Here is a 57,671-nt window from a genome sequence, read left to right on the forward strand (position 1 = left end):
ACCTTCACCGGCGCGTTCGCGAGGGTCGTCCCGCACGCCACGCAGTCGTAGCCGAACCACACCTCGGTCTGCTGCGCCTCCCACGTCTCCTTGAAGCAGTGGTTGTTGGTCAGCAGCCGGTTCGCCTCGCCCACCCGGAACGCCGTGCACAGCACGGTCCCGTCGATGAGCAGCCGCGCCACCGGCTCGGAGCGGTCCACCACCTCCGGGTACGAGGTCCGGTAGCAGGCCGAGGGCCGCTTCTCGTCGCCCTGGCAGATGCTCTCCTCCGGCCGCGACCGGTCGGTCCGCTCCGCCACGAGGTCGTCCACCACGTCAGGGGCGAACCCGTACGCGGCCTTGTCGATCACCGCGCCCAGCGCGGCCGAGACCGGCGCGTCGTCGCCGCGGTGCAGCTCCACGATCGCGGTGTCGCCGGTGATCGAGGTCGCCCACCGGTCGACCATCGACTCCTCGTACCGGTACGACTCGGACCCGTCGGGGCTCGACACCGTCACGTAGTCGCCCGCGTTCAGCAGCAGCCGTTCGAAGTGGACCTTCACGTACCCCGCGTCGGGGCCGGAGACCTTCACCGTGTCGGCGCCGTCCGCGTACGTCAGCGACTCGGTCAGCTCCTCGACCTGGCCGACGTCGATGAGGCCGAGCAGCGAGTCGTCGACCGGCAGGATCTCGGCGGTCCGGTCCAGGAGGCCGGTCACGGGGTCGTCGTCGGCGAACGCGTTGGGGACCACCACGGCCGCCGCGCCCACCGCCAGCGCCCCGGCCGTCGCCGCCAGGATCGCCTTGCGGCGCTTGCGTCCGGCCCCGCCCTGCCCGGTCCGCTCCTGCCCGGTTCGTGGATTCCGCACGCTTGCCGCCACGGTCGGCCCCTTTCGTGAGAGATGTGTCGACCGTTCAACGAGCGAGGCGGGCGGAAGTTGCGCCGCGGCAGGCGCGAACGCGAGCGTCACACCGCCGAGGCGGGCGTCGGGCTACCGTTCCGCCGCCGCGCGGCAGTGCTCCAGGATGTCGTTGAGGCCCTTGCGCGTCGCCAGGACCAGCAGCGTGTCGCCGTGCTTGATCCGGTAGGCCGCGTCCGGGTTCCAGTTGGTCGCGCCGCCCGAGCGCCGGATCGCGATCAGCCGGTGCGAGCCGACCTTCGTCGCCAGCTCGGCGGCGGCGTCGTCGAGCCGCGCGCCCTCGCCGACCTCGAACGCCTCGATGTACGCGATGTGCCCGCGCACCGGGATGGTCACGAGCACCTTGTCGTCGGTGAGCCGCTGCGCGAAACTCGCCGAGGCCACCTCGGGCGCGCTGTAGGAGGCGTGCGGCGGGGCCTCCTGCGGCGGCGTGGACCGGTTCAGGTTCTGGCGGATCAGCGCCGCGAACTCCGGGTTGTAGATCCGCATGACGGTGCGCAGCCCCGGGTTGCACTCCAGGCCCGACAGCGCCGTCTCCAGGTTCGCCTCGTCCTGTTTGGCCATCGTCACCAGGGACCGGCAGTGCCCGATGTCGGCCTCCTTCAGGATCTCCTGGCTGCTGGCGTCGCCGAGCAGCACCTGCGCGCCCTTCGACCGCGCGGCCCGCACGCCCATCGCGTCGCGGTTCTTCTCGATCGCCACCACCGGGATCTTCCGGTCCCGGAGCTTCTCGACCACGCGGGTCCCCATGTTGCCCAGGCCCACGACGATCACGTGGTCGCGCGCCCGCCGGGTGCGCCGGCCCTCCGAGAGCGCGTACCGCCGGTCGACCACGGCCTGCACGATGGCGCCGGTCGCGAACGGGATCAGGAGCGAGCCGCTCAGGACCACCACCGCGTGCGTGGCCTTGAGCAGGCCGTCCGCCTTCATGTCCGGGTCGATGCCGCCGCCGGCGAGCAGCGCGAGCAGGTAGAACACGTCGCCTTCGCCGCCGGGCGGGTTCGAGCCGCTGTTGTTGCGCGCCAGCACGGCGAACCCGGCGAGGAAGATCACGAACAGCGCGAGCGCGAGCGCCATGAGGCTCTTGTTGAGCATCCCCCGCAGGGAACCGGCCGACTCCTTGACCGCCCGCACCGCCGACGTCACGGTCGGGCGGATCCGCGCCTGCCGCCGGTCCCGGGCCAGGCACAGGTACCGGAGCGCCTCGGTCTCGTCCTCGGGGATGAGCTCGATGCCCGCCTGGTTGCCGCTCGCGACGATCCACTGCGACTCGGCGCGCTCCTCGCGCCGCCGCGACAGGTACAGCCGGCGCCCCCACACGTCGATGTCGCCCGGCGGGAGCTGCTGGAGCGCCGCCAGCGCGTACGTGTCGGCGACCATGTCGGCGTCGGACTCGACGTACACGCCGTCCTCGTCGTCGCCGAGGAGCTTCTGGATGTTGTCGCGCAGTCCGCTGTTGTACATGCGGATGACCAGGCGCGGCAGGGTCTCGTCGCCGAGGTAGTGGGACATCTCCCGGATCTTCAGCGCCAGGTGGAGGTTGCCGACGTCGTTCTGGTCCATGAGGGCCACCGCGTACGCGTCGGTGAGCCCGGCCTCCCGGACGGCCTCGGCGGTGATCGCGGGCCGGGTGTAGACCACGAGGTTGCGGTTGTTCTCGGCCTCTTTGCGGATCTCGTCGCGCTGCCCGCCGGGGCCGTCGGGGAAGACGGCGATGACGCGGAAGGCGTAGCGCTCGATGAGGTGCTTGATGAAGCGGAGCGTCAGTCCGTTGTCGCCCACCACGATGACGCGGCGCTCGGCGGGACCGTCGTCGAAGCGTGCATGCCGGGGGTGCATGGGACGAGTGTACGGACCGTTCGCAAACGATTGCGGCCCAAGATCATTCGGTTCGGACCGTGGGAGCGCGCTAGCGGCGGTCGGCGAGCCGCGCGAGGAGCTCGTCGACGTCGGTCTCGTAGTCGTACCAGTCGACGTCGTGGACGAAGCCGAGTTCGGCGTTGATCCAGCGGACGTCGTCGGCGGCCTCCAGGGTCCAGGTCTGGACGTCCACGAGCTGCGGCTCGGCGCGGCGCAGCTCGGTGAGCAGCCGGGCCTTCATGGTCATGGCGAGCCCGTAGGAGCGGTGCTCGGGGGCGACGACGGTGTCGTACTGGTCGGCGCGGGTGGGCCGCTGCGCGGAGACGACGAGTTCGGTGAGGCCCACGACGTTCCCGTAGGGCTCGCTGACGGCGACGGCGATGTGCGAGCGCATGCCGCGGCGGGCGAGGGTCGCGAACGAGTCGCGCAGGGCCGGCGCGTACGCCGAGCCGCGCCATTCGGGGACGAACGCGACGTTGCCGGGGCTGGAGCGCAGGTTGGCCTTGACGTCGGCGTAGGAGTCCATGAGGCGGTCGGGGAGGCCCCCGGCGTGGTACTCGAGGCGGTATCCGGCGGCGAGGCGCCCGGCGGCGTGCTCGATCTTCTCCCAGTCGATCTCGGCCCAGCGCAGGAGGTGGCGCTGCTCGACCTCGGTGCGGGCGAAACCGTGCCGGTCGTAGAAGCCGACCGCGGGGGTGGTGGCGATGACCTCGACGGAGAGGGTCTTGCAGCCGTGCTCCTTGGCGCATTCGGCGACGGCGCGCAGCAGCCGGGAGCCGACCCCCTTGCCGCGCGCGGAGGGGCGGGTGGACATCTCGACGACGCCGGTGCCGGCCTGCTCGCCGCCGCTCTGGTCGCCGCTGAAGAGGACGAGGCTGGCGTGGCCCACGAGGTCGCCGTCGGCGTCGCGGTCCAGGAACAGGAACCGCCGGTCCCCGGGCAGGATCCCGGTGAGGTAGTCGCCGAGGCGGTCGGTGCGCCATCGCGGCTCGGCGGGCATGTCCGCGGCGGTCATGTCGTTGAGCACCGAGCACCAGTCGCGGAGGTCGTCGTCCGTCATCTCGCCGGGAGCGAGCCGCTTCAGGGGCATCTCTTATCCTTACCCGAAATCGTCACCGAACGGAACCCCCGCCTCACGGAATGCTGCGATTCGGGGCCTGATGTCAAGCCGTGCTCTTCCTGCCGTATTCGTCCGCCCGGTCGAAGACCTTCCGGACGTAGCTGTCGAGGTGGTTGTAGCTGAAGACGCCCTCGTACCAGCCGGCGGGCGTCGACATGTCGCGGCCGTCGTGGCAGAGGTAGTTCGCGGCGGCCGTCACCGCGTCGTCGATGTCGTGCGGGTTGTGGACGCCGTCCTCGTCGCCGTCGGCCTTCCAGCGCTCCCACGTGCTGGGGAGGAACTGCATGGGGCCCATCTCGGCGTACTCGGCGCCGATGATCTCGGTCATCGTGGTGCCGTCCGCCTGGATCCGGTTCCCGCCGTGCGTCCCGTGGTTGGTCTCGGTCGCGCCGATCCCCGCCAGGGTGGTCCACGTGAGGTTGCAGTCGGGGTTCTCGACCGCGGAGAGGAGCTCGGCGCGGCCGTACGCGACCAGGGCCCGCTCGGGGATTCCCAGCGCGCTGAGGCTCGCGGCCCACGACTCGATGTCCGCCGGCCCCGCCGGAGTCGTGGCGGCCTCGGTGGGGGACTGCGTCGGGGACTGGGCCGGCGACTCGGCGGTCACCGTGTCGCCCACCGGCTCGGTGTCGGCCGGCAGGCCCGGATCGGGGGCGTTCTCCAGGGCGCCCTCGGGGCTGAGCACGAGCGGGGGCTCTTCGGTCTCGGGGGTCGGCTCGGTCCCGTAGGACCAGGCCGGGCCCGCCCCGGGCACGATGAACCAGCCCGCGGCGAGCGCCCCGGCGAGCGCCAGGGTCGTCGCGGCGACCTGGACGCCGAGGCGTCCGGCCGGGGCGCGCAGCCCGCGGTGGCAGGCGCGCAGACCCCTGCCGAGGGCCTTGAGGGCCCGCCACGGCAGGACGGCGATGCGGCGGAGGAGGAGCGCGAACCACACGGGAACGGATCGTCCTTTCTCGATCGGGGCGTGACGGGGAGGACTCAGGGGGCGGCGGCGTCCCGCACGGGCGCGGCCGGTGGGGCGCCGCTGTCGCGGTCGGGGTGCCGGAGGGCCCAGTATGCACCCGTGCACGTCGGCGGAGCCGTCGGGCGACGCATTCGCGAGGGACCGGACTGAATGCGAGTATTCCCTAGTTCCGTCCCCGCGGGCAACGCCTGAGGGCCAATAATTCCGAAATCGGCCGCGACCGGCGGCCGATCGGATCGTTCTCATAACGGATCGGTGGTTGCCACGAGCAAACCCGCGGAGAGAGGACCTCACGACCGCGTCGGCGCAGGAAACCGCGCACAGACCGGGTGCCAGTTCCCATCACGGCAGGTAACCGACTGAGATGGGGGAGACACTGTGAGGCCGCTGGGCAATGTGCCCGCGCACCAGCGCGCCACAGCCCGGCATACGGGGGCTGAACGAAAGTTGATCGACACGTGGATACGACAACGGCATCGCAAGCCGCACTGACCTCCTTTGCCATGACGCTCGGCGACAATGGGCCGAGCAGCCGGGGCGCGTCGCTCCCTCCCTTCGGGGACCATGGACCGGGAAGACGGGATGCGACCGCGCTGCCCCCCGGGGACGACGGGCCGGCGAGACGAGACGCGTCCGCACCGTCCCCCGGGGACCGGGGGCCCGGGTATCGGCACGCGTCCGACACGACCGAACCCGACGAGCATCGGGAGACCACTCACGACAATGCCGACACCACTGCTGAGGACACTGCTCGAGACACCGCCCGGAACACCGCCCGGAACACCGCCGAAGACCATGCCGCGGACACCGCCCGAACCATCGCCGGAGGCACCGGGGACCGCGAGGGCGCCATCCGCTCCGCCGCACTCCCCTCCGGCGACGTCACCTTCATGTTCACCGACATCGAGGGTTCCACGCGCCTGGCCTCCGGGCTCGGAGCGGAACGCTACCGGGTGGTCCTCCACCGCCACCGCGCACTCGTCCGCGAGGTCCTGCGCGCGACCGGCGGCACCGAGATCGACACCGAAGGGGACTCGTTCTTCGTCGTCTTCCACCACGCCGCCGCCGCCTGCGCCGCCGCGATCGGCATACAGACCGCACTGCGCGAGGCCGACTGGCCCGACTACGGACGGGAGACCGGCCCCCTCCGGCCGAGGGTCCGCATAGGACTCCACACGGGGGAGGCCTGGCCCTCCGCGGGCGGATACGCCACACCGGAGGTCCACCGCACCGCCCGCATCTGCTCCGCCGCACACGGCGACCAGATCCTCGCCTCCGCCGCCTGCGCCGACGCCGCCGGGCTCCCGCCCGCGGCGATGCACCGCCTCGGCGACTTCGAACTGCGCGGCCTGCCCGGCGCGACCGAACTCGTCCAGCTCGCCGCGCCCGGCCTGCCGAGCGCGTTCCCGCCGCCGCCGGTCCGGCCCCGCACCCACCATCTGCCCGCCGACCTCAAGGCCCCGGTGGAACGCCCGGGGGAGTACCGCGAACTCGACCGCGCCTTCGCCAAGCACCGGCTCGTCAGCCTCACCGGCCTCCGCGGCTGCGGCAAGACCACCGTCGCCAAAGCGTGGGCCCGGCGGCGGCTCGCGTTCTACGAGCACGGCGTCTGGTACTGCCGCGCCGGCGAGGACCTCGGCGCGGCTCTCCTCGACGCCCTCGGCAGGCGTCCGGAGGTGCTCACGCCCGCACTCGACACCGCCGTCGACCGGCTCAAGGAGGCCCGCGCACTCCTCGTCCTCGACGACGTCGACCGCTCGCACGCCGGCGAGGTCGCCCGGCTCCTGCAGGACTGCCCCGACCTCCACCTCCTCGCGGTCGGGCCGCGCCCGCTCGAACTGCCCGGCGAAGCCAAGCGCGCGCTCGGACTCCCGCCGGCGGAGGTCGGCGCGGCCATCCTCGCCGGGCACTGCGAGGACCGCGGCGCGCCGTGGACCCCCGCCGACTGCCGGGGCGTCGCGACCGCCGTGGAGGGCTTCGTGCCCGCGCTGACGGCGCTCGCGGAGGTCACGGCGCTCGGCTCCCCGGCGGCGGCGCAGCGGTACCTGGACGACGACCCGGTCCGCGCGCTCGACGCCGGGGGCCGCTTCCGGGCGACGATCGACGAGGCCGTCGCCTCGATCTCGGGCCCGGCCCGCGCGGTGCTGCTGGAACTGGCGGCGCGTTCGCGCGGCGCGACCGTGGACGAAGTGCTCGACCTGTGCCGCCAGCGCGACGGGAGCCTCGAAGCGCTGGTGGAGCTCGTGGACGTCGCGCTGGTCGTGATCGAGCGGCCGGCGATGGACGAGGCGGTCTACCGCGTGCCCGCGCCGCTGCGGTGGCTGCTGGTCGGCGCGGCCGCGGAGGCGTCCTCGCGGGCCGAGCGGCTGCAGCCGCGCGCCGCGGTGGCCGCGAGTTTCGCGGACCGGCTGGTGCGCCCGGTGAGCATCGAGGGCCCGCGGCTGCGCGCGGTGGCCTAGAGCGCGCGACAGCGGGACCGCCGGCCAGGCGCACGCGGAGGGCGCCGAGCCGGCGGGCCGAGGCGGCGGGCGAGAGCCCGCCGCCCGAGTCCCGCGCGCCTCATACCGTTCCGGACCGATTCCGGTCCGCTCGCGCCCCGTGTGCGATGCTGAGGCCGTGACTGACTGGCAACCGCAGGCCGCCCCCGACCGCACCGCTTCCTCCGCCGCCGCCGAGCGGGCCGCCCGGGTCATCCCCGGCGGCGTCAACTCGCCCGTGCGGGCGTTCCGCGGGGTCGGCGGCGACCCGGTGTTCATCGCCTCCGCCTCCGGCGCCCGCCTCCGCGACGTCGACGGCAACACCTACATCGACCTCGTCGGCTCCTGGGGCCCGCTCATCCTCGGGCACGCCCACCCCGACGTCGTCGAGGCCCTCGCCGCCGCCGCGGCCCGCGGCACCTCTTACGGCGCCCCCACCGTCGGCGAGATCGAGCTCGCCGAGCTCATCGTCGAACGCACCCCCTGCGAGATGGTCCGCCTCGTCTCCTCCGGCACCGAGGCCACCATGAGCGCCGTGCGCCTCGCCCGCGCCGCCACCGGCCGCGACAAGATCATCAAGTTCGCCGGCTGCTACCACGGCCACGCCGACTACTTCCTCGCCGAGGCCGGCTCCGGTGTCGCCACGCTCGGCCACCCCGACTCGCCCGGCGTCCCCGCCGCCGCCGCGGCCGACACCATCGTCGTCCCCTACAACGACATCGACGCCGTCGAAGCCGCGTTCGCCGCCCACCCCGGGCAGATCGGCGCGGTCATCACCGAGGCCGTCCCCGGCAACATGGGCGCGATCGCGCCGCTCGACGGCTTCAACGAACGGCTCTACGCGGTCGCGCACGCCCACGGCGCGCTCCTCATCTCCGACGAGGTCATGACCGGCTTCCGCGTCGGCCCCGGCGGCCTCGCCGCCCCCGCCGACCTCTACACGTACGGGAAGGTCATGGGCGGCGGCCTCCCCGCCGCCGCGTTCGGCGGCCGCGCCGACCTCATGTCGCGGATCAGCCCCGCCGGGCCCGTCTACCAGGCCGGCACGCTCTCGGGCAACCCGCTCGCCGTCGCCGCCGGGCTCGCCACCCTCCGCGCCTGCGACGACGCCGTCTACGCGCGCCTCGACGCGACCGCCGCCGAACTGCAGCGCATGGCCGCCGAAGCCCTCACCGAGGCCGGCGTCCCGCACCACGTCTCGGCCCCCTCGAACCTCTTCTCCGTGTTCTTCACCGAAGGCCCCGTGCGGAACTTCGCGGAGGCGAGGGCCCAGGACACCGAGGCCTACGGCGCGTTCTTCCACGCCATGCTCGACCACGGCGTCTACCTCCCGCCGAGCGCCTTCGAATGCTGGTTCACCTCGGCCGCGATCGACGAGGAAGCCCTGTCACACATCGAACAGGCCATGCGACACGCCGCCGAAGCCGCCGCTAAGGTGCGATCATGAGCGGCTCCACGACCGTCGTCCACCTGCTGCGGCACGGCGAGGTCCACAACCCGGCCGGGATCCTCTACGGGCGCATCCCGGGCTTCGGCCTGTCCGAACTCGGACGCGAGATGGCCCTGGCCGCCGCCGAGCGCCTCGCCGGACGCGACGTCGTCCACGTCGGCGCCTCCCCGCTCCAGCGCGCCCAGGAGACCGCCGAGCCCATCGCCGCCTCCCACCGCATGGACATCACCACCTACGACGGCCTCATCGAAGCCGGGAACTCCTTCGAGGGCCTGCGCGTCGGCGTCGGCGACGGCGCCCTCCGCCGGCCCAAGTACTGGTGGCGCCTGCGCGACCCCTTCCGCCCCTCCTGGGGCGAGGCCTACCTCGACATCGCGCGCCGCATGATGGACGTCATCGAGAAGGCCCGCGTCGCCGCCGAAGGCGCCGAGGCCGTGCTCGTCAGCCACCAGCTGCCGATCTGGACCGTCCGCCGCTTCGCCGAGCGCAAGCGCCTCTGGCACGACCCGCGCCGGCGCCAATGCGCGCTCGCGTCGATCACCAGCTTCGTCTACGAGGGCCCCTCGCTCGACCGCGTCGAGTACAGCGAACCCGCCGCCCACCTGATCCTCCAGTCCGAGTCCGCTCAGAAGGCCAAGGGAGCCTGACCATGGCCCTGCGGCGGAGGACGATGCTGGCTGCGGCGCCGCTGCTGGCCCTGGCGGCCTGCTCCGAGACCGACGGCGAGACCGCCAACCGCGTCAACGAGATCAACCGGGACCGGTACGTCTCCGGCGACGGCTCGAACTACCGGTGGCAGGAGCCCGAGGACCGCTTCCCGGCCCCCCGGCTCACCGGCACCGCCGTCGACGGCACGACCGAGATCGACACCGACGACTGGGCCGGGTCCGTGCTCGTCGTCAACTTCTGGGGCTCCTGGTGCGCGCCCTGCGTGGCCGAGGCGCCCCACCTCGTGGAGGCCGCCGCCGAGTTCGCCGACCGGGACGTGCGGTTCCTCGGCGTGAACATCCGCGACACCGACGACGCCGCGCTCGCCTTCGAGCGCCGCTACGGCGTCGACTACCCCTCGATCTCCGACGCCCCCGGCCGGGTCGCCGACCAGTTCGTCGAATACGGGCTCTCCCCGAACGACATCCCCGCCACGATCGTCATCGACGCCGAGCACCGCGTCTTCTCGATCTGGCGCGGTGAACTCGACGACGCCGCGACGCTCATCGCCGACGTCGAGCAGGCCCTGGAGACCTGATGCACCCGCCCGGCCCCCCGAACCCCGCCGACCGAGAGGCACTGGAGTCCTGATGCGCACGCCGTCGAAACCCGCCGTCCGCAAGGCCGCGAAAGGCGCGGCCATGGCCGGCACCGCCGCCCTCGCCGCGCTCGCGGTCGGCACGCTCGTGAAGCGCCGCATCAGCGACCCCGCCGCCGACCGCGACGACTCGCCGCGGGAGGCGACCGAGTGAACCCCGCCGAGACCGCCGCCTCCGGGCCCCTGCTGCTCGCCTTCGGCGTGGCCGCGCTCGCCGGGCTCGTCTCCTTCGCCTCGCCCTGCACCCTCCCCCTCATGCCCGGGTACGTGTCCTATGTGACCGGCATGAGCGGCCAGGAGCTCGCGAAGGACCGCCGCACCGGCCGCATCCTCACCGGCGCGCTCCTGTTCGTCGCCGGGTTCACCGCCGTCTACACCACCATGGTCTTCGCCCTGCAGAGCGCCGGACGCGCCCTCCTCACCAACGCCGCCACCCTGGAGACCGTCGCCGGGATCGTCATGATCGCCATGGGCCTCATGTTCATCGGCCTCATCCCCGCCCGCGGCGGCTTCGCCCCCACCTGGCGGCCCGCCGTCGGCCTCGCCGGGGCCCCGCTCTTCGGCGCGGTCTTCGCGCTCTCCTGGATCCCCTGCACCTCGCCGGTGCTCGCGGCGATCACGAGCCTCGCGGTGATCCAGGACGGCACGGCCCGCGGCGTCGGCCTCATGGTCGCCTACTGCGCCGGACTCGGCGCGCCGTTCGTGCTCTTCGCCGTCGGCATGCACCGCCTCGCCGGAGCCCTCGACTTCCTCAAACGCCACGGCCGCGCCATCTCGATCGCCGGCGGCGCCATGCTCTGCCTCGTCGGCCTCGCCCTCGTCACCGGCGCCTGGACCGGCCTCATGAACTGGCTGCGCGCCACTGTGGGCGTCGGGGTGAGCCTCCTGTGAACGCCGACGACCGCCGCCGCGCCCCCGCCGAGGTGCGCGTCCCGTGACCGCGACCCTCGCCCCGCCGCCGCGCAGCAGGCCCAGGCCCCTCAAGCGCCTCCGCGCGTTCGGCCGCCGCTGGTGGCACCAGCTCACCTCCATGCGCACCGCCCTGCTGCTGCTCCTCGCGCTCGCCCTCGCCGCCATCCCCGGCTCCGCGTTCCCGCAGCGCGCCATCAGCGCCGTCGACGTCGCCGACTACTACACCGAACACCCCGACCTCGCGCCCTGGCTCGACCGGCTGTGGGCCTTCGACGTCTACACCTCGCCGTGGTTCTCCGCGATCTACCTGCTGCTCATGATCAGCCTCGTCGGCTGCATCGTGCCGCGCCTCGGCGTCCACTGGAAAGCCCTGCGCGCCGCGGTCCCCGACGCCCCCAAGCGGATGTCGATCCTCCCGTACCACCGGGTCCTCCCCGCCGACCCGCACGGGGCCATCGCCGGCCAGTCCCGCGCGCGGGCCGTCCTCAAGCAGCGCCGCTGGCGCACCGCCGTCCGCGAGGGCGACGACGGCGCCCTCACGATCGCCGCCGAGAAGGGCTACCTGCGCGAGACCGGGAACCTCCTGTTCCACACCAGCGTCATCTTCATGCTCGTCGGCGTCGCCCTCGGCAGCCTCATGAGCTGGTACGGCAACCGCATCCTCTCCGAGGACAAGTCCTACTGCAACAACCTCCAGCAGTACGACGAATACGGCCTCGGCTCCTGGGTCGAGGAGACGAGCCTCCCGCGGTTCTGCCTCACCCTCAACAGCTTCGACGCCGAGTTCACAGGCGGCGGCCCCACCGCCTACGACGCCGACGTCACCTACGAGACCACCGGCGAGGACGGGACCGAGACCGGGGACTACGCCCTCGAAGTCAACCACCCCTTGAACATCGACGGCACGAACGTCTTCCTCATCGGCCACGGCTACACCGCCGTCGTGACCTACACCGACCGCTACGGCCAGACCCAGACCCTCCACCAGGAATTCCTCGCCATGGACCCGGCGATGAACTCCGAAGGCGCCTTCAAGTTCCCCGACGCCAACTTCAACCCCGACACCGGCGACGTCGACCCGGACGCCGAAGTCGGCTTCGACGCGATCCTCGTCCCCACCTACGACGACGCGACCGGGATGCTCCTGGGCACCGACCCCGAGCCGAACAACCCCGTGCTCGCCCTCACCGCCTACACCGGCGACCTCGGCCTCGCCGACGGCCGGCCCGAATCCGTCTACGCCGTCAACGAGGACCAGATCGCCTCCGGCGAACTCGTCCAGGTCAACGACGAAGTCGAGGTCATCGGCGTCGGCGACGCCATGACCCTCCCCGACGGCTCCAGCCTGACCTTCGACGGCGTCGAGCAGTACGCGGTCCTCCAGGTCCGCCACGACCCCGGCGGCCCCGTCGTCCTCGCCGGCGCGATCCTCCTGCTCGGCGGCCTCCTGCCCGCCCTCGCCGTGCGCCGCCGCCGCTTCTGGATCCGCTGGAACCCCGACGGCACCGTGGAGACCGGCGGCCTCAACCGCAACGACTACGACGGCCTCGACGAGGAATGCGACGAGCTCACCGCAGCCATCGCCCCCGCCTACCGGCCGCCCCAGCAATCCGAAGAATCCGACGACTCGATCGGGAGCCAGCCATGACCGGTGCCGAAGCCGCGAACGCGTTGTTCGTCGCCACCATCCTGACCTACGCGGCCGCCATGTTCGCCTACGCGGTCGAGTACGCCTTCGACAAGCGCGCCCCCAAGCGCGCCGGACGGCTCGCCGCCGTCGGCTCCGCCACCGACGACGCCCCGCCGCCGGCCGCGACCGGCGAGGCGCCCATCAGCCCGTCCGCCGCGCGCGGCGCCGGCCGCCTCGGCCTCGTCCTCACCCACCTCGGCACGGCCGCCCTCGCCGCCAGCATCGTCACCCGCGTCGTCTACACCGGACGGTGGCCCTGGGGCAACATGTTCGAGTACACCGTCGGCGTCGCCCTCGCGGGCATGGTCACCTGGCTCGTCCTCGTCGCCAACGGCAACGTGCCCCGCCGCCTCGGCCTCTTCGCCACCTTCGCGGTGACGATGGTCCTCGGCACCTCCGTGCGGGTCTACACCGAAGCCGGGCCGTTGGTCCCCGCCCTCGACTCGTACTGGATCGTCATCCACGTGACGGCCGCGATCGCCTCCTCGGGCATCCTGCTCATCGGCTGCGTCTTCGCGATCCTGCACCTCGTGAAGCGCCGCTACGACCGCCAGGTCTCCGACGGCAAGTCGATCCGCTTCCCGCTCAACATCGCCGAGCGCCTCCCCGACGCGACCGCCCTGGAGCGCCTCACCTTCAAGATCCACGTCTTCGCGTTCCCGCTGCTCACCTTCGGCATCCTCGCCGGAGCGGTCTGGGCCCACTTCGCGTGGGGCCGCTACTGGGCCTGGGACCCCAAAGAGGTCTGGGCCTTCATCGCGTGGGTCGTCTACGCCGCCTACCTGCACGCGCGCGTCTCCGGCCGGTCCGCCAAAGCGAACGCCCCGTGGATCGCCATCCTCGGCTACGCGGTCATGCTCTTCAACCTGACCGCCGTGAACCTCGTCTTCAGCGGCCTCCACTCCTACGCCGGCGTCTGACCGCGCCCACTGCGGTCCGTGACGGACCGATCTCCGCACCTATATATAAGGCATGGAACGGGAACGGCCCCCATCCGATCGGATGGGGGCCGTTCCCGCTGCTTGACGAATGCGCGAACTGAGGATCAGCGCCGCGGGGCCTGCCGCGGCGTGATGTCGTAGTGCTCGGCGGTCCGCTCCAGGTCTGCCTGCTGGAACGAACGCTGCGTGCGCGCCCCGGGCCGGTCCGGAACGATCATCGGACCGTCCTGACTGCCCATCGGCGCCTGCAGCGGCCGCGTCGGCCGCTGATCCGGGACGTACCCCTGCGACCGCTCCGATTTGTTGCGGACCCGTCCCGCCCCGCGCGGACGCGGCCCGCCGCGCAGCCGGTCCACCGGGATCGCGCCGGTCGCCGTCGGCAGGACCTCCTCGTCCTCGACCTCGATACCGAGCTGGTCCCGCTTGGTCACCATCTTCGGCTGCGTCCCCATGAGCGCGAACAGCAGCACGATGATGCCGATCGTGGCGACACCCAGGATCGGCAGGGTGAGCATGATCGGGTCGATCCCCGACACCGAGTTGCGGCCCTGGTCGTAGACCGTCACCCGCACCCCGGCCATGCCCGTGTAGTGCATGGCGGAGATCGCGCTCGCCATGATCACCGCCGCGGCCGACTGCCACCGCCAGCCGTCGAGGTACATGCCGCAGAACAGGGCCGCCGTCGCCGCGACCACCGCGATCACCACCGAGGCGATGAAATAGCCGCGCTCGTGGGCGATGTGCCCCGAGACGTTGATCGCCGCCATGCCCGAGTAGTGCATGATCACCACGCCGATGCCCGTGATCGGGCCGGCCATGAGGATCTTCGCGACCGTGTTGCGCCGTCCCGTGCCCGCCACGAGCAGACCGAAGAACACCGCCCCGATCGAGGCCAGCAGGCTCAGGAACGTCTTCATCGGGTCATAGGCGATGTCCGACTCGACGACCTTGAACCCGATCATCGCCGTGAAGTGCATCATCCAGATCGCCGTGCCGCCCAGCGCGAACGCGGACAGCGCGATCCACTGGACGCGTCTGCGGGCGGACTTCACCCGGCCGTCCTGGCGGCGGGCCTGCGTCATGCACATGAGCGCCAGGATCGAACCCGCGAAGGCGAATCCGAAGGCCATGATGGGATTGATCCAGCCGTACGTGAAGTGACTGACGTGTTCCACCCTTGGTCTTCCTCCCCGGGCTCGGCCCGTATTCGGAATGGGGCGCGCAAACGTTCTCGCGCGGTTTGAAATTTATACGACTACTGTCCGGCGGCATCCGCAAGACGGACAGTTGCACTAGGACGGTCATTTCGGTCGATCGCCCGCCGATCACCGGATTCCCGGTCGAGCGACGGCGACGCCAGCACCCCGAACACCATCCCCACGATCGCCACGAGCGCCAGGATCAGGATCGGCAGCAGCAGCACGAGGGGGCTGATCCCCGAGACGTCCGCGCGCGGCGGCCCCTCGACCGTCACCGCCGCCATCCCGGTGTAGTGCATGCCGACCACCGCGACGCTCATGACCGCCGCGGCCAGCGCCATCCCGCCGCGCCGGTCCACCACCGCCGTGAACCGCAGGGCCACCGTCGAAGCGACCACCGCGATCGCCACCGAGGCCGCGACCAGCGTCGAGTCGTAGACGACCCGGCCGCCCGTCGAGATCGCCGCCATGCCCGTGTAGTGCATCCCGACCACGCCCGCGCCGCACACCAGTCCGCCGAGGACCAAGCGCGGCCAGCCAGCGCGCTCGCCGCCGGACACGAGCAGCCCGACCCCGACCGCGGCGACCGCGAGGCCGAACGAGGCGCCGGTGAGCCCGGGGTCGTAGGCGATGTCGGCGCCGGTCACGGTGAAGCCGATCATCGCGATGAAGTGCATCATCCAGATGCCGACGCCGCCGATGGCCGACGCGGCCATCAGGGTCCAGCGCAGGCGCCCTCCGGTGGAGGTCGCGGCGCGGGCGTAGCGGGAGGCCGACAGGCCGAGGAAGGATCCGGCCGCGGCGAAGGCGAGGCCCATCACGGGATTGAGCCAGCCGTAAGTGAAGTGGTGGTGCTCGAGTGTCGCTGCGAGCAGGTCCATGGGGTTGCCTCCTGGAAGGTCGTGGGTCAACCGTGCCTAATGGAGAACGAAGTCTGTCGCACAACCTGTGCGAGTTCCGCGAGGAACCGCGCTGGTCATGACGAACCCGTCCCTCGGGCGTGTTCCGAAGACCGCGCTCGGTGACTGGACTAAGGTGGCGAAACGGTCATCACGGGGGGTGGTCGCGACGACGCGGTCCGTGTCATTGTCGGGGGAGTCGGCGCCGGGGTCCCGGGATTCTCCGGGCGGGACGGCGTCGCTCGTCCGAACAGCCGGACTTCTCGTCCGATCAGCCGAATACCACATAGGCACGTGTCCGAAAGATGAGTGTATCTTGGGATTCGCCCTGCACCGCGATGGCATACGGGGGCGCGTTCAGTACTCCAGTACGCCCCTGGATTTCGCCGCCCACTTTCGTCATGATGGAATCTGCTGGGCTTCACATGCCGCCCCCGCCGCCCCGGCGGCCGGACGGCAGCCGGCGGGCGCCGTCGGCCCGAGACCGACCCCGGCCCGGCACGGGCCCTTCGGTCTGACACAGAGGACCACCCCAGGAGGCTAGACAAGGTGAGCAAGCGCAGCTCGAACCGTGCGGGTTCAGCGGCTCGACGAGGACCGCTCGGCCTGCCCCGCATCGCAGACATGCGAATCCGGTCCAAGCTGGGACTGATCCTCCTGGTGCCCCTCGTGGTGCTCGTGGCCGTCGCGAGCCTCCGCCTCTACGACCTGGCCGACCGCGTGTTCGAGTCCGGCGACATGGTGAAGCTCGTCGAGTTCAACACCGTCGTCGCCGAACTCCGCTACGACCTCCAGCGCGAGCGGTCCCTGCTCGTCACCAACCTGCGGCTCGACCAGGACCACGTCGCCGGCATCGACAAGGCCCTCTACGACGAGACCGCCGTGTCCGCCCAGCAGGCCGAGACCGACGAGTCCCTCGAAGGCTTCAACACGCAGGCCGAGCAGCTACCGGCCCTCTCCGACGACATCGACAACCGCATCGACGCCGTGCACACGCAGTACGAGAGCCTGCGGCAGATCCGCGAGCAGGCCAAGCAGGACGCCGGCGGCACCTCGATCGACGCGACCTCCCGCGTCTACCAGCGGCTCATCGCCGAACTGGTGACCATCACCGACATCTCCTCGCGCATCGTCAACGACCCCGACATCGCGCGGAACCTCCAGGCCATCGCCGCCGCCACCACCATCCTCGAGACCCTCGAGGAAGAGCGCGCGATCGCCATCAACGTCGGCGACGGCCGCCGGTTCATCAACGCCACCCGTTGGCAGAACTTCATCTCGTACGCGAAACTGCGCGAGACGGCCGAGGACGAGTTCAAGACCGTCGCCGACCGCGACGAGCAGCTCTCGTTCTTCTTCAGCGAAGGCGGCCTCAACACCGCCGCGGCCCAGCCGGCGCTCGAGTTCGAGAACGCCGCGGTCGCCGCGGACACCTCGGACCCGCTGTCGGTGAACGCCGAGGTCATCGACTCCTACAACGCGATCCTCGACAACGGCCTGCGGTACATCACCGACGAGTCCCGGCAGGTCCTCGAGGACGCGCGGAACGACCTCAACGCGCAGGTCTTCCAGCTGCTGCTCGAAGCCGTGCTCATCCTGGCGGCCTTCGTCATGGCGACCGTGATCGCCCTGCTCATCGCCCGCAACATGGCGACCGGTCTGCGGCGCCTGCGCGAGGGCGCGCTCGACGTCGCCCACGTCAGCCTGCCGCAGGCGGTGGCGCAGATGCGGGACGCGGAGACCATCGGCAACCGGACCCCGGACGAGGTCGCGGCCGACACGGGCGCGGTCATCGACATCGACCAGCGCGACGAGATCGGCAACGTGGCGCACTCGTTCAACATCGTCCACACCGAGGCGATCCGCATCGCGGCCGAGCAGGCCGCCCTGCGCGCCAACGTCTCGCAGATGTTCATCAACCTGGCCCGCCGCTCCCAGAACCTGGTCGACCGGCTCATCGGCCACCTCGACCACCTGGAGCGCGGCGAGGAGAACCCGGACCGCCTGGCCGAGCTGTTCCAGCTCGACCACCTCGCGACCCGCATGCGCCGCAACGACGAGAACCTCCTGGTGCTCGCCGGCGCGGACTCCACCCGCCAGGAGCGCTACCCGGCGCCGATCGGCGACATCCTGCAGGCCGCCCAGTCCGAGGTCGAGCAGTACACCCGCATCGAGTTCGGGAACCTGGAGGCCGAGCGGGAGATCCGCCCCGCCGCCGTCAACGACCTCGTGCACCTCATCGCCGAGCTCATGGACAACGCGACCGCGTTCTCCCCGCCGGAGTCCCCGGTCCTCGTCGAGGCCGAGCAGATGCGCACCGCCGAGAGCCCGCAGGGCGCCATCCGGGTGCGGATCAACGACGTCGGCATCGGCATGCCCCCCGCGCAGATCGAGGACATCAACCGGCAGCTGTCGGAGTCGGCGGACGTCATCGACCTCGCCTCCTCCCGCATGATGGGCCTGGTCGTGGTCGCGCGCCTGGCGCGGCGCCACGACGTCCGCGTCGAGCTGCGCGCCGGCGAGCAGCGCGGCACCGTCGCCGAGGTCATCCTCGGCGAGGCCGTCCTGACCGAGCCGCGGCTCCCCGAGCGCGGCATGCGCTCGGGCGTCCCGCTCGACGCCGGCTCCTACGACGGCGGCGAGACGATGTCGCTGCAGGGCCGCGACGGCGGCCCCCGCGGCGAGCTCCTCGGCGGCATGCACTCCGGCGAGCTCCCGCGCGTCCCGGAGAGCCCCGCGGGCCTGTTCGACACCGTCGCCCAGCCCGGGCCGCACTCCCCGCCTCCGCCGCAGCAGCAGCCCCTGTGGCAGCCCAGCGCGCCGCAGCAGCCCTCGCGTCCCCCGGAGCGGCCCACGCCCGTCGAGCCCTTGACCGGCGAGCAGCAGCTGCACCGCCAGCAGCGCCAGGCCGACGAGGAGCCGGGCTTCATGTTCCGGCCCGGCGGCCTCGACGAGGAGCGCAAGGCGAACGGCAAGGTCATGGAGGTGACCGGGGAGATCGTCTCCTCCGAGCACGTCGCCCTGCCGAAGATCCAGTTGGAGGCCTTCACGCCCGAGCCCGAGCCGGCCCCGCCGTCGTGGCCGGACGTGGCCGCCGGCCCCGGCGGCACCGAGGCCCCGCGCGCGGCCAAGAAGGACCGCGTGTCCGCCCTGGACGCCACCACCGAGCTCCCGATCTTCCGCGAGGTCGAGTCGGCCTGGTTCAAGGCCGTCACGCCCGCGCCGAAGAAGGTCGAGGACGATGAAGCGCCGTCCGGCGCGTCCGACGAGGCCTCCCCGTTCGTGTCGGCGAATTCCGAACCGTCCTTCCGCTCTGCGTCGCAGTCGCCCGCGGAGGTGGCGGAGACATCCGCACCGCGCTACGCTGACCAGTCAGAAGCGGCCGAGTCCCCCGCCCAGGCTTGGGAGGCGGCACCGCACACCCCTCCGCAGCCCACGGAAGGCTCGCCCATGCACAGCACGCCCGCCGACGAGCCGGCCGCCGCCCGGAGCGCGGAGCCGGGCCTGGAACGCCGCCGCCTCACCTCCCCCGAGTCCGAGAGCGGCTCCTACGCCTGGCGCACGGCGGCCGACGACGGCTGGTCGCGGGTCGACAACGCCTTCGCCGAAACGGTCGTCGACGAAACGACCACGGCGGGACTTCCCAAGCGCCGCCCCATGGAACGCCTGGTTCCCGGCAGCGTGGAGGAATCACAGGAGACCGTCAGCGCGCAGAAGCGCAACCCCGAGGGCATTCGGGGCCTGCTGTCGGCCTATCACCGTGGCGTGCAGCGAGGACGTGGCAATGACGGTAACTGAGTCGCTGAACCGCAACACGGCAGACGCTACTAAGGAGCGCAAACGATGAGCACTGGTGGAACCTCGGTCCAGGACCTGGGCTGGCTGCTGGCCGGCTTCGCCGAACGCGTGCCGGGAGTGGCGCACGCCGTGGCGGTCAGCGCCGACGGTCTGCTGCTGGCCTCCTCGCGGGACCTGCCCCGGGACCGGGCCGACCAGCTGTCGGCGGTGACCTCGGGGCTGGTGAGCCTGACCCAGGGCGCCTCCCGCTGCTTCGAGGGCGGCGCCGTCCTCCAGACGGTGGTCGAGATGGACCGTGGCTTCCTGTTCCTCATGTCCATCAGCGACGGCTCGTCCTTCGCGGTGCTGGCCTCGAAGAACTGCGACGTGGGCCAGGTGGGCTATGAGATGGCGCTCCTGGTCGACCGCGTCGGGCAGGCCCTCACGCCTTCGGCTCGAAGCTGAGCCGAAGCCGATCCGGCCGCGGCTCAGGCGCGTTTGGCGCACGGGCGTGCGGCACGGTAGGCTCCACTCGATGCGGTAAGCAGCACGAGTGGGACGAACTGAACAACCAACCCCTCCGTCGCATCCCCAGGCGACGGGCCGGTGCTTTCCCTGGCACCCGGTACACGGATAACTGACAAGACTGCGGCACAAGGATTGTGGGATCTGCGGGTCGCGGTTGGAGGTAACAATGGTCCTCGGTGGTGATGAGCCGACCGGCTCACTCGTCAGACCGTACGCGGTCACGCGCGGCCGTACGCGGCCCCAATTGGAGATCGCCCTGGAAGCGCTGGTGGAGACCACCGCGCGCGGCCGGTCCGGGCAGTTCCTCGGCGGCAGGGAGCAGAAGGTGATCGTCGATCTGTGCGGCGGCCGCCTGCAGTCCCTCGCCGAGATCGCCGCACGCATGGAGGTGCCCCTCGGCGTCGCCCGCGTGCTGGTCGCCGACATGGCGGCCGACGGTTTGTTGGCAGTGCACGAACCCACCGGTTTCGACGCGGACGGCGGCGACGGATCGGTCGGAACCGAGCTCCTTGAGCGTGTCCTCAGTGGACTCAGGAGGCTATAGACCCTAATGAACTCACCCGCAGACACCTCTCGTGTGACCTCTGCCAAGATCGTCATCGCCGGAGGCTTCGGCGTCGGCAAGACGACCTTGGTCGGATCGGTCTCCGAGATCACCCCGTTGACGACCGAGGCGATCATGACCTCCGCCTCCGAGGGCGTCGACGACAACAACCTGGTGCCCGACAAATCCACGACGACGGTGGCGATGGACTTCGGTCGTATCACCATCGACCAGGACCTCATCCTGTACCTGTTCGGCACGCCCGGCCAGACCCGGTTCTGGTTCATGTGGGACGAACTCGTGCGCGGCGCCATCGGCGCCATCGTCCTGGTCGACACCCGCCGCCTCGCCGACTGCTTCTCGGTGATCGACTTCTTCGAGCACCGCAAGCTGCCCTACCTGGTGGCGGTGAACTGCTTCGACGGCAAGCAGCTCCACGAGCTCAACGACATCCGCGACGCCCTGCAGATCTCGCACGACGTCCCCGTGATGTACACCGACGCCCGGAACCGCGAGTCCACCAAGCAGGTGCTCATCAAGCTCGTCGAGTACGTGCTGTCGATGCGCCGCACGCGCACCGTCGGCGTCCACTAAGTGCCCACAAACGGACGTTGACGACCGTCTAGGCTGACCCGACCACCTGGACCATGCTTGAAAGGACCCGAGGCCGCCCGCCTCGGGTCCTTTCCGCATCCCCGGGAGGGCTCACCCGGCCGCCCGCACGCGGGCGCGACCGGTCGACCCGAGACCGCCCACGACCACCGCCTGCGTCCAGGCCGAGCGGTCACTCCGAGCGCGACGCCCCGCTACAGGCCCTCGGACCGCCGCCGGCCCGCGTGTCGGGCCGGGGTCGTGCCGACCACCCGCTTGAAATGCCGCGTCAGGTGCGACTGGTCGTGGAACCCGGTGGCCGCCGCGACGGCGTGCGCCGGCTGCCCGTTGAGCAGCAACCGCCGCGCCCGATCGACCCGGCGCGTCACCAGGTACTGGTGGGGCGTGATGCCGAATTCGCGGCTGAAGGCCCGGGTCAGATGCGCCGGATGGGCGTACAGCAGACCCGCGGCCTCCCGCAGCCGCACCCCCGAGGTGATCCGCTCGTCCAGGAGGTCGCGCATCCGATGGGCGAGCCGCCGATCCCGTCCCGGCTCGGCGGCGGTGAACCGCCGCAGCAGATGCCGCCGCAGCCGCTCCGCGATCAGCTCGACCCGACTCTCCGCCTCCAGCTCGTCGCCGCGAAGCTTCAGGACCTCGTGGAGCCGGTGGATCTCCTGCCGCAGCGCCGGGTCGGTGATCGCCGGGCCGTCGACCGCCCGGCCGATGAGCGTCTCGTCCAGCAGCGTGGCATCGAGGTACAGCACGCGCTTGCGGAACCCGTGCGGCGTCGCCGACTGCCCGTCGTGCGGCACCTGCGGGGGCAGCAGGGTGACCATGCCGTCCAGTGCCCCGTGCTCGTGCCGGTCCAGGTCGTAGCGGACCATGCCCTCGTCGATGATGAGGAGCGTCCAGGTGTCGTGGACGTGCATGGGGTAGGCGTGGTCCGTGAAATGGGCATGGAAGGCCTCCGCGATCCCGCCGACGGCCGGACGCCACGCCGTGACCTCAGGACGGACCATCACGTTAAGAACGTACAAGACGGGTGCGCCCGCGCCTTCGTAGCGTTGCCCCCATGGAACGAGAGAGCGCACCCGTCCGATTCGACACCAAGATCGCGGTCCTGCTCCGCGAGGACCTGGCGACCTGGCAGCGCCTGAATGTGACGGCATTCCTGGTCAGCGGCATCGGCTCGGCGGAGCCGGAGGTGATCGGCGAACCGTACGCGGACGCCGACGGGATCGAATACCTGGCGATGTTCCGCCAACCGGTGTTGGTGCTCGAAGGCTCGAAGGAGCATCTGAGCGCCGCCCACGCGAAAGCCGTCAAACGCGGTCTGACGCTTTCGGTCTTCACGACGGAACTGTTCACCACCGGCAACGACCAGGACAACCGCGAGGCGGTCCGCGAAGTCCCGACCGACAAGCTCGACCTCGCGGGGATCGGCCTCTACGGGCCGCGCAACGCGGTGGACCGAGTCGTCAAGGGCGCCCGCATGCACCCTTGAGGATTGAACCTTGAGGGCTGAAGCGACCACGAGGTGAGCGGTCGAGCGGGCGAGGCCACTTGGCTGTCGGCGTGCGGTGGTGGCCGCTGTACAGGCGGGCGGCGGCGATGAGGCGGGGACTTCCCGGGGTCCGTTCTGGAAGGCGTTGGCTGCCGTTCCGCCCCCGCCCTGCGACCCCGCCCCTCCCGTCCCGCGCACCCCGTTCCGCCCCATACGAAAAGGGCCCCAAGGCATATCGCCCTGAAGCCCTCTCTCAAGCTCTCGCTGCTCGTCCTAACCCGGCCGTTAGACGACCTTCGGGATGGAGCCGGTGTTCGTCAGGGCCTCGTTGAGCAACGGGCCCACCTGCATCGTGAACTGGCCCAGCTCGTACCCGAGCTGCTCCCGATCGCACTGCGACACCGCGAGCAGCGTCAAGCAGATCTGCGGACCCACCGGCGCGGCCAGCAGCACGCCCTCGGCCATCTCCACGATCACCTGCTGCGTCGGCCCGTGGTCCATCGACCGCCCAGCGCCCTCGCCCATCGACAGCAGACCCGACCCGATCCCGGCGAGCTGGTCCGCGCGCTCCTTCGGGAGCCCCGCCGACACCGCCAGCGGCAGCCCGTCCACGCTCACCAGGACCGCATGCGACAGCCCCGGCGTCCGCGCCACCAGGGACCCCAGCAGCATGCTCAACGAACGCTCGTAAACGCCGAGGTTGGCGCTCATCGGGCCGCCATCCTCTCCGTCCGCGCGGCCGTGCCGGGGCGTCCGCCCCGGGCCCGGCCCCAGCCCTTGAAGTAACCGGCGGTGTTCTGCGCCAGTACTTCCGGGTCGCGGTCGATCGGCTCGTCGAACCGCGGGTTCTCGTCGGCCACCACCGCGCCGGGCACCAGGTTCGCCTGGGGCTTCCTGCGCGGCAGCCCGGCGGGCGTGGTCGGCTCCTCGGTCTCGGGGGCCTCGGTGACGTGGCGGGCGGTGCGCCAGCCGTCGTCGCCGGGGAGGTTCCACGACTCCGGTTCGGGCTCCTCGCTTTCGGGCCGCTTGAACCAGGCGCTGCGGGCCTGGCCGAGGATCAGCAGCCCGTCGTCGTCGTTCATGAGGCTCGCGACGTCGACGATGTTGACGTCCTCTTTCGGCTGCCACGGGTGGCGGCGCGCCTCCGGCTCGGGCTGGCGCATGCTCTCGGACTGGAACGCGTCGCTCTGGTCCTGCGGCAGCTCGGCCGGCTGCGCGCGGCGGCGGCGCCTGATCGAGCGGGTGTGGCTCTCGCCGTCCACGGGCTGCGAGTACGAATCCGGCAGCACCTGCGTCGCTTCGAGGTCCGCGGCGATCACCGAGTGCAGCTGCGAGGCCGGGTCGAGGGCGCGCAGGCTCTGGCGGTCCGGCAGGTCGCCCGGAAGGCGGACGGTCCGGTGCGTCTCCGCGCCGCGGTGGCGCGAGGGCGCCTCCTCGGCGGCCGCGGGGACGGCCTCGGGCTTGGGGCGCTTGGCCTGCAGGAGCCCGATGAGCCCTTCGAGCGAGCGGTCCCAGGCCGAGACGGCCTCGGCGGTGGCCGACACGGAGGGCGCGACGGACGGGTCGTCCCCGCCGCCGATCTCGCGGATCGCCTCGGTGAGCGCGCCGGCCATCGCGGCCACCTGGCCGGGGTCGGCGACGGTGGCGAGGTCCGCGGCGAGCTCTTCGGTCGAGATGGACTGGAGCGCACCGGGCTGCGGCAGCCGGGTGAGGATCGCGACGGCGTTGGCCTCGCTCGGGTCGTCCCAGGCGGCCAGCGCCGCCGGGAAGACCGCCCGCAGGAGGCACGTGAGCGCCTCTGCCGCGTCGTGGCGGGCTCGGGCGGCCGAGGCCACGGTGTCGAGGATGGGCCGCAGAGCGTTGATCTCAGGGCGCGCGGCGTACGGCTGGCCGTGGACCTCGCCGGTGGCGAGCCCGCGCGCCATGGCGATGGCGTCGTCGAGGGCGTCCTTGGAGCGGGAGGCCGGGCTGGCGGCGCGGACGACGAGGTGCCCGGCGGCGGCGGCGTACTCGGCCAGCTGGGCGACCTCGCCGTCGACCGCCACGGAGGCGGATTGGCCTGGGGCCGATCTGGCGAGGAGGCTGTTGAGGCGGACCCAGCCGCGGGGGTCGTCGCCGAAGGTGTCGGTGGCGATGAGGCCGCCTCCGGCCGCGACGAGTGCGACCGCGCAGGCGGTGTCGCCGTGTCCGGCTCCCGCTACCTGCTGGTCGATGGTGATGCCGCAGAACACTTGCACCCGCGGAGCTCCTCTCGTGGGGCGCACCCGAAGAGCGCCGGCCCCTGTCGGCGGGGCTTGCGCCCGGCCCGTTTTTACCAGTCCGTTATCAGTTTTCCGCAGAATACTCGGTTCTGCAAGCGGAGAGCCGGTGCGGGTTCTGGCCGAGCGGGAAACTCATAGCACACATTTCCGTCATTTTCCCGACAGCGCTGACCAGGGAATTCCCTTATGGATCAACGCATTGGTGCCGACGTGATCACATTGCGGCGGCACGGGGAATCGGACTCGGCGTATGAGTCGGCATGGGCTGTTCGGCCGAGGGGCGAACGCGCTATCCGCGCCATTCCACATGGTCGTTGATCTTGCCGATGACGCCGCGCCAGGCGATGGCGGCCTGCTGCGCGTCGTACTTGCGCAGGCGCCGCTTGGCGAGCTTGCCGCGCAGGCCGCCTTCGACGACGACGCGGAAGGCCTCGTCGAGGTCGTCGAGGGGCGATCCGGGGGAGAGCGCGCCGATGATCGAGGTGTTCTTGAGCGCGTAGCCGAGGTCGCGGCCGACTTCGGCGGCCTTGATGAGGAGTTCGGGCTCCCAGGCGTCGTGGCCGCCGCGGAGGTTGGCGACCACCAGGTCCAGCTCATAGGTGTCGTCTTCGTCACAGACGATGTCGTCGACCGTGAGGCGTTCCTGCAGTTCGCCGTACTCCTCGATGACGGCGAGGTCGTGGTCCGACTGCTCCCTGACGTACGCCACCAGCGCCTCCGGCTCGCGGAAGACCAGCAGCTTCCCCTTGCGGGTCAAGAAGACCGGGACTTCCTCGGGCTCGGCGTCGAGGGCGTCCTCCTCGTCGTCGGCCTCGATCGCCTCGTCGGCGAAGTCGGCCGCGTCGGGCTCGGGGGCGTCCTCGTCCTCGGCGTTGTCGGCGATGTCGGGGCGCTCGTCGTCGTCGGTCTCCCCGGCCGCCGCGTCCGCCTCGTCCGCTTCGGTCTCCTCGGCGTTCCCGGCCCCGGGGAGCGTGTCCGACATCCGGTAGGCGCGCAAGGTGAAACCGGAGTCCTTGCCCAGGTGGAGTTCCACCGGGTCGACGCTCGTCTCGTTCCAGAGCTTGTCGGTCTCGGCGCTGCGCGCCGGGACGTCCGAATCGGCCGCCATGTCGCGTCCCTCCCGTAAGTCGTCTAGCTCGGGACAGCCTACGACCTCGCGACACGCCGCATCGCATCCGGTGTGCGCTTTTCTCAATGGAATACGCGAAAAGGCCGCGCCGCTCTCGCGACGCGGCCCTCGCTTTCGACTGCTAGTACGCGCCTCCGGCGGCGGCCGCCATGCCGGCGGGGTGCCAGACGGTCTTGTACTCGGTCCACTGCCGCAGCAGGTCGAGCGGGCTCCCGGCCTTGCCGGGGCGGCGGACGACCTTGAGCGTCTCGGCGGCGGCGGCCTCCAGGCCCGCGGCGAGGTCGGCGTCCGCCACGCCGCCGAGGTCGAGCCCGTTGACGTCGGCGTGGGCGGCGAGGTGCGGCGCGACCTCGGCGACCTTGCCGCTGAGGAGGTTCACGACGCCGCCCGGCAGGTCCGAGGTGGCGAGCACCTCGCCGAAGCTCAACGCGGGCAGCGGCTTCGCCTCGCTCGCGAGCACGACGACGGTGTTCCCGGCGGCGATCGCCGGGGCGACGGCCTCGACGAGGCCGAGGAGCGGGTCGTCCTGCGGGGCCACGACGGCGACGACGCCGAGCGGTTCGGGCTTGGTGTGGTTGAAGTACGGGCCGGCCACGGGGTTGGCCCCGCCGAGCACCGACGCGTACTTGTCGGTCCAGCCCGCGTAGTGTACGAGCCGGTCGATCGCGGACTCCACAGTCGACAGCGCCTGCCCCGGTTCGGCGCCGGTGGCGTCCGCGAGCTCCTCGGCGAACTGCCCGGCGCGGCCTTCGAGCATCTCGGCGGCCCGGTACAGGATCTGGCCGCGCAGGTACGCGGTCTGCCCGGCCCACGGCCGCTGCGCCTTGCGGGCGGCGGCCACGGCGTCGCGGGCGTCCTTGCGGCTGGCGAGCGCGGCGTTCGCCAGTTCGGTGCCGTCGGGTCCGCTCACCGGGTAGCTCCTTCCGGACTCCGAACGGGGGAACTTCCCGCCCACGTACAGCTTGTAGGTCTTCTTGACGCGCAGTCGGTCAGACATCGAGGTAGGCCTCCAGCCCCTGGCGGCCGCCTTCGCGGCCGTAACCGGACTCCTTCAGGCCGCCGAACGGGCTGGCGGCGTCGAACTGGTTGAACGTGTTGGCCCACACCACGCCCGCGCGCAGCCGCTCGGCCGCCCACAGGATCTTGGAGCCCTTCTCCGTCCACACCCCGGCCGAGAGCCCGTAGGGGGTGTTGTTGGCCTTGGCGATCGCCTCGTCGGGCGTCCGGAACGTCAGCACGCTGAGGACGGGCCCGAAGATCTCCTCCTGGGCGATCCGCATGGACTGCTGGACGCCGGTGAAGACGGTGGGCCGGAACCAGAAGCCGCGCTCGGGGAGGTCGCAGGCGGGCTGCCAGGCCTCGGCGCCCTCGCCGGCGCCGGTCTCGGTGAGCGCCCGGATCCGCGAGAGCTGCTCGGCGGAGTTGATCGCGCCGATGTCGGTGTTCTTGTCGAGCGGGTCGCCCACGCGCAGCGTCTCGACGCGGGCCTTGAGCCGCTCGAGCACCTCGTCGGCGACCGACTCCTGGACGAGGAGCCGGGAACCGGCGCAGCAGACGTGCCCCTGGTTGAAGAAGATGCCGTTGACGATGCCCTCGACGGCCTGGTCGAGCGGCGCGTCGTCGAAGACGATGTTGGCGGCCTTGCCGCCCAGCTCCAGGGTGAGCCTCTTCGTCGATCCGGCGACGGTCCGGGCGATCGCGCGCCCGACCGCGGTGGAGCCGGTGAACGCGATCTTGTCCACGGCGCTGTCGACGAGCGCCGCGCCCGTGGCCCCCGCGCCGGGGAGGATGTTGACGACGCCCGCGGGCAGGTCGGCCTCCTGGCACAGCTCGGCGAACATGAGCGCGGTCAGCGGCGTGGTCTCGGCGGGCTTGAGCACCACGGTGTTCCCGCACGCGAGCGCGGGCGCGATCTTCCACGCGAGCATGAGCAGCGGGAAGTTCCACGGGATGACCTGGCCGACGACGCCCAGCGGCCGCGGGTCCGGCCCGAGGCCCGCGTAGGCGAGCTTGTCGGCCCACCCGGCGTGGTAGAAGAAGTGCTGCGCCGCGGTCGGGACGTCGAAGTCGCGGGTCTCCTTGATGGGCTTGCCGTTGTCGAGCGACTCGGCGACGGCGAACTCGCGGGCCTTCTCCTGGAGGAGCCGGGCGATGCGGAACAGGTACTTGCCGCGTTCGCTCCCGCTCATGGGGCCCCACACGGCCTCCTGGGCGCGGCGGGCGGCGGCGACGGCCTTCGCGACGTCGGCCTCCCCGGCCTCCGCCACCGTGAAGAGCGCCTCCTCAGTGGACGGGTTGACCGATTTGAAGACCGCCCCGTCCTCGGCGTCGACGAACTCGCCGTCGACGAACAGCCCGTAGTGCTCGTTGATCTGGGGCCGCACCGACTCGGGCGCGGGCGCGTACTCGAACATCGCTTAGTCCACCGTCACGTAGTCGGGGCCGGAGTAGTGGCCGGTCTTGAGCTTCTGGCGCTGCATGAGCAGGTCGTTGAGGAGGCTGGAGGCGCCGAAGCGGAACCACTCGTTCGTCAGCCAGTCGTCGCCGAGGGTCTCGTTGACGCACACCAGGTACTTGATCGCGTCCTTGGTGCCCCGGATCCCGCCGGCGGGCTTGACGCCGACCTGCACGCCCGTGGCGGCGCGGAAGTCGCGCACGGCCTGCATCATGAGCAGGGTGACCGGCAGGGTCGCGTTGACGCCGACCTTGCCGGTGGAGGTCTTGATGAAGTCGGCCCCGGCGTGCATGGCGAGCCAGGAGGCGCGGCGCACGTCGTCGTAGGTGACGAGTTCGCCGGTCTCGAGGATCACTTTGAGGCGGGCGTCGCCGCTGGCGGCCTTGACGGCCGCGATCTCGTGGAAGACCCGTTCGAGGTCGCCCGAGAGGAACGCGCCGCGGTTGATGACCATGTCGATCTCGTCGGCCCCGGCGCGGACGGCGGCCTCGGTGTCGGCGAGGCGGACGTCGAGGGGGACCTGCCCGGCGGGGAACCCGGTGGCGACCGAGGCGACCTTGACGCCGGTGCCCTCGAGGGCTTCGGCGGCCGTCGCGACCATCGACGGATACACGCAGACCGCCGCGGTGGAGGGCGCGTCCCCGTCGGGCCGGACGGCCTTGGCGGCGAGCGACCGGACCTTGCCGGGGGTGTCGGCGCCTTCGAGCGTGGTGAGGTCGATCATGCTGATGGCGAGGTCGATGGCCCGGGCCTTCGACTCCTGTTTGACGGAGCGGGTGGCGAGCCCGGCCGCGCGGGCCTCGAGGCCGACCGCGTCGACGCCGGGGAGGGCGCGGACGAGGGCGGCGGCCTCAGCGCCGCTCAAAATAGATCCCATGACCCGATGGTATCCAAACTCGTGTGGTGCGGAACGCCGGCTGTGGTGACCAGCTCACATTAGCGCGGCGAGCTGGCCGTTAAGGTTGGGAACCGTGGATGTCAAGATCGTCGAACACCCGCTCGCCGCAGAACGGCTTACCGCCATGCGGGACGAGCGCTCGGACTCGCCTAGGTTCCGGGCCGCCCTGCACGAGCTCACTACGATGCTCGTCTACGAGGCCACGCGGGACGTGGCCGTGACCGAATACGAGATCAGGACACCCGTGGCCCCCGCGGGGGGCTTCCGGCTGGCGAACCCGCCGCTGCTGGTGCCGGTGCTGCGCGCCGGGCTCGGCATGGCCGACGCGGCCCAGGCGATGATCCCGGACGCCTCGATGGGCTTCGTGGGCCTGGCCCGCGACGAGGAGACGCATGAGCCGTACGCGTACATGGAGTCGCTGCCCGACGATCTGGCCGGACGCCATGTCATCGTGCTCGACCCGATGGTCGCCACGGGCGGTTCGCTGCTGCGCTGCTGCGAGATGATCGCCGCGCGCGGGTGCACGGACATCGACCTCATCAGCGTCCTGTGCGCGCCGGACGGCATCGAGCGGCTGGCGTCGTCGGGGATCGCGATGAAGATGACGACCGCCGCGGTCGACCCGCGGCTCGACGACAAGGCCTACATCGTCCCCGGCCTGGGCGACGCGGGAGACCGCCAATTCGGCGCCTACCGCCGCTTCTAGCAACGAGGAGCGGGGCCGGGCGCATCGCGCCCGGCCCCGCTCGCTTCGCTCAGTAGTGGGGCACGCCCAGGATCGCCGCGACTTCGGCCCGCAGGGCCTGCACGCTGGCGCGGGCGCGTTCCCTCGCCCCGGTCAGGTCGCCGCCGACGTCTTCCCTGACCTCCAGGTAGGCCTTCAGCTTCGGTTCGGTCCCGCTCGGGCGGGCCACCACCCGCGCGTTCGCGGTCGTGACCGTCACGACGTCGGCGTCCGGGAGGCGGTCGTGGTAGTCCACGACCGGCTCGTCCAGCAGCGTCGTCGGCTGGTGCGCCCGCAGGCGCTTCATGCACGCGCCGATCTCCGACAGGTCCTCGACCCGCACCGACAGCTGCCCGGTCTCGAACACGCCGAACTCCTCGGCCAGCTCGTCGAGCCGGTCCTGGAGGGTCGCGAAGCGCGCCGCCTGGCCCGCCGCGATCTCGCTGACGACCAGCGCCGCCGAGATGCCGTCCTTGTCCCGCAGGAACCCCGGGGCCACGCAGTAGCCCAGGGCCTCCTCGAACGCGAACGCCAGGTCCGCGCCCGCGCGGGCCAGCCACTTGAAGCCGGTGAGGGTCTCCTCGTAGCCGAAGCCGCGCTTGTCGCACATGGCCTTGAGCTGCGTCGTGGAGACGATCGTGGTCGCGTAGGTCCCATGGTGGCCCTTGCGCATCCAGTGGTCGGCGAGGAGCACGCCGACCTCGTTGCCGCTCAGCTGCCGCCATGTGCCGTCGCCCACGGGGATCGCCACCGAGCAGCGGTCGGCGTCAGGGTCCAGCGCGATGGCGACGTCGGCGCCCTCGTCGACGGCGAGGGCCGTGAGCAGGTCGATCGCGCCGGGCTCCTCGGGGTTGGGGAACGCCACGGTCGGGAAGTCCGGGTCCGGGTCGGCCTGCTCGGGCACGAGGGTCGGGGCCGGGAACCCGGCCCGCTCCATGGCCCGCACCAGGGTGGCGCCGCCGACGCCGTGCATCGGGGTCGCCACGGCCGCGAGGCGCTTGGGGTCGTCGGGGTCGACCACCGAGGCGACGGCGGCCAAGTACTGGTCCACGATGGACTCGTCGAGGGTCTCACCCTCGTCGCCCAGCGGGATCTCCGAGAGCGGCCCGAGCGCTTCGATCGCGGCCTCGATCTGGGTGTCGGCGGGCGGGATGATCTGCGCGCCCGCGCCGAGGTCGCCCCCGAGCCCGCGGCCGAGGTACACCTTGTAGCCGTTGTCCTGCGGCGGGTTGTGGCTGGCGGTCACCTGGACCGCGGCCGCCGCGTCGAGGCGGGTGACCGCGAAGGCGGTCACGGGGGTCGGCAGCGGCCCGGGCATGACCAGCGCGCGGCGTCCCGATCCGGTGACGACGCGGGCGGTCTCCACGGCGAAGTCGCGGCTGCGGTGGCGCGCGTCGTAGCCGATGACGACCGGGCCTTCGGCGCCGTTCGCGTCCAGCCAGCTCGCGAGTCCCGCGGCGGCGGCGCGCACGACGGCGAGGTTCATGCCGTTCGGTCCGGCCCGCAGCGGGCCGCGCAGGCCGGCGGTGCCGAAGCGGAGCCGTCCGGCGAAGCGGTCGGACAGTTCCGCGGCCGTCGCCGGGAGCCCGTCGAGCAGCCGGTACAGCTCGTCCCGGGAGTCCTTGTCGGGGTCGTCGGTGATCCACTGCAGCACTTCGGCGCGCAGCGCATCCAGGTCGGTCGCGTCGTGAGTGTGAACAGGCTCCATGGGGAAATGGTCGCATATCCGCCACCTGGGGGACCGGTGTTGCGGGCGGTGTGGCCTCAGCCGGTCGCGAAGGAAGCGACGGCCTCGTCGTACACCTGCTGTGATAGGTCCCAGGCGTCGGCGTCGCCGGAGATGAAGACGCCGTAGGCGTTCCCGTCGCCGGCGTCCACGATGGCCCAGATCGAGTGCCGTTCGGCCCCGGCGTCGTCGAGGTTGGTGCCGGTGTACTCGAGCACCGACCCGCTCATGCCGGCGATCTCGACGCCTTCGAGCCGCACCTGCTCGAGGTCGGTCATCTCCTCGGGGAGGCCGTCCCAGTAGTCGCCGAGATAGCCCTCGGGGTCGGCGGCGCCGCGGTCCGAACCGGAGTAGAACCGGACCCACTGGGTCTCGTCCTCGGGGTTGTAATAGAGCGCGTAGTCGTCCCCGCCGTCGCCTTCGGCCCACGCCGACGGGTAGTTCACGGTGAAGCCGTCGCCTTCGTGCGTGGCGGTCGCGAAGGCCGGGCCCGCCGAGTCGCCTTCGGGCTCGTCTTCGGACGGGTCCTCGGATCCGGCGCTGTCGGACGCGCCCGGTGCCGCGCCGCCCCCGCCGCCGTCGTCGATGAGCGCTTTGTAGGCGCCCCAGCCGAGCACGAGGACGAGCAGTGCGCAGACGACGATGACCGCCGCGGACTTCCACGGGTTCTGCTCCGGTTCCGGCTCCGGCTCGCGAACGCGGGGCCGCCCGCCGGTGCGCGGGGGCGAGACCTCCTGGTAGCCGCCGGACCTGCTGCCCATGGTGTGCCCGCCGGGGGGCGTCCCGGCCCCGCCCGGGCCGGCCAGCGGCCCGGCCAGGAGCACCTGGAGCTCCTCGCGCACCTGCGGCAGCGGCGTGCGCTGATGCGGGTCCTTCGCGAGCATCCCGCCCAGCAGGAGGGTGAGCGGCCCGGCGTTGCGCGGGTTCTCCGGCGGCTCCTGGACGACCGCGCGCATCGTGGCCACCGCGTTGCCGCGGTCGAACGGCGGTCGCCCCTCGACGGCCGCGTACAGGGTCACGCCGAGGCTGAACACGTCGCTCGCGGGCTCGGCCGGACGCCCGACGGCCCGCTCGGGCGCGATGTAGTGCGCCGAGCCGAGGACCTTGCCCGGGGTGGTCCCGCCCGAGACCTGGTGCATCTGGGCGGCGCCGAAGTCCGAGAGCACGCAGCGCCCGTCGGTGGAGATGAGGACGTTGCCGGGTTTGACGTCGCGGTGGATGATCCCGGCGTCGTGCGCCGCCTGGAGCGCGCCGACGAGCGCCAGGCCGATCTTCGCGGCCACGCGCGGGCTGAGCGGCCCGTCCTGGGTGAGGATCTCCGCGAGGCTCCGGGCCTGCAGGAGTTCCATGACGATCCACGGCAGGCCGAGGTGCTCGACGACGTCGAAGACGCGGATGACCGCCGGATGCGAGAGCCGGGCGGCGCTCTGGGCTTCGCGCCGGGACCGGTCGATGAGCTGGACGCGCTCCTGCGGCGGCAGGTCCGGCGGCAGGAAGACCTCTTTCAGGGCCACTTCGCGCCGCAGCACGGTGTCGTGGGCGCGCCACACGGACCCGTTGCCGCCCTTGCCCACGAGGTCGACGAGCCGGTACCGGTCGGCGACGAGGTCGCCGGGGCCGGCGCGGTGGCCGGACGCGGGCGGCCCGAAGGTCCGGCCGGGGCCCTCGGCGGGGACGCTCCCGCCGCCGACCGCGAAGCTCTGGCCGAGGTTCCCGAAGTTGCCGTAGGAGGAGCTGCCCTGGCCCGAGGAGTCGCCGTAGGAGTCGCCGCCGTACGCGTCGCGGTTGTAGCCGGGATGCCGACGGGTCGAATACGGGTCCGACATCGGCCCGCGGTGCGGGTCGGACATGGGACCGCGGTGGGGATCCGACATGGGACCGCGGTGGGGATCCGACATCGGCCCGCGGTGCGGGTCCGACATGGGCCCCCGGTGGGGGTCCGAACCGGCGAACCGCGCCCCGAACGAAGGATGGGGGTCGCGCCCGCCGGGCTCCGAGCCGTGCCCGGGGACGGGGCCGCGGTGCGGGTCCGAGCCCGCGAAGCGCGCGCCGAAGGAGGGGCGGGGATCGCGCCCGCCGGGCCCGGAATCGTATGATGAGCGGGGAAACTCTTGGGGCTCTTGGGGTTCGGAGGAGTAGCGGGGTGACGGCACCGCACCGCGCCGGGGGTCCTCGTAAGCGCCGGGACCACCGCGACCGTAGTCAGATGAGTACGTCATTCGGCCACTCCTCGCGAGGGATCCCCACTATATTGCCGCGCCGCGGCCACCGCGTCCGTACCGGGCCGCTCAAAGCCGCAGGATCCGCCGTGGTCCGCGGGGCGGCGGCCTGCCGGCGTCGGTGTCACGAGGGCGGCTCCGGGGGTTCGGCGGCGCGCCGCCGACAAGGCCGCCAGGACTTCCCGAAGACGCAGTTCAACCCCTAGGATGGCAGCCATGCAGTCGTCACCGCAAGGCCGAGACGGGATCGAGATCCGGCCCGTCTACGGCCCCGACGACGCCGCGAAGGACCTCCCGGAGCGACTCGGCGAACCCGGGTCGTTTCCGTACACGCGCGGCGTCCACCCGACCATGTACACCTCGAAGCCCTGGACCATGCGCCAGTACGCCGGGTTCGCCACGGCCGCGGAGTCCAACCGCCGCTACCGCGACCTCCTGGAGGCCGGCACCACCGGCCTGTCCGTGGCCTTCGACCTGCCCACCCAGATGGGCTACGACTCCGACGCGCCCGAGGCCGCCGGCGAGGTCGGCAAGGTCGGCGTCGCCATCGACTCGATCGCGGACATGCGCGTCCTGTTCGGCGGCATCCCCCTCGACGAGGTCTCGACCTCGATGACCATCAACGCCCCCGCCGCGGTCCTGCTGCTCCTGTACCAGCTCGTCGCCGAAGAGCAGGGCGCCGACCCGACCCGGCTGCGCGGCACCGTCCAGAACGACATCCTGAAGGAGTACATCGCGCGCGGCACCTACATCTTCCCGCCCGCGCCGAGCCTCCGCCTGGTCAGCGACACCTTCGCCTACTGCGCCGCCGAACTGCCGCAGTGGAACACGATCTCCATCTCCGGCTACCACATGGCCGAGGCCGGGGCCACCGCCGCGCAGGAGCTCGCATTCACCCTCGCCGACGGCATCGAGTACGTCAACTGCGCCCTCGACGCCGGACTCGACGTGGACGCCGTCGCCCCGCGCCTCTCCTTCTTCTTCGTGGCCCGCTCCACGATCCTCTCCGAGGTCGCCAAGTTCCGCGCCGCCCGCCGCATCTGGGCGCACATCATGCGCGACCGCTTCGGGGCGAAGGACCCCCGCTCGCTGAAGCTGCGCTTCCACACCCAGACCGCCGGGGTCGAGCTCACCGCCCAGCAGCCCGAGGTCAACCTCGCCCGCGTCACCGTCCAGGCCATGGCCGCCGTCCTCGGCGGCACCCAGTCGCTGCACACGAACGCCTACGACGAGGCCATCGCCCTGCCCACCGACACCTCCGCGCGCCTGGCCCTGCGCACCCAGCAGGTCCTCGCCAACGAGACCGACCTGTGCGCCACGGTCGACCCGTTCGCCGGCTCGTACGCGATCGAGGCGCTCACCGACGCGACCGAGGCCGAGGCCCTGCGCCTCATCGACGCGGTCTTCGCGCACGGATCGGCCGTCGGCGCGATCGAGGCGGGATTCCAGAAGAGTGAGATTGAACGCAGCGCCTACGAGACGGCGAAGCGCATCGATTCGGGCGAACAGACCGTCGTCGGCGTGAACGCCTACACCCTCAATGGGGACGAGGCCCCCTATAAACCGCTCAAAGTAGACCCCGCTATGGAGGCCGCCCAGGTCGAGCGGCTCGCCGCCCATCGCGCCTCGCGCGATGCGAGTACCCTCGAAAGCGCGCTCGCCGGTTTGAAACGAGCCGCAGCGGGAACGGACAATGTGCTGTATCCGCTCAAAGCCGCACTCGCCGCCGGGGCCACCGTCGGGGAAGTGTGCAGCGCGCTCGCCGCGGAATGGGGACGATACGTCCCCACCGACAATTGGTGACGGCCCTCTCACCGAAGGCGGAGCGCACAACGGGTCTGTCGACGGATCCGGGGAACCGGGAAACACTGGACCGCGGACGCGTCACGAACCGCGGGCACGTCCGTGTCCTGTATGAAAATCGGATCCCGGCCGTAACTTATCGGCTCGGCAAGCGTTATGCCTCGTGACGGCGGGTTCGGCCGAAGCGGCAGTAACCGCCCGTCGTGCGGTCGTGACCCCCGGCTCGGGGATCGGGGATCCGGGCGTCGCAGATCACGGCGCTAGCCGCAACGGAGTGCGATCGGATTAAGCTTGCCGGATCGTCCTCCATTGGCTTTGATCCTCGAACGCGAATTGCGAGGCGCGAAGGAATGTACACGCTCACTGCGGAGAAAGTCGTCGAGATGGGTACCGCCACAAAATCCAATGAGCCGCTCCCGCGCGCGATCGCGCCCCAAAGCCTCGTGGTACCCGGCGCCATGCCCAGGCTCGACGGTTCGCCCGGCAACCCCGCGGAGGAGCAGGCCATGATGTCGCTGCCCGACTTCCTCGACGACTGGCTCGCCGCCCACGCGGACGAGGTCATCGCGGCCCGCCGCCACATCCACGCGAACCCCCGCCTCTCGCGCCAGGAGCACGACACCGCGGACTACGTGGCCGCCTGCCTCGCCGAAGCCGGACTCGACCCCCAGATGATCCCCGACGGCACCGGCCTGACCTGCGACATCGGCTCCGGCGACCGGGTGATCGCCATCCGCGCCGACATGGACGCCCTGCCGATCCACGACCCCAAGCCCGTCCCGTACCGGTCCACCGTCGAGGGCGTGTGCCACGCGTGCGGGCACGACGCCCACACCGCCATGCTCATCGGCGTCGGCCGCGTCCTGGCCGAGATCGAACGCCGCGAGGGCCTCCCCGGGCGGTTCCGGCTCGTGTTCCAGCCCTCCGAGGAGCAGTTCCCCTCCGGCGCGCCCACGATGATCAAGTACGGGGCGCTCACCGACGTGGCCGCGATCTTCGCGTTCCACTGCGACCCGCAGTTCCCGGTCGGGCAGGTCGCCGTGCGCAACGGCCCCCTGACGGCCGCCTGCGACGTCATGGAGGTCCGCATGCAGGGCCGCGGCGGCCACACCTCCCGCCCCCACCTGACCTCCGACCTCGTGACCGCCATCGGACGCGTCGTCGTCGACGTGCCCGCCCTGGTGAACCGCCGCCTCGACCCGCGGCAGTCGGTCGCGATCGTCTTCGGCGCGGTGCAGGCCGGCGAGGCCGCGAACGCGATCCCGCAGGAGGCGCTCGCCCGCGCGACCGTGCGGGTGCACGGCCACGAGACCTGGGACATGATCCCGGACCTGGTGCAGGAGGTGACGCGGTCGGTGGCCCGCGCCTCCGGCGTCGAGTGCGAGATCGAGTACCGCCGCGGCGTGCCGCCGGTGGTGAACGACCGCGTGGCGTCGGCGATGTTCGCCGGAGCGACCGCCGCCGCGCTCGGCGACGACGCCGTGGCCGAGGCCCCGATGTCCATGGGCGGCGAGGACTTCGCGTACTACCTGGAGCAGGTGCCGGGAGCGATGGCCCGCCTCGGCGTGGCCCGCCCGGGCGAGCACCTGGACATCCACCAGGGCAACTTCGACATCGACGAGGAAGCACTCTCGCACGGGGTGCGCGTCATGATCCACACCGCCCTGGCGGCCGCGGTGAGCCCGGCCTTCTAAGACGGATCGAGGACAGGGACGGCGCGGCAGCGCCGTCCCTGTCCCGCTGCGGCGGGACGAACAGCGAAACGTGAACGGCGCGTCCGGGACGAATCGGACATCGAGGGACCCCCGTTGACAACGCTACGCGGCGGGTGCGACAGCGGATCCCGCGTCGCGAACGTGACCGGAGCGTCCCGGCGAAACGGGCACCAGGGGACCCCGAATCAACACCATGCGGCAGGTGCGACAGAAAAACCGGTGCGCGCGAACCATGGACGGAGCGCCCTGGCAAAGCGGACGCCGCCCCTGCGCGGCTCGCAAGCGTCGCGGCGATGGCGGCCTCGCCGGTCCGCCGATGCGGCACGGGCCCGACACCGCCCGGCAGGTCATTCGGCGGTCGGCCGTTTCCTCAGGGCCTCCACGTAGTCCTGCGGGGCGCCGGCCGCTTCGGCCGCGCGCATGATCTCGTCGAGGTACCACTGGCTCGGCAGGCCGCCCTCGAAGCCCTCGAACACGTACAGCCACACCGGACGGTTCGCCTCCAACGTCGCCGCCTGCGTGTGCATCCTCCGGTAGAGCCCCGAGTTCAGGCCCTCCAGCTCGTCCAGCACCTGCCGGTCGGCCGGGTCGAGGTCGTACAGCGCCACGAAGACCCGCTCGCCGGGGGACTCGACCACGGTCGCGACCGCCGTCTCCGATCCCAGATCGGCGTCGCAGAACGTCAGGCGCCAACCCTCCAGCCAGCCGGTGCCCACCAGCGGCGACCGCGGGCACGTCGCTTGCATGCGGGCAGGGTCTAGATTCGAGCCGTAGGCGGCATAGAGATGCACGTCTTGAAGATACCCTTAAACCTGCCCGCACTGAAGCATCCCGAACACCGAAAGGCGCGACGTGGCACGTGTAGCGATCATCGGCGGAGGACCGGCCGGGTACGAGGCAGCCCTCGTGGCAGCCCAGCTCGGCGCCGACGTCACCCTCATCGAGGCCACCGGGGCGGGCGGCGCCTGCGTCCTCTCGGACTGCGTCCCCTCCAAGACGTTCATCGCCGCCTCCTCGCTCCTGACCGAGATCCAGGAGTCCAGCGAGCTCGGCGTCGGCACCAAGGAGGCCAGCGCCGACCCCGTCGCCGTCAACGGCCGCGTGCGCCGCCTCGCCACGCAGCAGTCGGCCGACATCGCCCAGAAACTCGTCAACGCCGGCGTCGACATCGTCTACGGCCGCGGCGCCCTGCGCGTCGACAAGGGCTACAACTACGTGCACGAACTCCACGTGGTCCCCGTCGAAGGCGAGCCCTTCGACGCCGACGCCGACATCGTCCTCATCGCCACCGGCGCCACCCCCCGCACCCTCACCTCCGCGCCCGTCGACGGCGAGCGCATCCTCACCTGGCGGCAGCTCTACGACCTCAAGGAACTCCCCGAGCACCTCATCGTCGTCGGCTCCGGCGTCACCGGCGCCGAGTTCGCCTCCGCCTACCTCGCGATGGGCTCGCACGTCACCCTCATCTCCTCCCGCGACCGCGTCATGCCCCACGAGGACGCCGAGGCCGCCGAGACCGTCGGCCGCGTCTTCGTGCGCCGCGGCATGGACGTGCGCAACCACTCCCGCGCCGCCGCCGCCCGCCGCACCGAGAACGGCGTCGAAGTCGAACTCGAGGACGGCACCGTCATCGAAGGCAGCCACGCCCTCATCTGCGTCGGCTCCATCCCCAACTCCGACGACCTCGGCCTCCACGCCTACGGCATCACCGTGGACGAACGCGGCTTCATCCCCGTCGACAAGGTCTCCCGCACCAACGTCCCCGGCGTCTACGCCGCGGGCGACGTCACCGGCGTCCACGCCCTCGCCTCGGTCGCGGCCATGCAGGGACGCATCGCGATCTGGCACGCCCTCGGCGAGGCCGTGCGCCCCATCAAGCTCGCCCACGTGGCCGCGAACGTGTTCACCGACCCCGAGCTCGCGTCCGTCGGCGTCACCCAGGCCGATGTGGACTCCGGCAAGGCGGACTGCCGGACCGTGCTGCTCCCGTTCGCGTCCAACCCGCGCGCCAAGATGGTCGACCGCACCGAGGGCTTCGTGAAGCTCTTCGCCTGGAACTCCTCGGGGATCGTCGCCGGCGGCATCGTGGTCGGCTCCCGCGCCTCCGAACTCATCACCCCGATCGCGCTGGCCGTGGAGCAGCGGCTCACCGTCGAGCAGGTCGCCCGCACGTTCACGATCTACCCGTCGCTGTCGGGGTCGGTCGCCGAGGCCGCCCGCCAGCTCATGGAGTTCTAAGCGCCGCAAGGCGAAGGGCCCGCGGTGTCGCGCCGCGGGCCCTCCGCCGTCGACGGCCTAAGCGAAGGTCTCGACCCGCAGATGGCGGATCAGGTGCACGTCGGTGGCCCCGCCGGTGGACGACGCGAAACCGAACTTGAACGTGTCGGGGGCCTCGTGCGGGACCCGGGTCTCCAGGACCCGGTGCCAGCCGTCGCCCTGCATGAAGTCGACGTCCACGGTCACCGTCGGCTCGGCGTCGTCGGTGATCTTGAGCTTCACGAGGCGCTTGGCCTCGGCCAGCGTCGGCATCTCGAGGCTCTCGGGGAAGTCGGTGCCGTAGAGGTCGCCGCGCGGGTGGGTGCCGATCTTCTCGTCGGTGGCGGTGGTCGCCAGGAGGCAGTAGCCCTCCATGCCGTCGCCGGGGCCGCGCAGGGCCACGTTGTCCGGCGCCCTGTTCGCGCCGGTCCGGAGGTGCCCGGGGGCCCGGTGCTCCTCGGGGCAGCCGGTGCCGCGGCCCTCGGTGTCGGCCGAGAAGTTGCCCCACGCGTCCAGACCCAGACCCAGGTAGCCGCCTTCGACGCCGGGCATGTCGCCTTGGCGGGACTCGATCTGGGCGTAGCCGAGGCTGCCGCCGTACGCGCCGACCTCGTCCAGGTCGGTGTCGCCGTCGACGATGAAGAACGAGATGCCGTCGGCGCCGGTCCCGCCGTACTGGTACTGCGCGAACGTGACCTCGATGCCGCCCTGGTTGCGCAGGGCCTTGTCGTAGAGGACCCCGCCGAAGTCGTATTTCGCGGCGTCGGTCAGCTGAAGGTAACCCGGCGACTTGCCCGAAGCGGGGACCGGACCGGTGCTCTGGTCGGCGCACGAGTCGAACTCGTCCTCGCCGAGCAGCTCGGCGGCGGCGGTCAGGCAGGCGTTGTGCGACTCGAAGTTCGGGTCGGCGACGCTGCCACCGGTGAAGCTCTCGGCCACCAGCAGCGTCTTCTTCTCCTCGGCGCCTTGGGCTCCGGCCCCGGCGGGCATCGCCGCGAGAGCGGCGGCGAGCATCATCGAACCCGCCCCGAACATGGCTGTACGTTTCACAGGTGCTCCTTCGATCCGGTCGCGGAGCACCGGCCGCTGCGGCCGTGCCCGCGTGGGCTGCGGCCCCCGCGAACGAAAGCCGACTACAGAGCGAAGCTATATGAGAACATCGGGCGACGAGACCGATTCGGGCAACCATGAACAGTCTACAGAGGACGTCCGGAATCCGGCCGCCCCCGTCCCGGCGCCCCGCTCAGGCGTCCCTGCGGCGCATGGCCAGCCAACCGCCCGCCAACGCCGCCGCCGTCCACAGCACCAGGATCGCCACCCCGGTCCACGCCCCGTAGTCCCGCCCGAACCGCGGATCGCCCGGAATCGTCATGTGCATGATCACATGACCGACCTGGTCGGGGAAGTACTGCACCACCGGCCTGATCGCGTCCACGTTCCCCAAGCCCTGCCCCGACAGGAACAGGACCGGCAGCAGGATCGCGAGCGTCCACACCGTACTGCGCGTCACGACGGTGATCGCCGCCGCGAACACGCACAGCAGCATCAGACTGATCCAACCCCCCAGCAGCGACTCGATCGTCGCCCACTCGGTCCACGAGACCGCCGCGTCGCCCGCCAGGCCCTGCACGATCGCGAACACGGCCAACTCCACCGGCAGCACCACGAGCGCCACGGTCGCCCCGACCGCGCTCATCTTCGCCGCGTACAACCTCCCCCGCGACGGCACCGCCGCCAAGGACGCCTTGATCGTGCCCGTGGCGTACTCCGAGCCGACGCACGCCACCGCGAACGTGACCAGCAGCAGCTGCGCCACCAGCAGCCCCATGAACGCGGCCGTGAGCGGATCGTCCAAGTCCGCGCCCGGCTCCATCGTCGAGCCGATCAGCCACCCCATGCCGAGCGCCACGACCGCGAACACCGTCAGCGTCACCGCGGTCGACCGCACCGACCGGACCTTCACCCACTCGGCCGCGGCCGCCGCCCCGAACGCGCTCATCGCGAACCCCCCGCCCTGAACTCGACCGATTCGCTCGTCAACCGCATGAACGCCTCCTCCAGACTCGCGCCGCGATGCGAGGCGAGGAACGCCTCCATCGGCACGTCCGCCAGCAGCCGCCCCCGCCCGATCACGACCAGATGCTCGGCCGTCAACGCCATCTCGGCCATGAGATGACTCGACACCAGCACCGTGCGGCCCTCGGCCGCCAGCCGCTTCATGAGATTCCGGATCCACACCACCCCCTCGGGATCGAGGCCGTTGACCGGTTCGTCGAGGATGAGCACCCCAGGATCGCCGAGCAGCGCCGCGGCGACGCCGAGGCGCTGCTTCATGCCCAGCGAGAGCGCCCTGGCGCGCTTGCGGCCGGCCTCCGTCATACCGGTCGCCTCCAGGACCTCCCCGATGCGCCGCTCGCCGATGCCGTTGCTGCGCGCCAGCCACCGCAGATGCTCCCGCACCGACCGGCTCGGATGCAGATCCCCGGCCTCCAGCAGCGCACCCACCGCCGTCAACGGCCGCGGCAGGGACGCGTACGGCCGCCCGTTCACCGTCGCATCCCCGCTCGTGGGACGGTCGAGGCCCAGGATGAGCCGGATCGTGGTGGACTTGCCCGCGCCGTTGGGCCCGAGGAACCCCGTGACGCGGCCCGGCTCCACCGTGAAGGACAGGTCGTCGACGGCCGTGCCGCCGCGATACCGCTTGGTCAGATTGCGTACTTCGATCACCAGGCCACCGTACGAACGCCGACGCCCGCGGCACAGTCGCCGAAGGTCGCGGCCCCCCGCGACGAAAGTGCACTGCGGCGGCGCCGATCCGATGCGTACCCTGACGGCATGAGAGGTCTGCTCGCGGCGATCGCGGTAGTGCTGGCCGAGTTCGCCCTGCTCCTCGCCCTCCCCGCCGGGCCGCTGCCCGCCGGGATCCTCGCCCTGCTCGCCGCGGCCGTCGTCCTCGCGCTCTGGCAGCTGTTCCGCCGGGCCGAACGCGAACAAGAGGTCGCGGTCCACCGCGAACGGCTGCGCCTGGCCCGCGACATGCACGACCGGATCGGACGACGGCTCGGCCTGGCGGCCGTCCAGGCCGCGGCCCTGGAGGTCCGCGAAGCCGACCCCGCGCGCCGCGCCGACGCCCGGCAGATCGGCGACACCGTCCGCGCCGCGGTCGACGACCTCCACGGCCTCGTGTCACTGCTGCGCACCGGGGCCGAGGCCGAAGCGAAGTTCGACGCCGCCGAGGCCGCCGCGCTCGCGGCGACGTTCATGGAGGCGGGCGTCCCGGTCGAACTCCGGCACGAAGGCGAGCCCGGGACACTCCCGGCCGTGGCCGCGCGGGCCGCCTACGCGGTGCTGGAAGAGGGCCTGGCGAACGCGGCCAAGCACGCTCCTGGCCGACCGGTGCGCGCGACGGTCACCTGGGAGGCCGACGCACTGCTGGTGGCCGTCGAGAACCCGCTGACCGGCGGCGCCCCGGACCTGGAACTCCCCGGCGGCCATGGCCTCGCGGGCCTGCGCGAGCGGATCGACGCGGCGGGCGGCCTCCTCGACTGCCGGGCCGCGGACGGCCGGTTCCGAGTGAGCGCCATGCTCCCGCTGCCGGCGGCGCGGGCGACGCGCTCGCAGGCGGCCCGGACGGCGGCGATCGCGACGGTCGTGGTGCTGCTCGCGCTGCTGCCGTTGAGCGCGGTCACCGGGGCGCAGCCGTGACGCGGGTGGTGATCGCCGACGACGAACCGCTCGTGGTCGAAGGGGTGCGGACGGTCCTCGAAGCGGCCGGCATCGACGTCGCGGCAATCGCCCATAATGGACGCGACGCCCTCACCGAGGCCGAGCGGCACCGGCCCGAAGTGGCGCTGTTGGACCTGCACATGCCGGGACTCGGTGGCCTGGAGGTGGTCGAGCGGCTGGGCGCGGTCGCCCCGGGCACGCGGGCACTGGTGCTGACCTCGTTCGGCGACCAGCCGAACGTGCTCGCCGCGGTGGAGCGCGGCGCGGCCGGGTTCGTGCTGAAGACCTGCGCCCCTGAGGAACTCGTGACAGCGGTGCGCGCGGTCGCGGCGGGGGAGGCGTACCTGTCGCCGGCGGTGACGCGGATGGTGCTGGGCCTGGTGGCCCCCGAATCGGTGCCGCGGCGGCGGGATGCGGTGGAGCGGCTCGCGCGGCTGGCCGCGCGCGAGCGGGAGGTCTTGGAGCTGGTGGCCGAGGGCCTGTCCAATGCGGAGATCGCCGTGCGGGCCCATATGAGCGAGGCGACGGTGAAGACCTACGTGAGCCGGGTCCTCGCGAAGCTCGACTGCGCCAACCGGGTCCAGGCGGCGATGCTCGCCAGGGACGCCAGAGGCTGAACCCGGCAGCGCCGCGGCGTTATCCACAGGCCGCTGTCCTGGGGAAACGCAGCGTTATCCACAGGCGGGAAATAGTTCTTGGCGGCACTGGTGGGACATGTGATGGTTGATAGATAAAAACAGCTGCTTCGCCGGTGGCGGTGGAAGTGCGGAGTGGCGACCCGGTTCTGGCAGGACTGGCGGCGAAAGTGGGAATCCCGGGGGCCGCCCCCGAAGACCGCGCGCGGGTGCACCCGCGCGCGGCTCCTGCCAGGACACCTCGCGAGGAACCCGCGGGCGCACCGGCAAGGCGCCGGTGCGCCCGCACCAAACAGCGCATCAAGAACACGCCGCTCCCATACGCGGATCAGCTCGGTGCTTGCAGGACTGCCTATCTGCAGCGCCGCGGACGCCCGCCCTCCGGCAGACATCTGCGGCTTCAGCGGACCGAGCCTCCGCCGGGCGCGCCTCCTCGGGTGGCGACCCGGGGTTTCGCTCGGGGTGCTTACCAGCCGCTGGGGACCGGGGCGCCTTCCGTGTAGCCCGCGGCCGACTGGACGCCCACGGCTGCGCGCTCGTGGAACTCCTCCAGGGTGGTCGCACCTGCGTAGGTGGCCGCGGAGCGGATCCCGGCCACGATCGAGTCGAGGAGGTCCTCCACGCCGGGCCGCTTCCGGTCCAGGTACATCCGCCCGGTCGAGATGCCCTCTTCGAACAGGGCCTTGCGGGCCTGGTCGAATGACGAGTCGCTCGCGCTCCGGGCCTTGACCGCGCGGGCCGAGGCCATGCCGAAGGACTCCTTGAACGGCCGGCCGTCCGCGTCGTAGTGCATGTCGCCGGGCGATTCGTGGGTCCCGGCGAACCAGGAGCCGATCATGACGTTCGCGGCGCCGGCCGCGAGGGCCAGGGCGACGTCGCGCGGGTGGCGCACGCCGCCGTCGGCCCACACGTGGCGGCCGAGGTGGCGGGCGATCTTGGCGCATTCGAGGACGGCGGAGAACTGGGGGCGGCCCACGCCGGTCATCATGCGGGTGGTGCACATCGCGCCCGGGCCCACGCCGACCTTGACGATGTCGGCGCCGGCGTTGATCAGGTCGGTCGTGCCCTCGGCGGTGACGACGTTGCCCGCGGCGATCGGGAGGTGCGGGGCGGCGTCGCGCACGAGTTTGAGCGCGTCGAGCATCTTCTCCTGGTGGCCGTGCGCGGTGTCCACGACGATGAGGTCGGCGCCGGCCTCGACGAGGGCGGCGGCCTTGCCGGTCACGTCCCCATTGATGCCGATCGCGACGGCGACCCGCAGGTGTCCGTCGGCGTCGACGTTCGGCCGGTAGATGGTGTTGCGCAGCGCTCCGGCCCTGGTGAGCACGCCGTGGAGGCGGCCTTCGTCGTCGAGGACGGGCGCGAGTTTGACGTTGGCCGCTTCGAGGGTCTTGAACGCCTCGGCGTCCGAGAGGCCCCTCGGCAGGGTGACGAGCCGGTCGGAGGCGACCTGTTCGAGCTGGGTGAAGCGGTCGACGCCGCGGCAGTCGGCCTCGGTGACGACGCCGAGCGGGCGGCGCTCGGAGTCGGTGACGATGACGGCGCCGTGGGCGCGCTTGGGGAACAGGGCGATCGCCTCGGCCACCGTGGCGGTGGGCGGGAGCGTGAGCGCCGCGTCGCAGTCGAGCGGCCGGGACTTGACGCGGGCGATCACGTCGGCGACGACGTCGACGGGGATGTCCTGGGGGATGACCGCGAGGGCGCCGCGCCGGGCGAGCGTCTCGGCCATGCGCCGACCCGACACGGCGGTCATGTTCGCCGCGATGATCGGGATGGAGTTCCCGGTGCCGTCGCCCGTGGACAGGTCGACGTCGAGGCGCGAGGCCACGTTCGACCGGTTCGGGACCATGAACACGTCCGAGTAGGTGAGGTCGTGGCCGGGTTGTCCGTCGATGAAGCGCATGGCAGTCCCCTTGTAGGGAGTGGTCGGATGCTCGGCGGGTTTCCGCCGCCGGGAACCCTAACCCCTTTTCGGTCGGCTGGAGCAGTGCTTGTGGTGTTCCGCACAGCACTGCCCATTGTCCCTCTTCCGGGGCCGACTTGTAAGTCTGCGATCCGACAGACCGGGGACGGCCGCCGCCCGGTCAGTCGGTGATCTGGCAGATCGGGGCGCCGGCGGACACGACGTCGCCGATGGCGACGTCCAGCCCGGACACGGTGCCCGACTTGTGCGCTTCGATGGGCTGCTCCATCTTCATGGCCTCCAGGACCACGATGGTGTCGCCCTTGACGACGGACTGGCCTTCGGCGACCGCGACCTTGACGATGGTGCCCTGCATCGGGGACGGCAGGCCGTCGCCGCCGATCGCGGGCCCGGAGTCGGCCTGCTTCTTGGGGCCGCGCTTCTTCGGCTTGGCCGACGCGACCGGGTTGAGCAGGCCCGCGGGGATCGACACCTCGAGGCGCTTGCCGCCGACCTCGACGACGAGGCTCGTGCGCTCCTCGGCGTCGCCGCCGGCAGCGGCTCCGGCGCCGTACGGCTCCAGGGTGTTGTCCCATTCGGTTTCGATCCACCGCGTGTGGACGGTGAAGTCCTCGGCGAACGCGGGGTCCTCGATGACGGCCCGGTGGAACGGGAGCACCGTCGGGAGGCCCTCGACCTCCATCTCGGCGAGCGCCCGGCGGGAGCGCCGCAGCGCCTCCTCGCGGGTGGGGGCGGTGACGATGACCTTGGCGAGCAGCGAGTCGAAGTTCCCGTCGATGACGGTGCCCTCTTCGATGCCGGTGTCGACGCGCACGCCCGGCCCGGCCGGGAGGCGCAGCTTGGTGACCGCGCCGGGGGCGGGCAGGAATCCGCGCCCGGGGTCCTCGCCGTTGATGCGGAACTCGATCGAGTGGCCGCGGGGCTCGGGGTCCTCGGTGACCGGGACGGTCTCGCCGGAGGCGATGCGGAACTGCTCGCGGACGAGGTCGAGGCCGCTGGTCTCCTCGGAGACGGGGTGCTCGACCTGGAGGCGCGTGTTCACCTCCAGGAAGGAGATGGTGCCGTCGACGGCGACGAGGAATTCGACGGTGCCCGCGCCGTGGTACTCGGCCTCCCGGCAGATGGCCTTGGCGGCGTTGTGGATGACGGCGCGTTGCTCGGAGGTGAGGAACGGCGCGGGGGCCTCCTCGACGAGTTTCTGGTGGCGGCGCTGGAGGGAGCAGTCGCGGGTGCCGACGACGATGACGTTGCCGTGCGTGTCGGCCAGGACCTGCGCCTCGACGTGGCGGGGCCGGTCGAGGTAGCGCTCGACGAAGCACTCGCCGCGTCCGAACGCGGCCTCGGCCTCGCGGACGGCCGACTCGAACAGGTCGGGGATCTCCTCGCGGGTGCGGGCGACTTTCAGGCCGCGTCCGCCGCCGCCGAAGGCGGCCTTGATCGCCACGGGGAGGCCGTGCTCGTCGGCGAACGCGAGGATCTCGCCGGCGTCGTTCACCGGGTCCTTGGTGCCGGGCACCAGGGGCACGTTGGCCTTCATGGCGAGGTGGCGGGCGGTGACCTTGTCGCCGAGGTCCCTGATCGACTGCGGGGTGGGGCCGATCCAGGTGAGCCCGGCGTCGATCACCGCCTGCGCGAACTCGGCGTTCTCCGAGAGGAACCCGTATCCCGGGTGCACCGCGTCCGCCTCGGACCGCTCGGCGACCCGCAGGAGCTTGTCGATCCGCAGGTACGTGTCGGCGGCGGTGAGGCCGTCGAGGGCGAACGCCTCGTCGGCCAGCAGGGTGTGGGGTGCATCGCGATCGCCGTCGGCGTAGACGGCGACGGACTCGTAGTCGGCGTCCCGGCAGGCCCGGATGACTCTCACTGCGATCTCGCCGCGGTTGGCGATCAAAACCTTGCGCACGTCCCGCAGTGTAGTGGCCGGGTATCCGAGGTCGGGAGGACGCTGTTGCGGAGTGCCCTCCAGAACCGGGATAAACCGCCCGTAGTTTGGAGGTTCTCCATAACAACGGTTGTCGAATTTTTAGTGTGATCGCTTGAACGATCGTTCAGGCCGCCGTCAGTCGAAGACGGAGTGCCATCGGGCCGCCTCCTCGGCGAAGCGCTCGCTGCGGATCGCCTCGCGCCAATGCGCGGCCTGCTCGGCGTCGGGGTCGGGGCCGAGCGAGAGCTCGCCGGCCTCGATCCGGCGGGCGGTGTCCTCGCACCATTCGGCGTCGGCGTTCCACAGGTCCGTCTGCCGCTTGAGCAGCGCCCTGGCGTGGGCGGGCAGGAACGACGACTCGTCGCCCTCGGTGAATTCCGGGGAGGTCGCGGCCAGGAGGATCGTCACCGACTCGACGCGCTGGTAGAGGACGTCGGCGCGCTGGCGGAGCAGGGCGATGTTCTCGGCGGGGGTGAGCACCGTCGCGAAGGACCACGCGGTGTGGAAGGGGTCGTCGGATCCGGCGACCTCCCAGAGCTTCTCGCGCAGGGTCCGCTGGAACTCGCTCTCGCCCTTCGCGGTGATCCGGTACGTCGTCCTGGCGGGGCGGTCGTCCACCGATTCGGTGGCCACGACCTCGATGAGCGCGTCGGCGGTGAGCCGTTTGAGCGCGTGGTAGACCGAGCCCGCGCCGATTTCGGCGACGCCGGGCATCCGCCACGAGTCGATCTCGCGCCGCACCAGGTAGCCGTGGACGGGGCCGAGCCACCGGACCAGGCCGAGAACGATCAGACGCGTGCTCCACATGCCCGCAATATTATACCTTTGACTACTCTTCCTGGCACCGCCGAAACCCGGTTGTGCCCTCGGCGACCGCGCCTATATAGTCAAACTTGAACAAGGAAACGGCTCGTGCTCCGCACCCGGGCCCCGGCCCGCCGGACGCCACCAGAGCACCCGAACCCACCCGCGAGGTACCCATGCTCATCGAGACCAAGGGGCTGAAGAAGACCTTCAAGTCCCGCGGCAAGTCGGTCGAGGCCGTGCGCGGCGTCGACCTCGCCGTCAAGGAGGGGGAGATCTTCGGTCTCCTCGGCCCCAACGGCGCCGGCAAGACCACCACGATGCGAATCCTCTCGACCCTCATCGAACCCACCGAGGGCGCAGCGACGGTGTGCGGCCACGACCTGGCCAAGGAGGCCGCGAAGGTCCGTCGCGACATCGGCTACGTCGGCCAGCACGGCGGCACCTGGGGCGAGGTCACCGCCCGCGAGGAACTGGTCCTGCAGGGCCGCCTGTACGACATGTCCAAGCGGCGCTCCCAGGAGCGCGCCGCCGAGGTCCTGGAGTCCTTCCAGCTCGCCGAGTACGCCGACCGCAACGTCAAGACCTACTCCGGCGGCCAGAAGCGCCGCCTCGACATCGCCCTCGGCATCATGCACGAGCCGAAGCTGCTGTTCCTCGACGAACCCACCACCGGCCTCGACCCGCAGTCGCGCGCCCACATGTGGGACGAGGTCAGGGCCCTGCGCGACCGCGGCACCGCGGTCTTCCTGACCACCCACTACCTCGACGAGGCCGACGCCCTGTGCGACCGGCTCGCCATCATCGACCACGGCGAGATCGTCGTCGAGGGCACGCCGAACGCCCTCAAGCGGCAGGTCGCCGGCGACGTCGTCGCCATCGGCGTGAACGGCGCCCCCGAGGGGGCCCTGGCCCTGCTGCGCGGCAAGGACTTCGTCCGCGAGGCCGAGGCCGGCGAACCCGACCCGGCCACCGGGATCGCGCTCCTGCGCCTCTACGTCGACGACGGCGCCGCCGCCGTCCCGGAGCTGCTGCGCGCCCTCGACGCCGAGGACATCGCCCCCGCGTCCATCGAGCTGCACCGGCCCAGCCTCGACGACGTCTTCCTGAAGCAGACCGGCCGGTCGCTGCGAGAGGAGAAGTGACGGTGAAGGTCGTGCGCGACACCTGGCTCGTCTACGCCAGGGCCATGAAGCTCAACATCAAGCAGCCGGTGTGGCTCATCGTCATGCTGGTCCAGCCGATCTACTTCCTGTTCCTGTTCGCCCCGCTGCTGGAGCCGATGGACGGCATGCCCGGCTTCGAGAACGGCGCGATGGAGACCTTCGTCCCCGGTCTGATCATCATGATGGCGCTCTTCGGCTCGGCGTTCGTCGGCTTCGGCCTCATCGCCGAGCTGCGCCAAGGCGTCATCGAGCGGATGCGCGTCACCCCGGTCAGCCGCACCGCCCTCATGCTCGGCCGCACCCTGTCCACGGTGACCACCACGCTGTTCCAGGCACTCGCGCTGGTGCTGCTGGCCGCGCTCACCGGCAGGCTCGACGTCTACTGGCCCGGCGTGGGGCTCATGCTCCTCATCGTGCTGCTCACGGCGTTCATGCTCGCCGCGGTCTCGCTCGGCCTGGCGATCATCCTCAAGAGCGAGGACGCCATGGCGCCGGTCATCAACACGCTGGTGCAGCCGATCATGCTCATCTCCGGCATCATGCTGCCGATGATCATGGCCCCGTCGTGGCTGCAGAACGTGGCCGAGTTCAACCCGTTCTACTACGCGGTGCAGGCCTCGCGCGAGCTGTTCGCGGGCAACATCGACAGCCCCTTCGTGTGGCAGGCCCCGGTCATCCTCGGGGCGCTCACGATCCTGCTCGTGTGGTGGGCGACCCGCAAGTTCGCCCGCGCCGTCGCATAGACCCCGCCGAGACCAGGGGACACGGGAACCGCCGCGAGCCGGTCGGCTCGCGGCGGTTCCCGTCGCGGTCTAGAGCGCCTCGACGCCGTCGGCCCCGCGGAGCGCGCCGCGGGTGTCGAGCACCGGCACGCCGGCCGGCAGCGCGTCGGGCCGGTATTCGGCGTGGTTGGTGAGGAGCACGATCAGGTCGGCCTTCGCGGTCGCGAGGTCGGTGACCCGCTCGACGCGAGTGCTGCCGACGCTCCACGACGGCACGTGCGGGTCGTGGTAGGCCACCTCGGCGCCGGCGTCGAGGAGCTTGCGCGCCACCGGGGTCGTCGGCGATTCGCGCTGGTCGGCGATGTCGGGCTTGTAGGTGACGCCCAGCAGCAGCACCCGGGCGCGCGAGAGCGCCAGGCCGCTCGCGTTCAGCTTCGCCATCGCGCGGGTGACGACGTACTCGGGCATCCGGTTGTTGATCTCCTGGGCCAGCTCCACGAAGCGGAACGGGTAGCCGAGGGTGCGGACCTTGTAGGACAGGTAGTTCGGGTCGATCGGGATGCAGTGCCCGCCGACGCCCGGTCCGGGGTAGAACGCCTGGTAGCCGAACGGCTTGGTCTTCGCGAGGCCGATCGCGTCCCACAGGTCGACGCCGAGTTCGCGGCAGAACACCGCCATCTCGTTGACCAGCGCGATGTTCACGTGCCGGTAGGTGTTCTCCAGCAGCTTCGCCATCTCGGCCTCGCGGGTGCCCTTGGCTTCCACGATGGTGTCGATGAACCGCGCGTACAGGGCCGTCGCGGCCGCGGTGCACGCCGGGGTGAGGCCGCCGACGACCTTGGGGGTGTTGACGATCCCGTAGACCGGGTTGCCGGGGTCGACGCGCTCGGGGGAGAAGGCGAGGTGGAAGTCGACGCCGGGTTCGAGGCCGGACTCCTCGCGGAGGATCGGGGCGACGACCTCTTCGGTGGTGCCCGGGTAGGTGGTGGACTCCAGGACCACGAGGGTCCCGCGCCGCAGGTGCTGCCCGGCGCCTCGGGCGGCGCCGACGACGGCGGCGAGGTCGGGTCCGCCGGACTCGCTGAGCGGGGTCGGCACGCAGATGACGATGGCCTTGGCGCGGGCCTGGACGGCGGCGTCGGCGGACGCGGTGTAGCCCTGGCGGAGCATGAGGTCGAGCTCGGCGTCGGCGATGTCGTCGATGTGGCTGGAGCCGGCGTTGAGCGCGTCGACCACCCGCTGTGAGCGGTCGAGGCCGACGACGGTGAGGCCCTTGGCCGTCGCGGCCTGCGCCAGCGGCAGGCCGACGTACCCCTGGCCGACCACGACCAGGTCGATCGGGGTCGCTGTCGCGTCAACAGTTGCCACAGTGGAGTCCTTTGCGATTCCGGAGGAGAGCTCGGGTGCGCCCACGACCTTAGCAATATGGAACGCCACTGACGTGACCAGGGCGAACTCCGATTGCTGTTGGTCATTCGTTCACCTGGGCGACACGGTTCGTCCGAACATTCGTTGCCCGAGGCGTGCTGTTCACCGATTGATCAAAAAGAGTTCACCATTTCCCGGCGTGTCCCCCCATGCGCCGGAATGGCACTGGGATATCGCCGCCATGGCGCCGTTGACGTGCGAGGACGTTCCTATCGCGGGGTGACGGCGGTCCTATTCGGCGGCCGAGGTCACGGTCCTCCGGCCGCTACGATCGGTGCATGCCCATGTTGAGCATCGTCATCCCCGTCTTCGAGGCCGAGGCATACCTCGCGGGCTGCCTCGACACGATCGTGGGCGGGGGCGACCGGCTGGAGATCGTCGTCGTCGACGACTGCTCGCCCGACGGCTCGCGGGCCGTCGCGGAGCGGTACGCCGCCGCGGACGAGCGCATCCGGGTGATCACGACCCCCGAGAACGCGGGGTCCGGTCCGGCCCGGAACGTCGGTCTCGCTCAGGCGAAGGGCGACTACGTGTGGTTCGTGGACGCCGACGACGAGCTCAAGCCCGGCGCGGTCGAGCGGGTGCTCGACGCGGTCTCGGGCCCTCGGCGGCCCGACGTGGTGCTCGTCCAGCACGAGAAGGTCCGCGACACCGGCGCGGTCGAGATCGGCGAGCTGCCGGAGCTGGCCGAGCGCTGCCCGGCCGACCCGAACGGCTTCACGCTCGCCGAGTGGCCCCGGATCGTCGACTACACCCACACGCCGTGGACGAAGGTCTCGCGCCGCGCGTTCCTCACCGGCATCGACGTGGGTTTCCCCACCGGCTGGTACACCGACATCCCGTGGACGTACGCGCTGCTGCGCCGCGCCGAGCGGATCGCGGTGGTCACCGAATGCTGCTACCAGTGGCGCCAGCGCGCCGGGTCCTCCATCACCCGCACCCGCGACGACCGCCACTTCGACGTGTTTACCCAGTGGCAGCGCACCTGGGACGACTTCGCGGACGTCGACGACGCCGGGATCCGGACCGCCCTGTTCAACCACATGGTCTGGCACCTGCTGCTCGTCATCGGCAACACCGAGCGGGTCGAGCCGAAGAAGCGGCGCGAGTTCTTCCGCCGCACCTCCGAGCTGTACCGCCGCTACCACCCCGGGCCCGACGCCTGGCGTCCCGCCGGCGGCGTCACCGGCCTCAAGCAGCGGCTCCTCGCCGCCCGCGCCTATCTCGGCTACGAGGCGCTCCGGCAGGTCTACCGGATCGCCAAGCGCGTCAACCGGTCCGGTACCCGACCGGCGAACCCGGTGCCGGCGGCCTCCGAAGTGGAGGCCTCGGTCGCCGACGGCGCGAACGCCGGCGGTTCAGCGGCCCAGGGCGCGCCGGACGACGCCGCGGGCCTTGCGCCGCAGGCCCCCCTGCCCGCCGCCCCGCGCGTCTCCCGCCGCTGACGCCGCGGCGCTGAACGCCTCGGCGAGCGGCCCGTCCGCGAGCCGCGCACGCCCCCACACCGCGTCGATCCCGACGCCGAGATGCGCGGCCCGCGCCGCCGCGGCGGTGCGCTCCAAGCTGATCGCGCCCTCGGGGAGCGCCAGTTCCACCAGGCCGAGCCGGTGCCGATTGGCGTACTCGACCAGCGCGGCCACCGCCTCCGGGCCCGGCCGCGCCGCCGCGGGCACCCGGATCACATAGGGCACCGTCGGATCCGCTTCGGCCTTCGCGGCGAACCGCACCCGGCTCTCGCCTCGGAACGACTCCAGCAGCAGCCGCGCCTCCAGTTCCGGGTCGTCCAGGACCGCGTGGCGGCCGGTCGGGGGCTCGGGCCAGTCGCCGACGAGCGTCACCCGCACGTCGGGCACCGACCCGCCCAGGATGGCGTCCACACAGGACTCGGTTTCGGCGGCGTCGTCGCCGGCCTCCACGACCACGTCCGCCAGCGGCGTCGCCCACCCCCGGGCGGCCCGGGGCCGCTTCACGTCCAACTCCGGCACCCGGTTCGCGATCCGCGGCCGCCGGTACCGTTTCGCGAGCGCTCCGCGTTCGGCGATCTGCCGCGGCCCCAGGTGCCACGCCGACGAGCCGTCGTCCGGCACGAACAGCGCCCCCGCCTGGTGCAGCCGGTACCCGAAGATCGTGTCCGACCCCAGGGGCACGTCGGCGTCCATCCCGCCCGAGGCGCGGAACATCGCCCGCGTCACCGAGAACGACGCGCCCACCATGACCCGGAACGCCCGGTGGTCGGCCTGCCGCAGCCGGTCGGTGGCGTCGATGATCTGCTCGATCCACTGCGGCTCGGACCGCTCGGCGTCGAACAGCGACGCCGCCTCGCCCGCCCGCACCGACTCGTACACCGCCGCCGGCTCCAGCACGCCGGGCGCATAGTCCACGAACCGCTTGTGCCCCAGCACCGCCAGGTAGTCGGCCGCGTGATGCCACCGCAGCTGCGACGCCACGTGGTCGTGGAAGACCAGCATGTCCGCGTCCAGCCGCAGCACCACGTCCCCGTCGCTCTGCGCGACGCCGGAGTTCGTGGCGTGCGCCGAGGACCATCCGCCCGGCAGGGGCGCGACGATCCGCGTCCGCTCCGGCCGCACCTCCGGCAGCCGCAGCGGCGGCTCCGTGCCGTCGTCGACGACGACGACCTCCAGCAGCCCGGCCGGATAGGTCTGGGCCGCCAGGGACGCCAGCGTCACGTCGAGCTTGTCCTGGTGCCCGTGCGCCGGGACCACGACGCTGACGCTCAGGCGGGGGTCGCCGGCGGGCGGGGCCAGGGGCCCGTAGTCGTTGCCGCGCAGGGCGGGGCCGTAAGCGACGGGCACGCGTCACCGCCTGAGGAGGGCGCGCAGGCGCGCGCGCTGGCGGGCGTCGAAGTAGCGGCGCAGGAAGCGCCGCGCCGCGGAGGGCGGCGGCGGCTCGAAGACCGTGCCGATGGACTCGGCGGCGGCCAGGCCCGGGTAGCGCGCGGCGCCCCAGATCCCGGCGACGACCTGGTCGAGGCCGTCGCCGCCGGTGATGTGGCGGGCGCGGGCGAAGGCCGCGGTGCGTTCGAGGCGCGCGGGCGGCGCGTCGGGCAGTTCCGCGAGGAGCAGCCCGGCGTCGGCCCGCTCCATCGCCGACAGGAGTTTCCCGACGCTGTCGGGCCGCAGCGGGACCGGGCCCGGCAGGACGAGCCGGTACGGCACGGCCGGATCGGGGGCGGGGGCCTCGGCGGCGAGCCGGACGCGGCCCTCGGCGTCGTACTGCTCTTCGATGAGGCGCAGCTGCGCGCCGTCGCCGGCGAGGATCGACGCGCGGTCCTGCGGGGCCGGGCCCTGCCCGGTGACGAGGGTGATCCGGGCGTCCCCGTCGGGGCCGGCGAGGATCGGCGCCACGCACGAGTCCACATCGGACGCGGTGGCGTCGCCGACGTCGATGACGACGTCCAGCAGCGGGACCCGCCAGGCGCGCGGGGGCGCGGTGCGGCGCATGCCGTGCAGCGGCACCCGCTGGGCGATGTAGGGCACGCGCTGGTGGCGGCCCTCGTCCCATTTCTGCAGCATCTGCGGCATGCCGAGGTGCCACGCCGACGAGGTCCGCTCGGGGACGAACACGGCCCCGGCCTGGGCGAGCCGGTAGGCGAACTCGGTGTCCGAGCCCAGGCGCAGGTCGGTGTCGAGGCCGCCGACGGTCTTGAAGAAGTCGCGGTGCACGGACCCGGTCGCGCCGATGAAGACGCGGAAGATGCCGGGGTGGTGGGCGGTGAGGCCGTGGGTGTCGGCGATGACGTTCTCGATCCAGTGCGGACGGGAGTCCTCGACCGCGAACAGGGCCTGCGCCTCGCCGCATCGCACCTTCTCGTGGACCTGCTCGGGGGTGAAGCGCCCGGCCTCCCAGTCGACGAACCGCTTGTGGCCCAGGACCGCGAGGTAGTCGGCGGCGTGGTGCCAGCGCATCTGCGCCTCGACGTGGTCGCGGTAGGCGACCATGTCGGCGTCGAGCCGGAGCACGACCTGCCCGTCGGCGTGGGCGAAGCCGGTGTTCACGGCGTGGGCCGAGCCCCAGGAGTCGGGCGCGGCGACGACGAGCCGGGTGTGCTCGGGCCGCAGTTCGGGCAACCGCAGGGGAGGCGTGGAGTTGTCGTCGACGACGACCACCTCGGTGAGCGTCGACGGATACGTCTGGGCGGCCAGCGCGGCCAGGGTCAGATCGAGCTTCTCCTGGCTCCCGTAGGCCGGCACGACGACACTCACCGCGAGACTCGGCTTCCAATCCGCGGAGTTCGGCGGGTGCAAAGCCCTATAGTCGTTGCGGACGATGCGCGGGCGTTTCGGTGAGTCGCTCATTTCGCGCCCACGATATCCCGGCGGCGTCGGCCGAGAAAGACCGGCTTCCCAGTTCAACATCTGTTTACGCACGCGAGTGCGGCTGTTCGCATTCAATTCAACATTATTGCCATTCGACACGCGAAGATCTGGTCGGAAAGCAACCTGGAGATGAACGGACGAGATGATCGCAGCTGACGAGACCGCGCGCTACCCGGCCCGCCTGACCGACGACCTCTTGGTCCGGGCGGGGGAGCGGGCGCCGGGCACGCTGGCCGCGACGGCGCTGCGCACGCGCTCCCCGGGCGCCCGGCACCTCCTCGCCCGGGCCGCCTGCCGGAGCCTCGACCTGCCGGGCCTGCTCGAGGCGGCACGCCGCGGCGACGCGGGTGGCGCGCAGGTGAACACGTCGGCGCTGTGCACGCTCGCGCGGGTCGTCGGCCTCCAGTTCGGCACCGAGGAGGACCGGCGGGACGCCTTGGCGCTCTACGATCTCGCGCTGCGCCTCGGCGGCGCGCGCCGCGTCGGCGCCCGCGACACCGCCGTCCACGCGCAGCTCGCCTACGTCCTCGGCGACGTGCCGAAGACCCGGAGCCTCCTGCGCCGCTACGGGAAGCGCCTCCCGGCGCTCGAACGCGGCGCGCTGCTGGCCGACCTCGCCCATCCGGACCGCGGCGGCGACGAGGCCGCGTGGATCAAGCGCCTCGGCCGCCTGTGCGGCCACCCCGAGCTGCGCCTCGCGCCCGCGGCGGACGGCCTGCCGTGGTTCGACCGGCTCCGCGCCGCGCCCGGCCCGACGATCGAGGCGGGACCGAGGATCTCGGTCGTCATGACCGCCTACCGTCCCGACCGCGCCCTGCTCACCGCCGTCCGCTCGCTCATCGAGGGCACGTGGGCGAACCTCGAGGTGCTCGTCGTCGACGACGCCTCAGGGGCGGCCTACGACGAGGTCCTCGACGCCGCCGCCGCGATCGACGACCGGGTCCGCGTCCTCCGCCGCGACGTCAACGGCGGCACGTTCGCGGCCCGCAACACCGCGTTCGACGCCGCCACCGGGGAGTACCTGACGGGCCTGGACGCCGACGACTGGGCCGCGCCCGATCGCCTCGCGCGCGCCGTCGCCCCGCTCCTGGAACGCCCGGAGCTGCAGTTGACCTGCGGGGAGGCGTTCCTGTTCAACGAGGACCTCACCGCCACCCG

At 71.8% G+C, this 57,671-nt stretch carries 48 protein-coding genes (2 of these 48 only partly in view); 23 read left to right on the forward strand and 25 right to left on the reverse strand.

Annotated features, from left to right (window positions below; genetic code table 11):
- The 4 genes from K3N28_RS06390 to K3N28_RS06405 all read right to left on the reverse strand — a co-directional run.
- Window positions 1–848, reverse strand: partial view of a serine protease gene (locus tag K3N28_RS06390; RefSeq protein WP_228091654.1) — the 5' portion only. The gene continues 406 nt to the left of window position 1, outside the view; only the first 848 of its 1,254 coding nucleotides appear in the window; its start codon is at window positions 846–848; its stop codon lies off the left edge, out of view.
- Window positions 849–971: 123 nt separating this feature from the next.
- A complete protein-coding gene (locus K3N28_RS06395) occupies window positions 972–2,738 on the reverse strand; it encodes a TrkA family potassium uptake protein (protein ID WP_228091655.1) in 1,767 nt (588 codons plus the stop codon).
- Window positions 2,739–2,808: 70 nt separating this feature from the next.
- A complete protein-coding gene (locus K3N28_RS06400) occupies window positions 2,809–3,849 on the reverse strand; it encodes a GNAT family N-acetyltransferase (RefSeq protein WP_228091656.1) in 1,041 nt (346 codons plus the stop codon).
- Between the two features lie 73 nt (window positions 3,850–3,922).
- The gene (locus K3N28_RS06405; RefSeq protein ID WP_228091657.1) at window positions 3,923–4,810 is read right to left on the reverse strand and encodes a lytic transglycosylase domain-containing protein; all 888 of its coding nucleotides are present in this window, start codon (window positions 4,808–4,810) and stop codon (window positions 3,923–3,925) included.
- Window positions 4,811–5,343: 533 nt separating this feature from the next.
- On the opposite strand from K3N28_RS06405, the gene K3N28_RS06410 reads away from it, so the two are divergent.
- The 8 genes from K3N28_RS06410 to ccsB all read left to right on the forward strand — a co-directional run bounded on the left by K3N28_RS06410 (window position 5,344) and on the right by ccsB (window position 13,595).
- The gene (locus tag K3N28_RS06410) at window positions 5,344–7,299 is read left to right on the forward strand and encodes an adenylate/guanylate cyclase domain-containing protein (protein WP_228091658.1); all 1,956 of its coding nucleotides are present in this window, start codon (window positions 5,344–5,346) and stop codon (window positions 7,297–7,299) included.
- Between the two features lie 139 nt (window positions 7,300–7,438).
- Window positions 7,439–8,764, forward strand: coding sequence for a glutamate-1-semialdehyde 2,1-aminomutase (gene hemL / locus K3N28_RS06415; protein WP_374209704.1), 1,326 nt, complete (start codon window positions 7,439–7,441; stop codon window positions 8,762–8,764).
- The gene (locus K3N28_RS06420) at window positions 8,761–9,414 is read left to right on the forward strand and encodes a histidine phosphatase family protein (protein WP_228091660.1); all 654 of its coding nucleotides are present in this window, start codon (window positions 8,761–8,763) and stop codon (window positions 9,412–9,414) included. The genes hemL and K3N28_RS06420 overlap by 4 nt, the downstream gene beginning before the upstream one ends.
- Before the next feature lie 2 nt (window positions 9,415–9,416).
- On the forward strand, window positions 9,417–10,013 hold the full coding sequence (locus K3N28_RS06425) for a TlpA disulfide reductase family protein (protein WP_228091661.1): 597 nt from the start codon (window positions 9,417–9,419) through the stop codon (window positions 10,011–10,013).
- A gap of 52 nt (window positions 10,014–10,065) precedes the next feature.
- Window positions 10,066–10,227: a hypothetical protein gene (locus K3N28_RS06430; protein WP_228091662.1), complete on the forward strand. Its 162-nt coding sequence runs from the start codon at window positions 10,066–10,068 to the stop codon at window positions 10,225–10,227.
- A complete protein-coding gene (locus tag K3N28_RS06435) occupies window positions 10,224–10,964 on the forward strand; it encodes a cytochrome c biogenesis CcdA family protein (RefSeq protein ID WP_228091663.1) in 741 nt (246 codons plus the stop codon). The genes K3N28_RS06430 and K3N28_RS06435 overlap by 4 nt, the downstream gene beginning before the upstream one ends.
- Window positions 10,965–11,007: 43 nt before the next feature.
- Window positions 11,008–12,633: a cytochrome c biogenesis protein ResB gene (locus K3N28_RS06440; RefSeq protein ID WP_228091664.1), complete on the forward strand. Its 1,626-nt coding sequence runs from the start codon at window positions 11,008–11,010 to the stop codon at window positions 12,631–12,633.
- Window positions 12,630–13,595, forward strand: coding sequence for a c-type cytochrome biogenesis protein CcsB (ccsB, locus tag K3N28_RS06445; protein ID WP_228091665.1), 966 nt, complete (start codon window positions 12,630–12,632; stop codon window positions 13,593–13,595). Before K3N28_RS06440 ends, ccsB begins: the two co-directional genes overlap by 4 nt.
- 125 nt (window positions 13,596–13,720) lie before the next feature.
- Here the strand turns inward: ccsB and K3N28_RS06450 are convergent, their stop codons facing one another.
- Together K3N28_RS06450 and K3N28_RS06455 are read right to left on the reverse strand one after the other, a co-directional pair.
- Window positions 13,721–14,791 (reverse strand): MHYT domain-containing protein, encoded by a 1,071-nt coding sequence (locus tag K3N28_RS06450; protein ID WP_228091666.1) that lies wholly within the window; start codon window positions 14,789–14,791, stop codon window positions 13,721–13,723.
- Between the two features lie 80 nt (window positions 14,792–14,871).
- A complete protein-coding gene (locus tag K3N28_RS06455; protein ID WP_228091667.1) occupies window positions 14,872–15,696 on the reverse strand; it encodes an MHYT domain-containing protein in 825 nt (274 codons plus the stop codon).
- A 642-nt stretch (window positions 15,697–16,338) separates the two neighbouring features.
- Here K3N28_RS06455 and K3N28_RS06460 point away from each other — a divergent pair.
- The 4 genes from K3N28_RS06460 (at window position 16,339) to K3N28_RS06475 (ending at window position 21,157) form a co-directional block, all read left to right on the forward strand.
- Window positions 16,339–19,512 carry a nitrate- and nitrite sensing domain-containing protein gene (locus tag K3N28_RS06460; protein WP_228091668.1) on the forward strand — a complete coding sequence of 1,058 codons (3,174 nt, stop codon included), beginning with the start codon at window positions 16,339–16,341 and terminating at the stop codon, window positions 19,510–19,512.
- 45 nt (window positions 19,513–19,557) lie between these two features.
- Window positions 19,558–19,956 carry a roadblock/LC7 domain-containing protein gene (locus K3N28_RS06465; RefSeq protein WP_030161947.1) on the forward strand — a complete coding sequence of 133 codons (399 nt, stop codon included), beginning with the start codon at window positions 19,558–19,560 and terminating at the stop codon, window positions 19,954–19,956.
- Window positions 19,957–20,185: 229 nt separating this feature from the next.
- Window positions 20,186–20,563: a DUF742 domain-containing protein gene (locus K3N28_RS06470; RefSeq protein ID WP_091048505.1), complete on the forward strand. Its 378-nt coding sequence runs from the start codon at window positions 20,186–20,188 to the stop codon at window positions 20,561–20,563.
- 6 nt (window positions 20,564–20,569) lie between these two features.
- Window positions 20,570–21,157: an ATP/GTP-binding protein gene (locus K3N28_RS06475; protein ID WP_304608693.1), complete on the forward strand. Its 588-nt coding sequence runs from the start codon at window positions 20,570–20,572 to the stop codon at window positions 21,155–21,157.
- Window positions 21,158–21,369: 212 nt separating this feature from the next.
- On the opposite strand, the gene K3N28_RS06480 is transcribed toward K3N28_RS06475, so the two are convergent.
- Window positions 21,370–22,176 (reverse strand): AraC family transcriptional regulator, encoded by an 807-nt coding sequence (locus K3N28_RS06480; RefSeq protein WP_228091950.1) that lies wholly within the window; start codon window positions 22,174–22,176, stop codon window positions 21,370–21,372.
- Between the two features lie 53 nt (window positions 22,177–22,229).
- Between K3N28_RS06480 and K3N28_RS06485 the strand changes: the two genes are divergently transcribed.
- Window positions 22,230–22,661, forward strand: a complete 432-nt coding sequence (locus K3N28_RS06485; RefSeq protein ID WP_228091670.1) for a DUF2000 domain-containing protein — start codon at window positions 22,230–22,232, stop codon at window positions 22,659–22,661.
- Between the two features lie 285 nt (window positions 22,662–22,946).
- Here K3N28_RS06485 and K3N28_RS06490 read toward each other — a convergent pair whose 3' ends face one another.
- The 6 genes from K3N28_RS06490 to deoC all read right to left on the reverse strand — a co-directional run bounded on the left by K3N28_RS06490 (window position 22,947) and on the right by deoC (window position 29,383).
- Window positions 22,947–23,372: a roadblock/LC7 domain-containing protein gene (locus K3N28_RS06490; RefSeq protein WP_228091671.1), complete on the reverse strand. Its 426-nt coding sequence runs from the start codon at window positions 23,370–23,372 to the stop codon at window positions 22,947–22,949.
- The gene (locus tag K3N28_RS06495; RefSeq protein ID WP_228091672.1) at window positions 23,369–24,898 is read right to left on the reverse strand and encodes a hypothetical protein; all 1,530 of its coding nucleotides are present in this window, start codon (window positions 24,896–24,898) and stop codon (window positions 23,369–23,371) included. The genes K3N28_RS06490 and K3N28_RS06495 overlap by 4 nt, the downstream gene beginning before the upstream one ends.
- A gap of 313 nt (window positions 24,899–25,211) precedes the next feature.
- Window positions 25,212–26,030: a hypothetical protein gene (locus K3N28_RS06500; protein ID WP_228091673.1), complete on the reverse strand. Its 819-nt coding sequence runs from the start codon at window positions 26,028–26,030 to the stop codon at window positions 25,212–25,214.
- Between the two features lie 142 nt (window positions 26,031–26,172).
- Entirely contained in the window at window positions 26,173–27,048 is an 876-nt protein-coding gene (locus tag K3N28_RS06505; protein ID WP_228091674.1) for an aldehyde dehydrogenase family protein, read from the reverse strand.
- Entirely contained in the window at window positions 27,041–28,465 is a 1,425-nt protein-coding gene (locus K3N28_RS06510) for an aldehyde dehydrogenase family protein (protein ID WP_228091675.1), read from the reverse strand. The genes K3N28_RS06505 and K3N28_RS06510 overlap by 8 nt, the downstream gene beginning before the upstream one ends.
- A gap of 3 nt (window positions 28,466–28,468) precedes the next feature.
- Complete coding sequence (gene deoC / locus K3N28_RS06515; protein ID WP_228091676.1) at window positions 28,469–29,383, reverse strand: deoxyribose-phosphate aldolase; 915 nt, start codon at window positions 29,381–29,383, stop codon at window positions 28,469–28,471.
- Window positions 29,384–29,477: 94 nt separating this feature from the next.
- On the opposite strand from deoC, the gene upp reads away from it, so the two are divergent.
- A complete protein-coding gene (gene upp / locus K3N28_RS06520) occupies window positions 29,478–30,110 on the forward strand; it encodes a uracil phosphoribosyltransferase (protein WP_228091677.1) in 633 nt (210 codons plus the stop codon).
- Window positions 30,111–30,159: 49 nt separating this feature from the next.
- Here upp and K3N28_RS06525 read toward each other — a convergent pair whose 3' ends face one another.
- Window positions 30,160–31,836, reverse strand: a complete 1,677-nt coding sequence (locus K3N28_RS06525; RefSeq protein WP_228091678.1) for a phospho-sugar mutase — start codon at window positions 31,834–31,836, stop codon at window positions 30,160–30,162.
- A gap of 56 nt (window positions 31,837–31,892) precedes the next feature.
- Window positions 31,893–33,704 (reverse strand): serine/threonine-protein kinase, encoded by a 1,812-nt coding sequence (locus K3N28_RS06530; RefSeq protein ID WP_228091679.1) that lies wholly within the window; start codon window positions 33,702–33,704, stop codon window positions 31,893–31,895.
- Between the two features lie 585 nt (window positions 33,705–34,289).
- Here K3N28_RS06530 and K3N28_RS06535 point away from each other — a divergent pair.
- Both K3N28_RS06535 and K3N28_RS06540 read left to right on the forward strand, forming a co-directional pair.
- Window positions 34,290–35,876, forward strand: coding sequence for a methylmalonyl-CoA mutase (locus K3N28_RS06535; RefSeq protein ID WP_228091680.1), 1,587 nt, complete (start codon window positions 34,290–34,292; stop codon window positions 35,874–35,876).
- A 458-nt stretch (window positions 35,877–36,334) separates the two neighbouring features.
- Complete coding sequence (locus tag K3N28_RS06540; protein ID WP_228091681.1) at window positions 36,335–37,570, forward strand: amidohydrolase; 1,236 nt, start codon at window positions 36,335–36,337, stop codon at window positions 37,568–37,570.
- Between the two features lie 368 nt (window positions 37,571–37,938).
- Here K3N28_RS06540 and K3N28_RS06545 read toward each other — a convergent pair whose 3' ends face one another.
- The gene (locus tag K3N28_RS06545) at window positions 37,939–38,382 is read right to left on the reverse strand and encodes a gamma-glutamylcyclotransferase family protein (protein WP_228091682.1); all 444 of its coding nucleotides are present in this window, start codon (window positions 38,380–38,382) and stop codon (window positions 37,939–37,941) included.
- A 61-nt stretch (window positions 38,383–38,443) separates the two neighbouring features.
- Here K3N28_RS06545 and K3N28_RS06550 point away from each other — a divergent pair, with 61 nt between their 5' ends.
- The gene (locus tag K3N28_RS06550; protein ID WP_228091683.1) at window positions 38,444–39,829 is read left to right on the forward strand and encodes an NAD(P)H-quinone dehydrogenase; all 1,386 of its coding nucleotides are present in this window, start codon (window positions 38,444–38,446) and stop codon (window positions 39,827–39,829) included.
- Window positions 39,830–39,886: 57 nt separating this feature from the next.
- Here K3N28_RS06550 and K3N28_RS06555 read toward each other — a convergent pair whose 3' ends face one another.
- The 3 genes from K3N28_RS06555 to K3N28_RS06565 form a co-directional block, all read right to left on the reverse strand.
- On the reverse strand, window positions 39,887–40,897 hold the full coding sequence (locus K3N28_RS06555; RefSeq protein ID WP_228091684.1) for a hypothetical protein: 1,011 nt from the start codon (window positions 40,895–40,897) through the stop codon (window positions 39,887–39,889).
- Window positions 40,898–41,090: 193 nt separating this feature from the next.
- Entirely contained in the window at window positions 41,091–41,846 is a 756-nt protein-coding gene (locus tag K3N28_RS06560; RefSeq protein ID WP_228091685.1) for an ABC transporter permease, read from the reverse strand.
- Window positions 41,843–42,574 (reverse strand): ABC transporter ATP-binding protein, encoded by a 732-nt coding sequence (locus K3N28_RS06565; protein WP_228091686.1) that lies wholly within the window; start codon window positions 42,572–42,574, stop codon window positions 41,843–41,845. Before K3N28_RS06565 ends, K3N28_RS06560 begins: the two co-directional genes overlap by 4 nt.
- 108 nt (window positions 42,575–42,682) lie before the next feature.
- Here K3N28_RS06565 and K3N28_RS06570 point away from each other — a divergent pair, with 108 nt between their 5' ends.
- A complete protein-coding gene (locus tag K3N28_RS06570) occupies window positions 42,683–43,552 on the forward strand; it encodes a sensor histidine kinase (protein WP_228091687.1) in 870 nt (289 codons plus the stop codon).
- On the forward strand, window positions 43,549–44,190 hold the full coding sequence (locus K3N28_RS06575) for a response regulator transcription factor (protein WP_228091688.1): 642 nt from the start codon (window positions 43,549–43,551) through the stop codon (window positions 44,188–44,190). Before K3N28_RS06570 ends, K3N28_RS06575 begins: the two co-directional genes overlap by 4 nt.
- Window positions 44,191–44,674: 484 nt before the next feature.
- On the opposite strand, the gene K3N28_RS06580 is transcribed toward K3N28_RS06575, so the two are convergent.
- The 3 genes from K3N28_RS06580 to K3N28_RS06590 form a co-directional block, all read right to left on the reverse strand.
- On the reverse strand, window positions 44,675–46,111 hold the full coding sequence (locus K3N28_RS06580) for a GuaB1 family IMP dehydrogenase-related protein (protein WP_228091689.1): 1,437 nt from the start codon (window positions 46,109–46,111) through the stop codon (window positions 44,675–44,677).
- Between the two features lie 181 nt (window positions 46,112–46,292).
- Complete coding sequence (locus tag K3N28_RS06585) at window positions 46,293–48,035, reverse strand: biotin carboxylase N-terminal domain-containing protein (protein WP_228091690.1); 1,743 nt, start codon at window positions 48,033–48,035, stop codon at window positions 46,293–46,295.
- Window positions 48,036–48,191: 156 nt separating this feature from the next.
- Complete coding sequence (locus K3N28_RS06590; protein ID WP_228091691.1) at window positions 48,192–48,863, reverse strand: PadR family transcriptional regulator; 672 nt, start codon at window positions 48,861–48,863, stop codon at window positions 48,192–48,194.
- A 173-nt stretch (window positions 48,864–49,036) separates the two neighbouring features.
- Here K3N28_RS06590 and K3N28_RS06595 point away from each other — a divergent pair, with 173 nt between their 5' ends.
- Both K3N28_RS06595 and K3N28_RS06600 read left to right on the forward strand, forming a co-directional pair.
- Window positions 49,037–50,005: an ATP-binding cassette domain-containing protein gene (locus K3N28_RS06595; RefSeq protein ID WP_228091692.1), complete on the forward strand. Its 969-nt coding sequence runs from the start codon at window positions 49,037–49,039 to the stop codon at window positions 50,003–50,005.
- Window positions 50,002–50,769: an ABC transporter permease gene (locus K3N28_RS06600; protein ID WP_228091693.1), complete on the forward strand. Its 768-nt coding sequence runs from the start codon at window positions 50,002–50,004 to the stop codon at window positions 50,767–50,769. The genes K3N28_RS06595 and K3N28_RS06600 overlap by 4 nt, the downstream gene beginning before the upstream one ends.
- A gap of 69 nt (window positions 50,770–50,838) precedes the next feature.
- On the opposite strand, the gene K3N28_RS06605 is transcribed toward K3N28_RS06600, so the two are convergent.
- Window positions 50,839–52,116: a nucleotide sugar dehydrogenase gene (locus K3N28_RS06605; RefSeq protein ID WP_228091694.1), complete on the reverse strand. Its 1,278-nt coding sequence runs from the start codon at window positions 52,114–52,116 to the stop codon at window positions 50,839–50,841.
- A gap of 338 nt (window positions 52,117–52,454) precedes the next feature.
- Between K3N28_RS06605 and K3N28_RS06610 the strand changes: the two genes are divergently transcribed.
- Window positions 52,455–53,621 (forward strand): glycosyltransferase, encoded by a 1,167-nt coding sequence (locus K3N28_RS06610; protein ID WP_228091695.1) that lies wholly within the window; start codon window positions 52,455–52,457, stop codon window positions 53,619–53,621.
- Here the strand turns inward: K3N28_RS06610 and K3N28_RS06615 are convergent.
- Both K3N28_RS06615 and K3N28_RS06620 read right to left on the reverse strand, forming a co-directional pair.
- Complete coding sequence (locus K3N28_RS06615) at window positions 53,535–54,989, reverse strand: glycosyltransferase family 2 protein (RefSeq protein ID WP_228091696.1); 1,455 nt, start codon at window positions 54,987–54,989, stop codon at window positions 53,535–53,537. The genes K3N28_RS06610 and K3N28_RS06615 overlap by 87 nt on opposite strands.
- A gap of 3 nt (window positions 54,990–54,992) precedes the next feature.
- Window positions 54,993–56,399 (reverse strand): glycosyltransferase family 2 protein, encoded by a 1,407-nt coding sequence (locus K3N28_RS06620; protein WP_255640261.1) that lies wholly within the window; start codon window positions 56,397–56,399, stop codon window positions 54,993–54,995.
- 256 nt (window positions 56,400–56,655) lie between these two features.
- Here K3N28_RS06620 and K3N28_RS06625 point away from each other — a divergent pair, with 256 nt between their 5' ends.
- Window positions 56,656–57,671, forward strand: the 5' end (the start) of a protein-coding gene (locus K3N28_RS06625) for a glycosyltransferase (protein WP_228091698.1). 1,462 nt of this gene lie beyond the right edge of the window; 1,016 of the gene's 2,478 nt are visible here — the first part of the coding sequence; its start codon is at window positions 56,656–56,658; its stop codon lies off the right edge, out of view.

Source organism: Glycomyces sp. TRM65418 (genome assembly GCF_019710475.1).
Taxonomy (GTDB): domain Bacteria; phylum Actinomycetota; class Actinomycetes; order Mycobacteriales; family Micromonosporaceae; genus Glycomyces.

Bases quoted from the DNA above. Each gene is read 5' to 3' on its own strand.
- K3N28_RS06430 (WP_228091662.1), top strand. From the start codon at position 10,066: ATGCGCACGCCGTCGAAACCCGCCGTCCGCAAGGCCGCGAAAGGCGCG.
- K3N28_RS06505 (WP_228091674.1), bottom strand. From the start codon at position 27,048: ATGTCTGACCGACTGCGCGTCAAGAAGACCTACAAGCTGTACGTGGGC.
- ccsB (WP_228091665.1), top strand. From the start codon at position 12,630: ATGACCGGTGCCGAAGCCGCGAACGCGTTGTTCGTCGCCACCATCCTG.
- K3N28_RS06535 (WP_228091680.1), top strand. From the start codon at position 34,290: ATGCAGTCGTCACCGCAAGGCCGAGACGGGATCGAGATCCGGCCCGTC.
- K3N28_RS06425 (WP_228091661.1), top strand. From the start codon at position 9,417: ATGGCCCTGCGGCGGAGGACGATGCTGGCTGCGGCGCCGCTGCTGGCC.
- K3N28_RS06580 (WP_228091689.1), bottom strand. From the start codon at position 46,111: ATGCGCTTCATCGACGGACAACCCGGCCACGACCTCACCTACTCGGAC.
- K3N28_RS06525 (WP_228091678.1), bottom strand. From the start codon at position 31,836: ATGGAGCCTGTTCACACTCACGACGCGACCGACCTGGATGCGCTGCGC.
- K3N28_RS06475 (WP_304608693.1), top strand. From the start codon at position 20,570: ATGAACTCACCCGCAGACACCTCTCGTGTGACCTCTGCCAAGATCGTC.
- K3N28_RS06485 (WP_228091670.1), top strand. From the start codon at position 22,230: ATGGAACGAGAGAGCGCACCCGTCCGATTCGACACCAAGATCGCGGTC.
- K3N28_RS06400 (WP_228091656.1), bottom strand. From the start codon at position 3,849: ATGCCCCTGAAGCGGCTCGCTCCCGGCGAGATGACGGACGACGACCTC.
- K3N28_RS06480 (WP_228091950.1), bottom strand. From the start codon at position 22,176: ATGGTCCGTCCTGAGGTCACGGCGTGGCGTCCGGCCGTCGGCGGGATC.
- K3N28_RS06410 (WP_228091658.1), top strand. From the start codon at position 5,344: ATGACGCTCGGCGACAATGGGCCGAGCAGCCGGGGCGCGTCGCTCCCT.
- K3N28_RS06500 (WP_228091673.1), bottom strand. From the start codon at position 26,030: ATGGCGGCCGATTCGGACGTCCCGGCGCGCAGCGCCGAGACCGACAAG.
- K3N28_RS06455 (WP_228091667.1), bottom strand. From the start codon at position 15,696: ATGGACCTGCTCGCAGCGACACTCGAGCACCACCACTTCACTTACGGC.
- K3N28_RS06610 (WP_228091695.1), top strand. From the start codon at position 52,455: ATGCCCATGTTGAGCATCGTCATCCCCGTCTTCGAGGCCGAGGCATAC.
- K3N28_RS06470 (WP_091048505.1), top strand. From the start codon at position 20,186: ATGGTCCTCGGTGGTGATGAGCCGACCGGCTCACTCGTCAGACCGTAC.
- K3N28_RS06460 (WP_228091668.1), top strand. From the start codon at position 16,339: ATGCGAATCCGGTCCAAGCTGGGACTGATCCTCCTGGTGCCCCTCGTG.
- K3N28_RS06595 (WP_228091692.1), top strand. From the start codon at position 49,037: ATGCTCATCGAGACCAAGGGGCTGAAGAAGACCTTCAAGTCCCGCGGC.
- K3N28_RS06560 (WP_228091685.1), bottom strand. From the start codon at position 41,846: ATGAGCGCGTTCGGGGCGGCGGCCGCGGCCGAGTGGGTGAAGGTCCGG.
- K3N28_RS06590 (WP_228091691.1), bottom strand. From the start codon at position 48,863: ATGTGGAGCACGCGTCTGATCGTTCTCGGCCTGGTCCGGTGGCTCGGC.
- K3N28_RS06530 (WP_228091679.1), bottom strand. From the start codon at position 33,704: ATGTCCGACCCGCACCGCGGGCCGATGTCGGACCCGTATTCGACCCGT.
- deoC (WP_228091676.1), bottom strand. From the start codon at position 29,383: ATGGGATCTATTTTGAGCGGCGCTGAGGCCGCCGCCCTCGTCCGCGCC.
- K3N28_RS06540 (WP_228091681.1), top strand. From the start codon at position 36,335: ATGCCCAGGCTCGACGGTTCGCCCGGCAACCCCGCGGAGGAGCAGGCC.
- K3N28_RS06490 (WP_228091671.1), bottom strand. From the start codon at position 23,372: ATGAGCGCCAACCTCGGCGTTTACGAGCGTTCGTTGAGCATGCTGCTG.
- K3N28_RS06395 (WP_228091655.1), bottom strand. From the start codon at position 2,738: ATGCACCCCCGGCATGCACGCTTCGACGACGGTCCCGCCGAGCGCCGC.
- K3N28_RS06510 (WP_228091675.1), bottom strand. From the start codon at position 28,465: ATGTTCGAGTACGCGCCCGCGCCCGAGTCGGTGCGGCCCCAGATCAAC.
- K3N28_RS06420 (WP_228091660.1), top strand. From the start codon at position 8,761: ATGAGCGGCTCCACGACCGTCGTCCACCTGCTGCGGCACGGCGAGGTC.
- K3N28_RS06465 (WP_030161947.1), top strand. From the start codon at position 19,558: ATGAGCACTGGTGGAACCTCGGTCCAGGACCTGGGCTGGCTGCTGGCC.
- K3N28_RS06570 (WP_228091687.1), top strand. From the start codon at position 42,683: ATGAGAGGTCTGCTCGCGGCGATCGCGGTAGTGCTGGCCGAGTTCGCC.